Origin of the sequence: Pseudoalteromonas sp. RB2-MNA-CIBAN-0110 (assembly GCF_040309305.1) — a bacterium.
Classification (GTDB): Bacteria; Pseudomonadota; Gammaproteobacteria; order Enterobacterales; family Alteromonadaceae; genus Pseudoalteromonas; species Pseudoalteromonas arctica.
The window spans coordinates 1-57,671 of the sequence record NZ_JBEOOQ010000021.1 but is presented as its reverse complement, the minus strand read 5'-3'; the positions used below and the strand labels follow the sequence as shown (position 1 = coordinate 57,671).

The following is a 57,671-nucleotide window of genomic DNA, read 5'->3' as shown; positions in this document are numbered from 1 at the left end:
CGCGCCAAAGGCCGCATAAACCCTACAAAAAACCAATACTAAAAAGAGTGAAAAACATACCAAAAATAAATATCCTTATATTTTATAAGGAATTATGAAATTTAGAATTAATTCTTTTCGGTTACATTTATTATCTTGATCTAATCCATTTAATAATATAAAACGTAACAAACAGTTAACCAAAAACACTAAAAGAGAAACAAATGAAGAGATCTGTCGTCTTACTAATTGCTATACCATTATCGGCATTTGCAGTTTATGGGCTATTTTTTAATGCAGATGAAACGGGCGAACCTATCGCGCCTGTTGCTATTGATTTTGTTCCTATTGATTTACAAAAAACGCGCAATACACATCCCCCTGCACCTATTGATATGAGTAAAGATCCAATTACCGTTAAACCCATTGTTGCCCCTGACAACAATTTACCGTTTGAAGAATTTGATGCCGTAAATCGCCTATCCGACAAAGCAAAGCAAGTGCTCATAAACGCAAAAGTTTTACCTACCGACTTACATAACGAAGCCTACATTGAGTTTGATTTAAATTCTTTACAGGCTTTAGAAACTGGCGAAAATTTTGATTTAGCTATTCCGCAAACAGCCGAAACGTTCACCGCAGAAGTGACTAATGTGGTTGAGTCTGAAAATGGCGATAAGAGCATATTTGGCAAAATAGTGGGTGTTGACGGTCGCATGCATAATACCGTTTTAACGGTAGGTAAAGATGCCGTATATGGTCAATTTACTGCGCCTTCTGGCAACTATGTATTCGAAAGTAAAGGTAAGTACGGATGGATTGCAGCAAAACGCGATTTATATAAAAGCCACATAGAGCATGATGTAACCGCACCAAAACCCAAATCAGATAAAAGCATCGATATATTTGCACCAAAAATTGATGGCTAACCAATAATCAAAATATAAAAAAACAACTAAAGCCGCACTATAAGGCAGCTTTAGTGTGTCTGCTTTTTATGAGCTCAACCAAGTTAAAAACAAGTTCCAACCACAACAAGAGTAAGGAAATACAATAATGAAAAAAGTAATCACAACAACCGCACTGGCTGCGGCATTATGTGCAGCAAGTGTTGCACAAGCAGAAACAATCGATATCGGTATTTTATATACCGACCAATCAGCTGCTGCAACTAGCAATATTGACACTAAAATAAATCAACTAATTGCTTTTAGTAATCAGGTATATAGCCAAAATGGCGTTGATATAACACTACGCTTAGCTGGCAAACAAAACTTAGGTGACTACGCAGTAACACCGTCTGAGGATTGGTTAGATTCGGTTACAAATAGCAGCTACGTAGATGGTTTACGCAGCGATTGGAAAGCCGACATGATTGCCGTATTAGGTACTGGTCAAAGTGCTGGCAATGGGCTTATTTCATGTGGTTTAGCATGGGTTGGCCAAGGCACTAATGGCAATCTATACAGCTCAATGAGCAGCCGTATGTACTCAATCACTGCAATTGATTGTGGTGCAACTACATTTGTACACGAACTTGGTCATAACCAAGGTTTAGCGCATTCACGCAAACAAGGTGATACGTCTGGCGGTGTATATGTAGATGGCATGGGTCACGGCGTACAAAACGAGTTTGCAAGTATAATGGCTTACCCGCACGTTTACGGTAGCGCAACTCAGTACGATTACTTCTCTAACCCTGGCTGGAGCGTAAACGGTATTGCATTTGGTATTACAAACCAAGCGTATGCAATTCGCACGGTTACTGCTACAAAAACAAGTATTGCTAACTTTAAATAAGCTGTCCAATAAAAAAGTGGGCTAAATAGCCCACTTTAAAATTTTAACATGTTCTTCCCTGCAGAGCGCTTACGCGATCTTTTAGATTAAGCTAATGCACAACGATTTTTTGCTTAATTGCTGGCATTAATGTTTTACCATTGCCATCTACTTTGTTTAACAATTTAAGTCCCATCACTTTTGCAAGTACTGGGTAAATATCAAGGTTATTTACTTCTTTAAGGCTTATACCTTGTTTAAATGCGGGGCCTACAGCAATAAATGATGCTGCCATATCCTCGGTATATGCATAACCGTGAGTCCCTAAATAGGTTGGTTTTTTACCATTGGTAAATACCGCTGGCGCTGTAGTTTGCACTACAATATCGCCTACGCGAGTGCCTTTATTGTAATGATACGTTGCTAATTGCTCGTCAGTTAATACAGTATAACGACCGTTTGACGCATCTCGTAAACGTGCTTTATAACCTACAATATCAGCGTTTTTAGCATCAGGTTGGGTATAAATAAGTAAACGTGGGCCCGTATTTTTAACTAAAAAGTTTTCATCTTGAGGCAGTGTGGTTACATCAATGCTTTTATCTGGATCTATACTCGTCATACCGTGATCCGACACAATAACTAAGTTTACCTCTTGCTCTAATTTACTTAAGCGCGTTTGTAATTGCCCCATTAATTCATCAAGTTGTTTAACCGCATCACGCGTTTGTGGTGCGTCTGGTCCAAATTCATGGCCCATGCTATCAACTAGCGAAAAGTAACTCGCAATAAATCGTGGGCGCTGTGCTTTTGGTAAACTTAACCACTGAATAATTTGATCAACACGGCTTTGGTAATCGCTGTATTTAGAATAGTGATAAAAGTAATCTGGTGTCATGCCGTTAAATAATGCATCTGACTCAGGCCAAAAATAAGTAGCCGATTTAAGCCCCTGCATTTTTGCTAAATTCCAAAGCGGAATACCTTTTACCCATGTGCTATCGCCCAATGCTTTGCCCATGCTGTAACAGTCGTTTTTACGCGCTTTATCACAAAAGCTATTATCAACAATGCCATGGTTTACTGGCAGTAAGCCCGTAATAATAGAAATATGGTTAGGAAACGTTTTAGTCGGATAAACGGGTATTAGTTTTTGTGCGCGAACACCGCGCTCGGCCATTGCTTTTAAATTTGGCGCGCCGTGTTTTTCAATATAATCCCAACGCAGGCCATCAATTGATACAAGCACCACAGTTTGCTCTTTTGCAGCAAACGCACTGTTCATGCCTAACATTAGGCAAATTGATACTGCCTTTAAAATCCACTGTTTCATTATAAACACCTATAAATGCACAACAATTACTCAGAAAATTATTTTAAAGCAAGTTGTTACTTTATGATACAAACTGATAGATTAAACCCTGTATATTAAAGACAAATGACTATGTGCTGAAAACTATGCCAGTCATCAATTGTAAAAAAGGACTAGTATAAAGATGACCATAGATTTTAGTAAAAAAATAACGCCAGCACGAATGTACCGCACAACCTCTAACTTACAAATGGCGCTAGAAAGCGATCGTGGTCGAATAATAAATAGCGCAGCTATTCGTCGTTTACAGCAAAAAACACAAGTGTTTCCGCTTGAGCGCAACGCAGCTGTACGATCTCGCCTTACCCATTCGCTTGAAGTTCAACAAGTTGGTCGTTTTATAGTGCAACGTATTTTTGCTAATTTAAGCTACGAGCAACAAAAAGATTACGGCTTAACCGAGCTAGAGCGCCCGCTAGAAAGCTTAGTAGAAATGGCCTGCCTAATGCACGACATAGGCAACCCACCGTTTGGGCATTTTGGCGAAGCGGCTATTAACCACTGGTTTAATAACAACCTAGCAAGCGTAACACCCGAGCGCTGTAAAGAACCAAACACCGGTATAGGTGTTGTTTTTAAACACCTTGCGCTTGATATTTGTAACTTTGAGGGCAACGCCCAAGGCATACGTATAATTCATTCTTTGCAAACGCTTAATTTAACCTACAGCCAAAGTGCTGGTATTTTAAAATACACTCGCCCTGCTGGGCTTGATGTAAAAGACATTCCGCAAAATAAAAACTATTTAATGAAAAAAGTAGGTTACTACTACAGCGAAAAAAACTTTGTTGAAGCGCTACAAAAAGAGCTCACTATTGAGCCTTACTGCCGCCATCCTGCAAGTTACATAATGGAAGCCGCCGACGACATTTCGTATTGCTTAGCCGACATAGAAGACGCCGTAGAAAAAGACATAATAAGCACTGAGTTGCTGTGCGAAAAGCTTAAAAGTAGTTATAAAAAAGTATTAATAAATCTGTTAATCGACGACGCTCAACATCAAAATTTTGTAGACAAAGCCGTAGACTACGCACTAGAGCGTGCCAAAGCACAACCCTATAATTTTAATAGTGAATTTTTTATATACCTGCGGGTTGCATTGCTACATCCGCTAGTAAATCACGCCGCAAAACGCTTTATCGAAAATATAGAACCTATTTACCATGGCGATTTTAACCAAGCGCTTTTAGAAGATAGAAGCCATCTACATGCAGTAACTAAAACACTAAAGCAGGTAGCGCTTGAGCATGTATTTTCAAACAAAGAAGTCGAAAAGTTAGAGCTACAAGGGTATCGCATAATTAATGGTTTGCTCGATTGCTACAAACCGCTACTTCAATTAAACAGCGATGACTTTAAGCGTGCACTCAATGGCGATTCACGTTTATTAATAGAGTCGCGACTTGTTAAAAAGCTCTCTAAAAAGCACTTAAATAGTTACCAACACGCAATAGATGCGATGCAAGAAGAGCCCGATCACTTTGCGGCATACGAGTTTTATTATCGTTGTAGATTGATCCAAGATTATATAAGCGGTATGACCGACCAGTTTGCTTACGATGAATATCGTAGCCTTATGGTTATTGATTAGTTGTATTACTCTGGATAATTTTTAATTTTGCGCTTAAAATCAAACTATTAATATTTAAGCGCGCATAACTTCATGATATCAAAACTAATTAGATTTACCCTTTGCTTTGCCTTATTTTATAGTGCGCAAAGTGCTGCATACAACGAAGCTATGTGCATTTTAATTAAACAAGAAATGCAGCAAAATAGTAATAATAAAGCGAGTCAAAAATATCGTAAAGCTGCGCGTGATTACAAAAATAACTGTAATAAGCCAAAAGAAATTCAAGCACAACCTAAGCCCCAAATAATAGAGCCTGAGCCGACTATTATTACTCAGCCACAACCTAAAATTGTTGAACCTGCCCCTGTAATTAAACCTACTGAAGAAGCTGTTAAAGAAAGCATCAACGAGCAAACCCTTAATTTAACTAATGATCAAAAACAACAAATAAACGATCAGCTAAATACCAACAGTAACGAAATAGTAATTGATGCAGAGCCAACAAAAGCAGCACCCGAGCAAGTAGTTACAGAGCAAAAAAACGAAGCTGTGATAGAGCAAGTAAAACCGGCAACGCCAGAGCAAAACGTTCAACCTACGCCTGAAAATCCTGTACTTGTAAAACCAGCACCGGTGTTAACTAAACCAGCGCCAGTAATTGCGCCGCAACCTGTAGCACAAAGCCCAAGCTCGCTACTTTTACCCACTTTAATACTTGTTATAGTGGTACTTATTGGCGCTATGGTAGTCGTGCGCCTGCGCCGTGCAAAACAAAGTAAAGCGATGGCAGAACCGACTATAGCGGCTCCACCTGAAGTTAAATCAGAAAAAATTGCTACACCAGCTAAGCCTGAAACTAAAACAACAAAGCCTGCACAAACAACAAAAGAGCCAAAGATTGAGCCTGTCGTCATTAACGAAGCAACTCAAAATAATAAAGCAGTTGAGAGCAGCGTAGCGACAAATGAAGAGTCAGTGGAACCTACTAAAACAGCGCAAAATACTGATATTGAACATACAACAACGCAGATCTCAGATGAGCAAAACAACGTAGTTACTCCATCGAAAACAAGCGAAATTGAGCCTGCACAAATAGAGCCAGCAGATACTTTAGAGCAAACAAGTACCGCTACGTTTAACGAAGTAAAACAAAAACCTGAGCCTAATACCGCCGAGTTTGAAGCCGCCGCCAAAACAACCTTAGAGCGCATTAAAAATGCCAGCAGCTTTAATGAGCCAGAGGTACGCGACTTTGACCCAGATGCAAAGCCAGTAAAAAAACAACGTAAGCACTATACAGCGCAAGTAACGGAATCTGCGCCAATAGAAGCCGAACATAACACTGTAGAGCCGGTTATTACTACTCCTGAGCCAGTAACAGCGAGTGAGCCGGTTATAGATTTACACGCTCCAGAGCAAATATCTGACGCTCAATCGACTACGTATACAACCGAGCAAGACTTTAAAGAACCAGAGGTGCGTACATTTAACCCAGATGCACCATTACCTGGTGAAAAGCCGATGCCTAAAAAAGAAGACGCGATACCTGAGCAAGCACAAACAACACCGCTAGTTAATGAGCCAGTAATTGAGCCTAAAAAAGCGGACAGTAACAATCCATTTGCTAACTTATCGTTAGACTCAAGCTGGGATCCTGACTCGGCTGAAAAGCCCAAAATAGAAGAGAAAAAACGCGCCCCTAAATCACAAGCATTAATAGATGCAGAAGAACGCGCTAAAAACATGCAAACCAAGTAGTAAGTTTTAAAGTAGCGCCTCATATTTGAGGCGCAGTTTTAGTAACCAAATAATTAACTGCTTTTTTACCCCATATTACTTACACTCTTATCCCATCCTAAAATGCGCCTTAGTAATTAGAAGCTTCACTCCTCGCGCAAACAAGCTCAGCGCCTAGTGCAATATTCAAGCTTAAGAGTCTTTTGTAAGCCTACAACTTGTTGACGCGATGGGTGCAGAGCATACATTTAACAGGTGGTATTTTTAGACTGGAGTTTACGGCTACGTTATCCGCAGCCTTAAATTAAAGTAACTTGGTCAACATGCCCTAATTAAAAGTCCTAGTTAACAGCCCTAGCGGTACGTTTATTTTTAAGCTTTAACCCGCCAATTAATAGCAGTGGCCCTATAAACATAGCAAGGCCATACACGCCACCGGTAACCGCATATTCTGGTTTATTCAAAAAGCTAATAGCAATTAAAATAGCTAACGATGCATTTTGAATTCCAACCTCAATTGAAAGCGTCAGCGAATCAGTTAAATTTAATTTTGAACACTTAGCAATAAACCAACCAACAACCATTGAACCAATATTAAGTGCTATGCACGCCCAAAATACATCGTTAAATGAGCTAACTAATAAATCGCGCTCTTTTATTACTAGTGCTGCAATCATCATAAGCATAAAAAACAACGAGAAGCGTCTAAAAAACGGCTCTGCTTTAATGGCAAAATCACTTTTAAAGTGACGTAACCAAATGCCTATAGCAACTGGCACTAAGGTAATAAAAAATAGCCCTAATGAAGTAGTTAAAATAGAAAAAGTAGCATCGTCTGCTGGGGCAAACTGACTCATAGCAAAGCCAATAATAAACGGTGTGGTTATTATACTAATTGCGGTAGAGGCAGCGGTTAAACTTACCGAAAGCGCTAAATTAGCTTTAGCAAGCTGGCTTACTACATTTGACATAGTACCGCCTGGGCAGGCAGCTAATATCATTAAACCAATAGCGATAGGCGTTGGTAGGTTAAGTAAATAACACAGCCCTAATGCTAATAAAGGCATTGCTACAAGTTGGCCTATTAAACCCATAACAATGGCGAGCGGGCTTTTAAATAGACGAGTAAAATCGTTTGTTGTGAGCCCAAGACCCATACCAAACATAATAAGTGCAAGGGCGAGCGGAAGTATTACTTCAGTTAATATAGATGCATTCAAATTAGACAGCCTCGTTTGTTATTGTTTTTAATTGGAGTGTTAATTTTTAAGTTAACTGTAACGCCCCTTTACAATAAATCCTAATGCTAGAAGTATTACTTATTTAAAATAGTCGCAATGCGTTTACCCAGTTCTGGAAGTACATCTTGCTCAAACCATGGATTCTTTTTAAGCCATATATTATTACGCGGACTGGGGTGTGGAAGCACTAAATAATTTGGCCAATACTCACGCCACGATTTTACTAACTCCGTAAGTGGCATTTTTTTAGTCTCCGGTAAATGATACGCCTGCGCGTATTTACCTAATACTATTGTCAGCTCAATATTTGGTAGTGCAGCCAATAATTGCTCGCGCCATGCTGGGGCACATTCTTTTCTCGGTGGTAAATCACCCGACTTACCCCTACCCGGGTAGCAAAAGCCCATAGGTAAAATTGCTATATTATTAGCATCGTAAAATTCATCCCTTGTTAGCCCAAGCCATTCTCGTAGGCGGTTTCCGCTTGCATCGTTAAACGGCACGCCTGTTTCGTGAACTTTTATACCCGGTGCTTGGCCCGCGATTAAAATACGTGCGTTTGGGTTAAATTGTATTACAGGTCGAGCCCCTAAAGGTAAATGAGGATCACAGATCACGCATTTACTAACTTGGTCTATTAATTGGTGACTATTCATGTTTATTTGGCCTTAAATGCTTAATTTTCATCCTAAATGGCCATTTAGGATAAATGAGTTGGTAAAAAATCGGTTTATTTTATCTAAAACGGCGATTAGTTAGTAAAATCCTGATCTTTAAGCCTCAATACCCTACAGCCCTTATAGTGCCTAGTGTTCTTTCGCCCATACCGCAAATTCGTTACCACTTGGTTCTGTAAAGTGAAACCGACAACCGCCAGGAAACTCAAAAATAGGTTTTAATATTACTCCGCCAAATGTCTCTACTTTTTTATAGGTTGCGTGTATGTCGTCGCTATAAAAAATAAGTAATGCTGCCCCATGCTGAGTTAGTGATTTTAATGGAGCCTGAAAAATCCCACCATCTAACCCCTGCCCACTAAACGCCGTGTATTCTGGGCCGTAGTCAGTAAACTGCCAATTAAATACATGACTAAAAAAGGCCTTAGTTGCGGGTAAGTCGCATGCAGGAAACTCTACGTAATTTAGTTTTTCGTGATCGCTCATCGTTATTTCACTCTTTATTTTTACTCAGTTTATTAACCTTAAGCTTTACATGCAGCCTGTGCAATATCATTAAACGATAACAGATCAGTATTTTACTAAGTAACCTGAACTTTGGATAATAAATCTATCTCGAGCAGCTATTTTCAGCGCTAGAGAAAATAAATTTAAATATCACCATAATTCAATACGTATAAAACCTGTTAACCAAGGTTCAGGTTAAGTAAGAAGGATAATTTATTAAAAGTTAGTCGCCGTAAATGAGAATAGCTATCTTTTGTATTTGTAACATATATAATAGCGCCTTTGTTTTATCCTCAGCTTTAAATAAAGGGATTAATTAACTATGCAGGCACCTTTGCACAGTGCGCCATTCGATAAGGTTAACGTAATTGCGCTTATAGTAAAAAGCGTAAGCAGTTATCGAGTTTTGGTATTTTTACGTTTTTTTATTGCCATAATTGGTGGCTATGCCTTTACCTCTGCAAGTACTGCGTTATTAAGTTTTGTATTGCCAATAGCTAAGCAAGACGCTGTACTGTTTAGTGTTTCAATCAGCATTTTAATTTATGCCGTAGTATTTATTTATGCCTTTAGCGTTAAATCATTAAGAAAAGTTTGGATCAGTATTTTACTAAGTACAGGTGCGTTTATCGGATTGCTTGTATTACTAAAGGGTTGGGTATGAAAGACAGCTTTTTTAGATCGATGACTTGGTTACACACTTGGGTAGGGTTACTCGTTTGTTGGTTATTATATTTAATATTTTTTGCAGGAACACTTAGCTTTTTTAGAGACGAAATAACGCTATGGAATCAACCTGCCATACATAATGTACAAGCCCAAACACAGCGTATAGAAGCGCAAAAGCAGCAAATAATTACAGGGTTCGATTACCTAGCTAGCCATGGTGCTAGCTCACCAAACTGGCGTATTACTCTGCCTGAGCCGCGTACTCCCTATTTAATTTATGGTTATGCAAAGCCAAAAGAACCTGGCCAGCGCCGCAGTCAGTTTCAAAACACACAGCTAAATCCTAATACCATGCAAGAGCTTGAGCCCTTTGTAGATACTAAAGGCGGTAACTTTTTTTATCGTTTGCATTTTGACCTACACTATATGGATGCAATAACAGCACGCTGGATTGTATGTTTTGCTAGCTTGTTTATGCTGATTGCTATTATTTCAGGTGTCGTTATTCATAAGCGTATTTTTAAAGATATGTTTAGTTTTAGACGTAATAAAGGTAGCCGTACGTGGTTAGATGCCCACAATTTAAGCTCTGTGCTTGCCCTGCCTTTTCATTTAATGATTACTTACACGGGCATGATTACGCTCATATTTATGTTGTTTCCCTACCCTGCGCAAACGTCTTACGATAACGGCATGCGTGGCTTTTTTAACGATGTAACCCCTCGCAACACCATGACCGATAAAGCCGAAGGCGAATCATCAATGGTGCCGATTCAAAGCATTTTGGATCAGGTTTATACTAAGTGGCCTCATGCAGATATTACTCGCGTACAAGTTAACCAACCAAATATGGCTGCTTCAACAATTACCGTATTGGTAAGCGCAGGTAAAGCACTACGTGACCAAGCACCACGCTTAATATTTAGTGGTGCTACAGGGCAAATGGTCGCTAAAACTGATGACGAACTAACTAGCAGCAAAGCGCTTTACGAGTCGCTTAATTCAATGCATACGGGGCGTTTAGCTACGTGGTTGTTGCGCTGGTTATACGTATTAGGCGGTATTGCAGGCTGTGTAATGATTGGCTCTGGCTGTATTATGTGGGCTAAGCGAATTCGCGAGCGAACTAAAAATAACGTTAAACCTTCGTTTGGTTTAAAACTAGTTGAAGGGTTAAACCTAGCCACTATTATGGGACTTCCACTGGCAACGTGTGCATTTTTTATTGCTAACAGACTACTTAGCCCAACTACCGCAGAGCGCGCCGATAAAGAAATACTCGCGTTCTTTTTAACATGGCTAGCAGTTGCTCTTTTAGCACTTATAAAGCGCGACACACTGCAATGGCGAGTTATGGCAGCTATAAATGCTGTTGCATGTTTAAGCGTACCGGTTATTAATGCACTTACAACTAACGGTAATATAGTTAGCTATTTGATGCACAAACAGTGGGCTTTATTTACTTTTGATGCACTGTTTTTGTTATTTAGTATATTATTTTTTATACAAACCGAAAAATTACGTACTGCTAAAAACAACTCAAAAATAATCAGCCCTAGTCAATCTAATAACCTTAAAAGGCAAAAACCATGATTGATTTACTTGGGTTCAGCCTATGCCTGCTCAGTTTTAACTGTTTTGCGCTGGCTAAGTATAATCATTTTAAAGATGTATTTAAAAAACGCCCTACAGAATCCCAACGTAAAAAGCTGCTATTAGCAGCTTGGATCAGTATTTTACTAAGCTTGGTGCTTTGTATAGTTACTCAAGGTGGATATGGAACATTACTATTTTGCGGTTTTATGAGCCTAAGTGTCTTAATTATAATGGTTTTTTATAATTTTTTAGTAGGCTACGTAAAGTGGTTTAGTGTTTTAAATAGCGTGTTAGTTGTACTAAGTGGGTTGTTTTTAGCATTAAACTGGACTTAGTTAGTAAAAACGTGATCCGTTACTTTCCCATAGATTAGGCAAAAAAAATGGCAAGCTATATAGCTTGCCAACAATAGGGGATATTCAGTGTTTCCAATACTTACTGTCTCACGGCAAGTACACACAATATAACCATAATATATTTAAGTTACTTTACAGTTAGGTGACTCTTTTATTACTACTGTAAAGGGGCTTTACATTGTTTATTGCTCAACCCAAATTATTTCATCGGTAGCAAAGCCCAACTCTTTAGCTTTAGTTAAAAAGTGTTCTTTAAGCTCTTTGCTAACCGTTGGTGTACGCGATAAAAACCACAAGTAATCTTTGTTGTAACTGGTTATAAATGCATATTGATAATCGGGTTGGTCAAGTTCAAAAATCACGTAAGCGCCATAAAATGGACCAAAAAACGAGACTTTAAAATGCCCTGTGTCGGTGCCCTCAACAAACTTGGCCAAGCCTTCGGCGTCATCCCATTTTTTATCATCCGTTAAATACCCTTTGTTAAGGACCTTTACTGTGCCGTCGTCGTTAATTGAATAAGTAGCGGTAACTTGCTCCATACCTTCTTCGAATGAGTGATTGAGCCGCGCTATTTCAAACCATTTGCCTTTATATTTTTGTATATCAAAGTTTTTAACGGGTGTTATTCCCTCAGGAGGGCTGGTGCAAGCACTAAGAAAAAATAGCCCTGTAATAAGTAAACCGTATTTAATAGCCTTCATGTAAGCTCCTTTTTAAATTACATAAATAGTACGTATTATCTAAATATAGATGAGTATAAAGTTTGCTAGCCGATTAAAAAAAATTGCTATAGGATCATATTAATTCTAAAGCAATAAAAATGACCATAGCATGAAAATTTGGGTAGATGCAGACGCGTGTCCTGTTGTTATAAAAGAAATACTTTTTAGAGCTGCAGAGCGTATGAAAATCGAGACTATTTTAGTGGCTAATCACGCAATGCGTATCCCGCCGTCAAAATACATAAGCCGCGTACAAGTATCGTCGGGGTTTGATGTAGCCGACGACGAAATAGTAAAACGTATTGAAAAAGGCGATTTAGTTATTACTGGCGATATTCCGCTAGCAAGTGAAGTAATTGATAACGGCGGGCAAGCACTCAACCCGCGTGGCGAGCTTTATACCACCGAGAATATCCGCTCAATACTTAACGTGCGCGACTTTATGGATACCATGCGCTCAAGTGGCGTAGAAATGAGTGGTGGGCCACCGCCACTTAGCCAAACCGATCGCCAAAACTTTGCAAATAACCTCGACCGTATTTTAGCGCAAAACAAGGCTAACTAACTTGAATACCCAATTAGTTGGCTTAGGTGATACGCAATTTAGCGTGGCGGTATACGTAGCAAAAGCGCCGCCAATGCCGTTTTTTGAAATACTCGAATGCCTAGAACCGGTTATAAATGAGCAAATAAATACCATAAACCAGCACTGTGGTAATGGTTGGCGTAAGGTATTTAACGTTTACGCCAAAGTGCTATTTTCCCTGCCAAGTGAGCATTATTCATTTGCTAAACAAGCCCCTACTTGGCAACAATATCGCGATGAGTATTTACTGCAAAAAAACAGTAAAACTGCCCTGCTATTTAGCGCGCCTAACACTACTATTACGTGCGCAAATAAAGCTACTAGCAATAAAAACCAGTTACACATAATTGCCGGTCGTACGCACGCTAAAAACTTATTACAACAAGGTAAGTTACATGCGCAGTTTGATTGGCTTGACGACGAGTTTGCAATCGATACCAGTAACAACATTATTGTGTGCCCGTATTTTGATTATAGACAGTTAAGTAATATAAAAATTGCGAGATTAAGCGAACTAGTCGCGCAGCTAAAAATCACTAAATAACACATTGTAGGGAACGACCATGGCCGGAATTTTAGAGTTAAACGAATTATTAAAATCAATGCAGCCAGCGCTTAAGCAAGGCGAGTATATTTTTTGTTGCTTAGCAGGCTCACTTGCCGATTATGTTCATTTAGAGCCACTTGCCACTTATGTTGAAGAGGAAGGGCTAACCCTTATTTTAAAAGCTGAAACCGCCGATAAAGCAGGTATTACTTACGAGGGTAAATATAATTTAATTACTCTTAATGTACATTCAAGTTTAGAGGCCGTTGGGCTAACTGCTGCAGTCTCTGCAAAGCTGACTGAGCATGGCATTAGCGCTAATGTGGTAGCTGCGTTTTATCACGACCATATTTTTGTACAAACAGATAAAGCACAAGCTGCAATGAAAGCGCTTGGAGAGATTGGTTAGGTTGCTGGCACAGCAACGATTTGAGTGATGTGGATATTAGATCGTCGGGTGGCGCTTCGCTTAACCGACCTACGTATAAAAACACCGAGTTTGTTCACTCGGTGTTTTTATCGGTGCTAAATAGCGGGTGCTTGTTTAGCTTGTAAAACTTAAACTACATATCCGCTAAAACCTAGAGCTTTAAAATACAGCTTCGGAATGCCAAATTTGCACTCATTTAGCAGTTCGCTAAAGCGCATTCTATCAAGCGGGTAAAACTCATTTTCTAAGTCGTGCCCTGTTTGTGTTTTACCTGTTTCGGTTAAACCCAATTGCGCGCACGTTGTAAGCTGGGCTTCGCGCTCAAATGAAGTTTCAGGGCGCATTAAATCTGCAATATAAAGGTTGGCGTCTTTTTTAAGGCTTCCTTTAATCGCTTTTAGTAACTCTTTTTTATCGCCGTTATCTTGTACAAAATGCATTACCAATAAACATAAAACGGCATCGGCTTTAACCGACAATTTATTAACAGGTCCACTATGAATATTAACGCGGCTTGCTATGCCTTGCTCATCAAATTGCTGCTTCGCGATAGCAAGCATATCGGCTGATGTATCTTGCGCGGTAAATTGCCATGTAGGGTTTAGTGCAGCCAGTGCAAGCACTTCTTTGCCTGTGCCTGCCCCTACTACTAAAATATGCGCATTATCGCTTAGCGTTGCTTTTAGCTGCGCGTTAGTGAGCTGATGTAATAATTCATAACCAGGAACTAAACGGGTTATACGGCTATCGTATTGTGTTGCTTGCTCGCCTGTAAACGTTGGCATTGTATCTCCTTGTTTTCAGTAATGTTGCTTATAAAACTTCAACTGTGGAATATCCACCTGGCTTTTTGGCTACATGCACTTGAGTGGCTACACGCTCGCTCATTTGTGTTACGTGCGATATAACGCCTACTTTTCTGCCTTGTGCTTGCAAAGAATCCAAAGCGTCCATTGCAATGCTTAGGGTTTCGCTGTCTAACGTACCAAACCCTTCGTCAATAAACAAAGAATTGATTTGTACTTTGTTTGACGAAAGCGATGCTAAACCAAGTGCAAGCGCTAGCGATACTAAAAATGACTCACCGCCTGAGAGTGTATTAACAGAGCGTTGCTCGTCGGCCATGTCGCGGTCGATAATTGCAATGTCGAGTGTTTGCGCTATGGCGGTTAATTCGTAGCGTTTGTTGAGTGTTTTTAAATGGCTGTTGGCATAGTGCAGTAATATTTTTAACGTTTGTGTTTGCGCTAAGTTACGCATGGTTTTACCCGTTGCATCACCCAATACTTTATTAAGCAAGTGCCATTGTTCAACCTGGGTTTTAAGCGTTGTTAACTCAGCTTGTTTGCCTTCAAGCGCTTTCGCATTTTGGTTATGTTGCTCAATAGCGGTATTAGTTGCTAGTAATGAATTTTGCAGCTGCGTTTGTTGCTCGTTTAAGCTGCTTAGTTGCGTACTTAAAGCCTCTGCACTTTGCGTTGGTTTATCGCCACTGTTGTGTTTTTCAAGCGTAAGTTGCTGCTGTTTTAATGCGGCGTTTGCATCTGTTAGGGCTTGAGTTAACTGCTCGTGCTGAGTTAAATGCGCTTTAATAGTCTCGCTACTAAGCGTTAGTAAAATTTTGACCTGTTCGTGCGTTGCATTGCTATATTGCGCTTTAAAGTCAGTAAACCACTGGTTATAACGTGCCTCAAGCGTTGCTAGCTCTTGGCTGTTTTCAAGTAAGCGTTGCTCTACATTTTTAAGCGTTATGGCGTGCTCATCTCGTTGTTTTATAGCGTCGTCATATGCTTTTTGACTCGCTTGAACCTGCGATTGCAGTTGCTCTTGCGCACTTGTAAGTTTTGCTTGGTAGTCGTCTGCACTTATTTGCTCGTTATTAAATAAAGCTAAGCGCTCACTTTGTACAGTGCTTAGTAAATTTTTAGCTTCTACAAGCTCTTCATTAAGTGCTTTTAACGACTGCTCGTTGTTACTTATAAGCGGTGTGAGCTGCTTTATTTGTTCATTAGCTGTGTCTTGACGTTTTTGGCTTTGCTCAAGTTGCGTTTGAGTTTGCTGATACTGCGTAACTTGCTCGTGCAACTGGGTAAGCTCAAGCGTATTGGCTTGTAGTTGCTGCCAAAAATCACTATTTTCAAATTGGCTATTGAGCGTTGTACCGAGCTCGTTAATTTGCGCACTTAGTTCGCTATGCTTACTCGTTATTTGGTTTTGCTGATGTGTAAGCTCAAGGTGTTTATTACTAAGTTGCTGCTGTACTTGCTGCTCTGCTTTAAGTGCTGCAAGTAGCTCATTTACTTTAGTTTGCAGTGTACGTTGACGTTTTTGCTGCTCAAAGTATTGCGCTTTTTGCTCCGTTAACTGCTTATAAGTTACTTCAAGCTGATCAGGCGTTAAGTCGTTAAGCTCTGTGCGTGCGCCTTGCATGGTATTTTTAATGTCGAGCTGTTTGGCTTTTGCTGTTTGTATTATTTGCTCAAGTTGTCCGTGTTCAGCAGTTAATACGGCATGTTGAGTTTGGTGCTTATGCAGCTCGCTTTGTGCATGGTCAAATTGCTTTTTAGCTATATTAAAAGCATTTTCAAAATCAGTAATTAAGTTATTTAATTGCTGATTTTGATTTACCGCATACGGGTGCTCAGTTGCGCCGCACACTAAACAAGGCTCATTAGGGCGAAGCTCAGTGCGTAAATGCTCTACGTTTTCGCTGGCTCTTAAGCGCGCTTGGTTAAGTGCGTACTCTTTGCCTTTAAGCGCTTGCTCGCTGGTTATTAAATGCTGATTAAGTAAAACATGGGCTTGCTGGCTTTCATTTAACTGCTGATTAAGTACTTGTTGGCGTTGAGTGCTTTGTTTTAGTTCTACGTTAAATTGCTTATAGCGCTCGCGCTGCTCTTTTAAGTAATCAATACTTTTTAGCTGCGCGTCGCAGTGCTCTGCATTAAATTCATTAAGCTGAGTATTTAATGCCTGCAAAGCAGACTGCTCGCTCGTAAGTAACGCCTCGCACTGCTGCACTTTATTATTTTGTGTATTTAAACGCTCAGTCTGACTTGCAAGATCGCTATTAAGAGTTTGGCTTTGCGTGAGGTTTGCGGTTAATTGCTGCTGTGCATTTAAGTAGGTATTAAAACTTTGCTGATAGTAGCTCCAATCTTTTGCTAAAACATGCAGCTGTGCATGCTCATTAAGCCATTGCTGGCTTTTAGCTGAGTCGGTATTAGCGAGATCAAGCTCATTATTGCTTTGTTTAAGCTGCTGTTTGAGCTCATCAAACTGAGATTGCTCTTTGGTTATTTGCAACTCAGTACCTTTTACAGCTTGAGTTTGCAAGGCAATGTTACTGTCGAGCTCTCGCGCTTTGGCTATAACGGGCGCTGCATTTTGCTTTTGCTCATTGGCGTTATTAAGCAGCTCGGTATGCTTAGCTAGCGCGGTATTACGCTCGTTAATTACCGCTAAATGATCAACACTTTTAAGCGATGAAATTTGCTGGTTTTGCGCCGTATTTTGATCGGTTAACAAATTAAAACGGCTGCGGTTATCTTTTATTTCAAGCGCTTGTTTAGCTTGTTTTGCCTGCTCGCTTTGCTCAACGATACTTTCAAGCGCTGAGCTTGCTTGTTGCTGGGTTTGCTGTGCTTGCAGTAAGTTTTGCTCAAGTACTGTAGCTTGCTGATACCAGTTAAGTGCTTTTTCGGTTTTGGATAGCTCTTTTTTAGTGTGTTCGGTTTGCGCTTTTAAATCGGTTAACTTGGTTTGTTGTAGCTCAAGTTCTTCTGGGGTTAACAAAGTATAGCTTTCAAGACCAGCTTTAAGCGCTTCAAGCTTTGCTACTTGCTCTTTATGACGTTCAAAAATACGCACGCCAATACGGCTAAATTTATCGGTACCTGTTAAGCACTCTAAAAGTTGCGCTCGCTCATCGCCAGTGGCTTTTAAAAACGCAGCAAACTCATGTTGTGCTAAAAGTACGGCACGGGAGAATTGCTCAAAATTAAGCCCTATTTTACTCTCAACTTCTTTTATTGTGTGGCTTTTGTCAGCTATTAAAATTTCGTCTGGCAGGGTAATTAATGTGTGCTCTGCTACTTTAAGTTTGCCTGTTACTTTTTTATGGGTGCGTGCAATTGTATAGCGCGCACGGTAAAGCTGTTTATCTTGCCCTAAAAAGTCAACCTCGGCGTAGCCTTCCCATGTACCTCTGCGTAGCAAGTTTCGCGCATCATTAAGCTTAATGCTGTCGCCGTTAAACTCAATTAAGTTACCTTTATCACCGCGCAGCCTCGCTGTTTTTGTATAAAGGGCTAAACAAATGGCATCTAAAAAGGTACTTTTACCAGCGCCAGTATCGCCTGTGATGGCAAACAATCCTGCATCTTTTAATGGGGCTTTAGTAAAATCTATTTCAGCGTCAACTATTGAGGCTAAATTATGAATACGAACTGCGGTTATTTTCATAGTTGCTCTTGCTCCGTAAGCTCGTTTATCACGTCACTTAAAAGTGCTTTTAGCTCATCGGGTACGCTTTGCCCTGCCATGTCTTTATCGTTTGCGAACGCTTGTTCTAATAGGTTTAGTGGGTTGAGCATTTCAACTTCGCTTAAATCTTCAAATACGGTGTTGTCGTCATTTTGCGCTGATTGCTCACGTACACGTTCAATACCACAAAATTTAATATGCTTGCCTTCAAGTGCTTGTTCTATTTGTTCTCTGAAGGTGGTGTCGGTATCGCTTGATTTAAGCTTTACACGTAAATAAGGCGCTATTATATTTTGTGCGGTGTCGAGCGCTTTAATTTGCTCGCATAGTTCGCTTAATGGTACACACTCCCCTTTTGGTAAAATAATTACATCGGCAGAGCGCGGAATGTAAAGGGGGTTTACAGTTGTACTAATATGTTGTTTTTCATCAATAATAAACTCAACAACATTTACTTGGTGCGTGTAGTTACGTTCTGAAAACGACATAGGGATAGGTGTGCCGCTGTATCGAATAACATCACTTTTAGCGACTTGTTGCGCTTTGTGTAAGTGCCCAAGAGCGACGTAGTTGGCTTGTTTACCAAATACATTAGCAGAAATAGACTCTTCACCACCTATTACTAAGTTACGCTCAGAATCACTTGAGATATCCCCGCCTTTTGCGTGTAAATGCCCCATAACTATTAATGGTGAGTTTTGCTCATTCTCATTAAGAGCTTGCTTTAGTGCAAGCTCGTAAGCTTTTGAAACACCTTGAGCATAACTAGGGCCACTTTCGGTTTGGCTAAGTAAACTTACATCACTTGCGCGTAAAAATGGCATAGCGACGATTACAGCGCGTTTACCATTGGTATTTATGGTAATAACAGTTTCATCGGGTGTTGCGACATCAAAGCGCCCTACTACGTGAGTATCAAACTGTGCAAGTAATGGCTGAGCTGCCAAAATACGATTTGCAGAGTCGTGGTTACCCGCAATAATCACTACGTGTAATAGTGGGCATGCTTTTTTGGCGTCTTTAATAAATTGATAAAGCTGATTTTCGGCGCTAGCACTTGGTGTCGCTGTATGATAAATATCGCCCGCAACTAAAAGTAAGTCTATTTGTTGTTCAACAAGAGTGGCTAATAACCATGTAAAAAAAGCTTGATGTTCAACACGGCGATCGTGTTCGTAAAATTGTTGGCCAAGGTGCCAATCTGAGGTGTGGAGGACTTTCATGTCGCGCTCTTAATAAAACCGTAAGAGCGCCAATATACCCAAGGCTGTTAAAGATGCAAGCCTAAGGCATGCATTACGTTAGGTTAAACTGTACCAAGCTGAAAAAACAACCGGTAATGCTAAAAGTGCCATTAATAATGGAATTTTTAACGTTTTAGTTTGTTTTGCGTGTAGCGCCTTTAGTGCATTAGTTTCGTTGCACGCTGCTACTTTATCGATATAAAAATAACCCGAATCGAGATACTGCTTACAGTTATTCTCACTTGCTGGAATCGCAATTAGTTCTTGTTGTTTTTTTAGGATGTAAAAATCCATAAGCCCACCGCATTTCTTGCTAGTAATCGATATTAATTTGAGGATAAATGTGACGAATTTATTTGCCTCAAATAAAAAGGTTGGCGATTTTAAATATAAACAGCACTAAAGATCAACCTAAAATTACACTATTTGTCATTTATCGTACAAATAGCGAATATTAATGAAGTTCGGCAATATTTGAGCCAATTATTTACTCGTTTCACTGTGTTTTTGTTCAGTAGAAAGGGCTTTTAGGCCATTTTACTTGTTGCGAATTAGTAATACTTATACGTAGGATTAATGGTTTACCTGGTAATGCCAAAGCAATACTTTTTTAGCAATATATATAAAATGAATGATATTTTTTTAAGTTCTGGGACTTTGTATTTAACCGATCAAAACCATTATTAAAACCCAATTTTGTAAACCCCCTTTACAGTTTTTATCTATTCGTATTTTGTTACAAAATAATTGTATTTTTCAATCTAAAAAACTAAGTGAACATCACCCTAAAAATACGGTACTTGGTCGCTAATTTATTGAAGCTAACTGGTATATTTGTCAAAGTACGCTCACAAAATTATATTAGGACTAAAAATGAAAAAAATAGGTCTTACGCTAAGTGCTTTTGTATTGCCGTTCGCAATATCTAGTGCAGCTATGGCGTCTTCGGTTGAGCAAACAAAAGGTTCTTTTGTTGATAAATTTCGTCAATTAGACGAAGCACTTCCTACACCCAATGTATATCGTAGTGCCGCTGGCGAACCAGGTGAAAAATACTGGCAGCAACGTGTAAATTACGATATTGATGTGAAGCTAGATGAAAAAAAGCACCGCATTACCGGTAGCCAAAGCATTGAATATAAAAATAACTCACCACATACGCTTAAATATTTATGGTTACAGTTAGATCAAAATATTTTTAAAAGTGACTCTATTGCCGAAACAACTAAAACATTTAAAAGCACTTTAGAAAGCCTACCAGCTCAAAAGCCCGCTAAATTAAGTTTAGGCGAATTACGTCGTCAGCAATTTATGAGCGACAACGAACTGGGTTATACAATCAGTGGCGTAAAAGATGACGATGGTAAAGAGCTACGCGTAACTGTAGTTGATACCTTAATGCGCATCGATTTAAACGAGCCATTAAAACCAGGTAAAGAAGTCGAATTTAGCATGAACTTTGCCTTCAACATTGTTGAAGAAGATGCAGTGGGTGCACGTTCTGGTTACGAGCACTTTGAAGAAGACGGCAACGACATATTCTTAATTGCTCAGTGGTTTCCTCGTTTAGCCGCTTATACCGATTACGAAGCATGGACAAACAAGCCATTTTTAGGCTCTGGTGAGTTTACGCTTGAGTTTGGTGATTACGATGTTGAGATTACTGTTCCGGCAGATCACATTGTATCGGCAACAGGTAAACTTGATAACGCGAGCAAAGTACTTACAAGTACTCAGCGCAAACGTTTAAAGCAAGCCGAAACATCTAAGCGTCCTGTGTTTATTGTTAACGCAGAAGAAGCGCTAGAAAACGAAAAAGAAGGCACCGACAAAACTAAAACGTGGCACTTTAAAGCGCAAAACGTACGTGACTTTGCTTGGGCGTCGTCTCGTAAGTTTATGTGGGATGCAAAAGGTTATCAGCAAGGTGGTGACGTTCAGCCTTTAGTTATGGCAATGTCGTTCTTCCCTAAAGAAGGTGGTGACTTATGGGAGAAGTACTCAACTGAAGCGGTAGTACACACAATGGAAGTGTACTCTAAGTATTCTTTTGACTACCCATACCCAACTGCGCAATCGGTAAATGGCCCTGTTGGCGGTATGGAATACCCAATGATTACCTTTAACGGCCCGCGTACTAAGTTACAAGATGATGGTACACGTACTTATTCTCAAGCTGAAAAGCGCTTTTTACTTGGCGTAGTTATTCATGAAGTGGGTCATATTTACTTTCCAATGATTGTTAACTCAGATGAGCGCCAATGGACGTGGATGGATGAAGGCTTAAATAGCTTTTTAGATGGCGTTGCTGGTCGTGAATGGGATCCTACTATTCCTTGGGGTGTTGAGCCTCGCGATATAGTGAGCTACATGAAGTCTGAAAACCAAGTGCCTGTTATGACTCAGTCAGACAGTGTATTACGCTTAGGTCCTAATGCTTATACTAAACCTGCAGCAGCCCTTAATATTTTACGTGAAGTAATTTTAGGTCGTGACTTATTCGACTTTGCATTTAAAGAGTATGCTCAGCGCTGGAAATACAAGCGCCCTACTCCAGCTGATTTTTTCCGTACAATGGAAGAAGCCTCTGGTGTTGATTTAGATTGGTTTTGGCGTGGCTGGTTTTACACCACAGACCATGTAGATATCTCTTTAGATAAAGTATATCAACTACGTTTAGACACTAAAAACCCTGATATTGATTACAGCCGTTTACGTGATATTGAAGCAGACAAACCTACTTCATTATTTGTTGAGCGTAACCGCGCACAAGGTAAAAAAACATGGGTTGAGAAAAACTCTGATGTTACCGATTTTTATGACGAAAACGACCGTTTTACTGTAACCAATAAAGAACGTAACTCGTACAATAAGTTTTTAAAAGGCTTAGAGCCGTGGGAGCGTAAAACGCTTGAGCGTGCTTTAGAAGAAGATAAAAACTATTACGTTATGGAATTTTCAAACCTTGGTGGTTTGGTAATGCCTATTTTATTAGAGCTAACATATGAAGATGGCACTAAAGAAGAGCGCTATATTCCTGCTGAAATTTGGCGTCGTAATTATAAAAACGTTCAAAAGCTGATTGTTACCGATAAAAACAAACCGCTTGTATCAGTTACTGTTGACCCAGGCTGGGAAACAGCTGACGTAGATGTTGAAAACAATAACTACCCTCGTCGTATTATTCCTTCACGTATTGAAGTGTTTAAAAAGGAAAAGAGTAAAGCTAAAGTAAGTCGCGATATCATGCAAGATATTAAAACTGAGCTTAAAACTGATGAGAAGAAAGACGAAAAGGATGACGGTGAGGAGCAGCAATAATGCGCTTTTTGCTTATTATTGTTTGCCTTTTAGTTGCTGCGCCAAGTATGGCGCATCAACTAAAATCGTCAGTTACAACCGTGCTTTTTAATAAACGAACGCATAATGTTGAATTAATGCATCGCTTTTATTTACATGATACCGAACACGCCGTAGGAACATTGTTTAAAGGCAAAATTGATATTATTAGTAATAAAGCCGACCAACAACGTTTTGCTAAGTATGTTGAATCGCATGTTGCTCTACAAACGTTAAGTGGCGAACCTTTACCACTTAGCTTTGTAGGGGCACAAGTTGATGGTAAGTTTTTTTGGGTTTACCAAGAAGCACCAATTCCTGAAAACATTGAAGGAATTAAAATGAGTAATGGCGCACTTCGTGATTTATGGCCATCTCAGGTAAATATGGTAAACGTTGAGGGCAAAGGTAAGATTAAAACTTTAAACTTTGCTCAAGATGATACTTGGCTCGAAGCCCGCTTTGAGCAAAATTAATATTTAAAACTTCCCCAACCGACGCGCACAGCAGTTGTTTATGTGCGCGTTTTCTTCATACGTTTAAACTGCGTTCATGTTTGATCTGTTATTTGTAAATTTACGTAAAATTTGTGAGTTCAATTTGTATATTTACCTTTTTTTGCGCATGATATATCAAGCACTTAAATTACTTTGTTATCAATAGATTGATAATGGTGCGTATTAATATTTAAATATAGTTAGTTTCATTTATCCCTTTGTATTTACCGGCCTAGGGCATAAGCAGTAGAGAATTTTATGTTTAAATTTCATTTAGTAATAACTAAATTCAGGGAATGATATGACTACTCAGGTTGAGGCTATTTTTGGAGTGATTTTTGATTTAGATGGAACATTGGTTTCATCAGAATTAGATTTTGCATTAATAAAGGCCCAAATAGGTTGCCCTTGCGAGCAAGACTTACTTGATTACATTGCTCAGTTGCCCTCACCGTATATGCGTGAAGAGGCAATGAATATAGTTCACCAACACGAATTAATAGATGCACAACATGCCAGTATATTACCTGGTGTGAGTGAAGCTATTCATGCTTTAAAGTCTAAAAATATTCCGATGGCGATTGTTACTCGCAATTTTGATAAAGCAGCGGCAATTAAATTACAAAATAATCCACTCCCTATCAGCACAGTTTTAACGCGAAGCGATGCCCCAGCAAAGCCAGATCCCAGCGCTTTAAATGCCATTGCTACACTTTGGAACATTAACGCCAGAAATTTACTTTATGTAGGCGATTACCTTTACGACATTCAAGCTGCGCACAATGCAAATATGCGCGCGTGTTTATACGCTCCAGAGTCAACGCCTGCTTATGCCGATCAGGCAGATTACGTTTTACATGACTTTGTTGAATTAGTGACATTAGTTGAGAGTTATTCTGAAAAAATAGAGTTATGTTAAATAGCGTACTATTAAATTTATTTAAGAATAAGTGCTACGTTATTTAAATTACAAAATAACGTTTGTTCCTAGCCCAATACGTTTTGAATTGGTAAAATACCGCAAAACGTAACGTATTCATTAGGGGCACAAAATGGGCAGAGCATTTGTAGTTCGTCAAAGTTCTATGATCAAAACAGCTAATGCAAAAACAAAAGTAAACTCAAAGTATGGTAAAGAGATTTACGTTGCAGCAAAAAGTGGCGATCCCGATCCCGAAGTAAATCAAACACTACGCCGTCTAATCGAAAAAGCTAAAAAAGACCAAGTACCCGCGCACGTTATCGATAAAGCAATTGAAAAAGCAGCCGGTGGCGCAGGGGAAGATTACTCTGTTGCCCGTTACGAAGGCTATGGTCCTGGTAATTGCATGGTTATAGTTGACTGTTTAACTGACAATCCGAACCGTACAATTAAAGATGTACGCTTACCGTTTACTAAAACAGACTCAAAAATTGGTACTCCTGGCTGCGTAGCACATATGTTTGATCATTATGCGGTACTTGGCTTTGCGGGTGATGACGACGAAATAGTATTAGAAGCATTAATGATGGCTGATGTTGATGTTAGCGATGTTGAAGCCGAGGACGGTAAAATATCGGTATTTGCACCGCCAACAGAATACTTTAAAGCTAAAACTGCCCTTGAAGACGCATTTGAAGGCATTAACTTTGAAGTTGACGAAATTACGTTTATTCCTCAAGTTAATATTGAAATTGAAGACGAAGAAGTTATTGCTAACTTTGATAAGTTTATAAATATGCTTGAAGATTGTGACGATGTACAAAATATTTATCACAATGCTATTGTAAAAAATTAGATTTAATTAGCTAAAAGATTTAAAAAGCGTGTTTTGTGTATGCAAAACACGCTTTTTTACGTTTGAATAAATGTTAGATATTCATGTGTATTATGCCTATTTGAATATATATTTTTAAAATGCCTTAAAAGTGATGTTATTCTAATTTTAGGCGATAAAAAACCAGCTTAAAAGCTGGTTTAGCACTTAATCTGAACTTTGCTTAAGCGGTTAAAGCGTATTCGTTTTTTGTGCTTTATATTTTATACGGTAGCTATGTAGCAGTGGTTCAGTGTAACCACTAGGTTGTGTTACACCCTCCAAAACCAGTGTAAGTGCAGCTTGAAACGCTATGCTGTTATTAAGGGTTTCTTCGTTTGTTGCCATGGGTGTATATGCAGTGTCGTGCTCGTTTTGACCATCAACCACTTTGGCCATTTTAGCCATTGTTGATTTTATTTGCGCCTTTGAGCACACGCCATTTAGTAACCAATTAGCCATATACTGGCTTGAAATACGCAGTGTTGCTCTGTCCTCCATTAGCCCGATATGGTTAATGTCGGGTACTTTTGAGCAGCCAACGCCTTGATCAATCCAACGTACAACGTAACCTAAAATGCCTTGTGCGTTGTTTTCAAGCTCGCTTTGAATATCTTCTTTTGAAAGCGTTTTAGGGTCTGTCATTAGCGGCGGTGTAAGCAGGTCATTAAGGCTCGCAATAGTACGTTTAGCTATACTTTGCTGCTCGATAAATACGTTTATATCGTGATAATGCATTGCATGCAGGGTAGCGGCTGTAGGGGAGGGCACCCATGCTGTATTAGCGCCTGATTTAGGGTGAGCTTGTTTTTGCTCCATCATTAATGCCATTTTATCTGGCATTGGCCACATGCCTTTACCTATTTGTGCTTTATGACTTAAGCCACAAGCAAGGCCAATATCGACGTTGCGATCCTCATAAGCTTGTATCCATGGTTGCTGCTTAATCTGTGCTTTTGGAAGCACAACGCCCGCTTGCATAGAGGTATGAATTTCATCGCCTGTGCGGTCTAAAAATCCAGTATTTATAAATACAACACGCTCTTTGGCTGCATAAATACAGGCTTTTAGGTTTACAGAAGTACGGCGTTCTTCATCCATAATACCCATTTTAAGCGTGTTTTTAGGTAAGCTTAGCGCTTCCTCTACTAAGCTAAATAAAGTGTTAGTAAACGCTACCTCTTCAGGGCCATGCATTTTTGGTTTTACTATATTAATACTTTGCGCGCTTGAGTTTTTTATACCTGTTTTTTTATTTAGGTCGTGCAGGGCAGCGGTGGCAGTAAACATCGCATCCATAATGCCTTCAAATACCGGTTGATTGTACACATCGGTAATAGCAGGGTTCGTCATTAAATGGCCAACGTTTCTAACAAACATCATGCTGCGCCCTTTTAAAGTAACGGTGCCGCCATCAAGTGCGGTGTATGTTTTATCACTTTGCAGAGTACGTTCTACAGTTTTATCACCCTTTTTGAACGATTCAACTAAGTTACCTTGCATCAAACCAAGCCAATTTTTATAAACTTGTACTTTATCTTCTGCATCTACCGCAGCTACAGAATCTTCACAATCCATAATGGTGGTAAGCGCGGCCTCTAACACTACATCTTTTAAGCCTGCTTTATCTGCTTGGCCAATAATGTGGTGGTGATCTATATGTAGCTCTATGTGTAAATCATTGTTTTTTAATAACACTACAGTTGGGTTTTGCGCTTCTCCTTGATAGCCAATAAGCTGAGATGGGTCAGCTAATGTGGTTTGAGAGCTATCACGTAACGTAATTAAAAGTGCGCCATCTACTACTGAATAATTAGTGCTTTCTATATGCGAGCCATTAGTGAGCGGCAATGCTTTATCTAAAAACTGGCGAGCGTAGGCCATTACCTTAAAACCACGAACAGGATTGTAGGTATTCCCTTTTTCGGCTCCATCGTCTTCGCTTAACACATCTGTACCGTATAAAGCGTCGTATAACGAACCCCAACGTGCGTTAGCGGCATTAAGTGCAAAGCGTGCGTTACTTACAGGCACAACCAACTGAGGGCCAGCTGTAAGGGCTACTTCGGGTTCTACATTTTGGGTTTCAATTTCAAAGTTTGTAGGCTCTTTAACTAAATAGCCAATATCTTGCAAAAAGGCATGGTACTTAACGCTATCCCACGTTTTATTAGCAAGATGGTAGTCATCTATTTGCTGTTGAAGCAATTCTCGTTTTTCAAGCAGTGCCTTATTTGTAGGGGTAAGTGTTTGAACGATATGTGCAAAGCTTTGCCAAAATTGATGCTCACTTAAGTGAGTGCCTGGTAGTAATTTATTTTTAACAAAATCAGCGAGTTGTGTGTCTACGCTGAGTCCTGAATGTGTGAGAGTGTGGGACATAATTGCCTTCCTTAAACGGTCGCGATGTTGTTGTGTGCTTGTGCGTTAAGGCAACAATAACTCAAAAAGGCAATGTTGAGTGCTTTTTAGCCATTCACAAAATGTATAACCACAATAACAACTATAAATTTACTAAATCTAGAAAAGGAGCCTAATGTTGAATCAAGCGAAACGGAGCACACACTCCTAGCCACTCTCACAACATTAAAATAATTTACACACTCGTTCGAAGGATTTTATTATGACAACATATCAACGCGAAACAGACACACTCTCTACTCTTTGCCAATCACAAGGCAGCGCATGGAAAGCTATTAACCCTGAATACGCAAGCCGTATGCGTTTACAAAACCGTTTTCGTACAGGGATTGAAATTGCGCAATACACAGCAGACGTTATGCGTGAAGATATGGCTGCATATGACGCCGACACAAGCCTGTACACCCAATCTTTAGGGTGTTGGCATGGCTTTACTGCCCAACAAATGATGATGGCTATTAAGCGCCATCAAAAAACAACTAAACGCAGCTATGTATACTTAAGTGGCTGGATGGTTGCAGCACTTCGCTCTGCATTTGGTCCGCTGCCAGATCAAAGCATGCACGAAAAAACATCGGTACCTGCATTAATTGAAGAAATTTACACATTTTTAAAGCAAGCTGATGCACGTGAACTAGACCACTTGTTTAACGATCTAGATGCAGCAAAAGCGAATGGCGGCGATGTTCAAGCTGTTATTGATAAAATAGACAACTTTGAAACTCATGTTGTGCCAATTATTGCTGATATTGACGCAGGTTTTGGTAACGAAGAAGCAACTTACTTACTGGCTAAAAAAATGATTGAAGCCGGTGCGTGTGCCATTCAAATAGAAAACCAAGTATCTGACGCCAAACAATGTGGTCACCAAGCGGGTAAAGTGACCGTTCCACACGAAGACTTTTTAGCAAAGATTAACGCAGTACGTTACGCCTTTTTAGAACTTGGTATTGATAACGGTATTATTGTGGCACGTACAGATTCATTAGGTGCAAGCCTTACTCAAAAAGTACCTGTGTCGCAAACACCAGGTGACTTAGCAAGCCAATACAATGCATTTTTAGAAACGACGCCAATTAACGGTGTTGATGACTTAAATGAAGGCGACACAGCAATGAAAATTAATGGCCAGTTATGTAAACCAACTCGCCTAGATAACGGTTTATTTCAATTCCGCGAAGGCACTGAAAAAGACCGCGTAGTACTAGATTGTATTACGAGCTTGCAGTCGGGCGCTGATTTACTGTGGATTGAAACAGAAAAACCTCATGTTAAGCAAATTGCAGAACTGGTAAATCGTGTAAAAGAACACGTACCAAATGCAAAACTGGTATACAACAACTCGCCTTCGTTTAACTGGACGCTTAAGTTTCGTGAGCAAGTGTATCAAGAGTGGGAAGAAGCAGGCCGTGACCTTAGTGCTTACCCAAGTCTTGGCGACAATAAAGGCCTTATGGCACCGGAAATGGATGCAACAGAGCTTGCACAAGCAGCCGATTTACTAGTACAAAACTTCCAGCGCGATGGCGCACGTGAAGCAGGTATTTTCCATCACTTAATTACTCTGCCTACGTACCATACAGCTGCGCTAAGCACTGATATTTTATCAGAAGGTTATTTTGGCGATATGGGTATGCTGGCTTATGTACGTGATGTACAACGCCAAGAAATTCGCCGTGAGCAAGCTTCTGTTAAGCACCAAGACCTAGCAGGGTCTAACATGGGCGATACGCACAAAGAATACTTCTCTGGTGATAACGCGCTAAAAGCCGGTGGTGAAGATAACACCATGAACCAGTTTTAATTCCTAACTAGATAGTGTTACTCAAGGGCCAATAGGCCCTTTTTTATTGCTTTAAATAAAGTTAGAACATTGAAGCACAATTACAGATCAGAGTTTAACTAGGGCGTGTTGATCTTTGTGGATTGAAATTTGTTCAATCTAGGGGCGATTAAATCGCGGCGCGAGGTTTGTAACCTAGTGGGCTAAGTAAAAACCGAGCAACAAAGAGTTTATCGTCCCTAGAAAGAACCCAAAGGGCAGCGCATGTTTGGTATTTATGCTGCGTTATCGCCTATTCATGGGGAATAACCACACTACATAAGCTCCGCCTTGCCTAAAAACCAAACATACTGCTGCAAATTAACCCACCAAAGTTCAATACGCCCTTGCCAAATCATGTTGGATCACTATTTAACTACCTGAGTGGATTTACAGATCAGAGTTTAACTAACCTTTCATAAAACGGCATATTTGGGGTGATTTTGCTGTAAAAAGCGTTTACAACAACTTTAAAAGGCAGGTAAGTGACTGATTTTTGCTTTAATAGGCAAACTTAGCGAATTTATAAACCGATTTTTTACTAACTTCTCTGTGCTATAAAACAAAATTTTACTAACTGATAGGCTATAAACAGTGACTCAAACCGACTTTTTACCAACTCAAGTTACAAAAAATGCTATAAACCGAAATTTTACTAACTGAAGTTTTAGCTAAGTCCGATATTTAACTGTCACAGAAGTGTAAAGGGGGTTTACAGTTTGAATACTAAGGCGGTAAATACAAAAGCCACTTATTTGAAGTGGCTTTTATTTGAGCTATAAATTTATTACCCAGAGTTTATTTAGTGTGTTTATCAAACCACCATTGAATATAAGCTACTTTAGTCATTAAGTTTGATGGGCGAGCTGTAATACCATGCGATGCATTAGGAATGCGCACCATTGCAGTATCAACGCCTTGTAGTTTTAATGCCTGATAAAACTGCTCAGTTTCTGATATTGGTGTACGGTAGTCAGATTCGCCAGTGAGCAACATAGTAGGAGTTTTAACGTTTCCAACATAACTAATAGGCGAGCGCTTCATGTAATGCTCAATATGATCCCATGGTTTACCTGGAAACCAGTAATCAGCAAAAAACGGGTAAAAATCGGCAGTTAGTACAAAGCTGATCCAATTAATAACAGGCTTAGCAACTACAGCCGCAGCAAAGCGATCGGTATGACCTACAATCCAAGCTGTTAGTACGCCACCGCCAGAGCCACCGGTTACAAACAATTTAGACTCGTCAATAAAGCCTTTCGCTATTAGCGCATCAACGCCAGTCATTAAGTCATCAAAATCGTTACTTGGATAATTATGATGAATAGTTTGTGCAAACTCTTTACCGTATGAATCACTGCCACGTGGGTTCATGTATAAAACGACATTTCCTTTGGCTGCAAACAGCTGAATTTCAGCGCTAAAGTGTGGACCGTAATTAGCTACTGGACCGCCATGTATTTCTAGTATTAGCGGATATTTTTTGCTGCGGTCAAATTCTGGTGGGTAAGCAATCCATCCTTGAATAGGTAACTCATCGTGACTTGATTTAATCCAAATTTCTTCCACTTTAGCCAAAGCTTTGTCGCCCAATGCATCTGCATTAAGGGTAGTTAAACGCTGCGCTTTACCGCGTTTAATTGTTGCTATATCAGCAGGGCGCTGAGTATCGGCAAGGGTAAAGGCTACTTCGCCATCTTCGCTTACATCAAAGTCACCACCAGAATAAGGGCGACCAAAGGCAACACTGCCAATTTGAGTTGTTATTATTTTACGCTTGCCGCTGCGTGGTTGATAGGCGAGGGCGGTTTGACCTTTATCTGCATAGCTAAAGTATATGCCTTTGGAGTTTGCACTCCATTTTATTTGACCTACGCTACGATCAAAATTTGGCGTTAAGCTTGTTGTGTTACCTGTTTTTAAATCACGAATATAAAGCTGAGCGTTTTCGTAGTTAGTGCGTTTATCATCGTAACCTGTGTACGCTAAGTAACGACCATCGGGCGATACTTTGGGCTGCTCGTCAGGTCCGTTTCGGTCAGTAACTTTAGTTATATTTTGTGTGGCTAACTCGAGTTGATAGATTTCACTGTTTGTGGGTTTTAGCTGGTTGTTTGTGTGCCTGTTTGCAGAAAAATAAAGCGACTTACCATCGTTACTAAAACTTACATCGCCTGCGTTATCAAATTCATCATGAGTGAGTTGTTTGGCATTACCACCGTTAGCATCTATGGAAAATAATTGGCTAAAACCTTTTTGTGTGTAACCGCCACCATCTGAACGATAATAAACATCATCAATAAATTTAGCGGGCTCTGCCCACGTTGCATCCTTTGGTTTGCCTGGTAAGCTTACTGGCGCTGAAATTGCGCTTGGAACAAACATGCTAAATATTAGCTGGTTAGAATCAGGGCTCCATGTAATCGCACGTGGACTACTCGTTAAGTTACTAATTTTTGCCATAGCACCTGTTTTAAGCCATTTAATATATATTTGGCTGCTACCATCGCGGGTTGATATAAACGCAAGGCGTTGACCATCAGGAGAGAGTACTGGCGAATAATCCATATGTACGCCAGAGGTTAGCGGCTGCATTTGTTTGGTTTTGTAATCAACAGACCAAATATTACCAACTTTGCGATCTGTTTTTATATCCATGCGGTTACGCACAAAATAAACAGTTTTACCGTCTTCGGTTATGTCTATTTGATTAGCATATTCTAAATTAAACACGTCTTGCAGTTGTAGTGTATTTGTTTCAGCGTAGGCTAAATTGCTACAGCCTAAAATGAGGCTAAGTGTTAAAAGCTTTTTCATTTTTATCCCTGTTGTTACTTTTTTTAATTTGCTAAGTAGTTATATGTTAGGGATTATTAAATTAACAGTAGGATGCGATGAAGCTCTTATTTAACTCTATGAGTTAAAGCTGTAAAGGGGGTTTACAGCTTCTATTTGAGGTTGTGTAAAAGTTTAGTTAGCTGAGTTACAAAGGGCTTTTATATCTTTTATAAGCGCTATGCCATCAGCATTGTCGCCATGTACGCATAAGCTATCGGCGTTGAGCGTTAGTTTTTTTCCAGTTCGTGTTGTCACGCTGCCATCGGATAAAAGCTGAGTTACTTGTTTTAGTAATGCAGCTTTGTTGTGAACGCTACCCTCAAGTGTTCGTGACACTAAATGCCCGTCGTCGGTGTACTGCCTGTCGGCAAATGCCTCGAGTATTAGATCAACTCCTGAGCTTTTAGCTATTTGAATGTGCTTATTGGCATTTTTAGTCGCTAAGACCATTAGTTTCAAATCTATTGGGTAGCTAGCAATTGCATTTATAACGGTTTGTAATATTTGCTCATCAGCCATCATGTCGTTATAAAGTGCGCCATGCGGTTTAACATAGCTAAGTGTTAAACCTTGTACTTTTGCCATGCCCTCAATAGCGGCTATTTGATAATGCAGGCAATTTGTAAGCTCTTTTTCGCTAAGTACCATTGAGCGCCGACCAAAGCCTTGCTTATCTGGGTAGCTTGGGTGAGCACCAATTTGTACGTTATGTTGTTTGGCAAGAGTGAGCGTGCTTGCCATTATATCGGCGTCACCTGCATGAAACCCACACGCAATATTGGCCATATCAATATGTGGCATAACGTCATCGTCTAGCCCCATTTTCCACGCGCCAAAGCTTTCGCCTAAATCACAATTGAGTTTCATATTAGTGCGCCTTTTGCGGTTTTATTGTGACAGGTAATACGCCGTTAGCGGGTGCTTCTCCTAGTAACACTTTTGCAAGTGCAGTAAAAGCGGGACCAGACACAATATCGTTTTTATCTACATCAATATTATATGCATACGATGCAAGTACAGCATTTGCATAATTGCCAAATTTAGCAATGTCGTAAGGAGCTCTTAGGCTTATAAAAACAGTGCTTTTGTTTTCCTCTTTTGCCATATTTAATAATGACTCAAGTGCTTTTGGTTGCTCTGCATTATTAAGTGCAAAATTAGGATCGTCTTTTAAATCATCCATACCGCCAATTTCTACCGCACTTTGATTAGGCGTTGCATTGCCGGCTATAACTACATCAGCAGCGTGTATTTGTGTTTTAGCTTGTGCAGGGTTAAACCCTTGTAGGCTGCTACAGCTATAGTTTAGTTTTTGCTGGCTGATAGCTTCAATCGCTTGCTGCATTGCCATACATTTACGCGTGTCTGGCATAATAATATGAACATTACTTCCTGCTTTTAAATTAAGCGGCAAAGTACTGTTATTATTTTTAACCTGCGTTATTGCCTCTACAGCAAGCTGCGCTTCTATTTCGCGATGTGCTGCACTGCCGATTGTTTGCTTTGCATTTATGAGCGCGGTAATAGGGTCAAAATTAGTGCTTAATCTAAATTTATTTTTAAGCGTAATTATACGCATCGCAGATTGTGCTATTTCTTGCTCATCAAGTTGGTTTGATTTAACCGCTGCAACAAGCTCTTTAATAAGGTCATCGAGCTTGTTTAAATCATCCGGTGTTCTAATTTCAACGGGCATTAGGGCAATGTCAGCCCCAGCCGCAAACGTATTTATTACCGCTTGAGTTGGTGTAAAAAAGTTACTAATGCCAGCCATATCAAGCGCATCAGTTACTACAACACCTTGGTAATTAAGCTCACCACGTAAAATATCAGTAATGATTGCGCGCGACATTGTTGCCGGTTTTATCATCGTTTTGCCATTAACACTTATGAACGTTGTGCTATCGAGGGCAGGGTATTGAATATGCGCCGTCATTATCATGCCTGGGTTTTGCTTGGCGATAATGTGCTTAAACGGTGCTAAGTCTTGCTCGTAAATAACTTCTTTTGCATGGTTTACTTTAGGCAAACCTGTATGGCTATCTACGTTTGTATCGCCGTGGCCCGGGAAGTGCTTTAACGAGGTAATAACACCGTTGTTCTCAAATCCTGCAACCTGTGCGGCGCCCAATTTACTCACTAATGCTGGGTTTTCACCAAACGAGCGTACATTAATAACAGGGTTATCAGGGTTCATGTTTACATCAACCGTAGGCGCGTAGTTTACATTGATACCTAGCGAGTTTAGTTCTTTAGCTATAACAGTTGCTGTTTTTGTCGCAAAGCTCGTACCGTGTTTTTTGTAGGTTGCGCCAATCGACATATTACCGGTAAATGAGGTGGCAACATCGCGTGGTAAACGCGCTACACGTCCGCCTTCTTGATCTATAGATATAAATAGCGGCAGCTTACTACTGGACTTACTTGCAGCTGTTTGCAATTGGCTATTAAGCGTAATGGTTTGTTCTATTGATTGAGTGTTTTCAGAAAATAAAATAACCCCACCAATATTATACTTTGTCACTATGTTTGCTAACTCACTTGGCAAACTAGTCATTGGCGTTCGGCATTGTTTACTCGTACCTTGCTCACAGTAGTAGCGAAAGTCGAGTATTAACTTTTGACCAAGCTGCTGTTCAAGAGAAAGTGTTGATTTAGCGAAAGAAGATTGTAATGGCATTAAACACCCAGATAAAAAAACGATAGACGATACAGCATACTTATTTAGCAAAACGCTCTCCAAAGTAAAGGTTTAGTCGTACTTATGTTATGCAAATATTTATTTAGCTTAACTACTTTTGTAAACAACCGCAAAAGCGATTGTTATAAAGGCTACAACATAAAAGCATTTAATTAAGTCAGCTGACTTAACTAATAAACACTTAAACGGGTATAATACTTAACTTCGTATAATACGTGCTGAATTTTAGTGCTTTGGAATGCAGCTTTGCTATATAAATTACTACCCGCTTTAAATTTAAGATTTCTTATATTGCTACTCGCATTCTCTGCAGCAATGAGCACATTGGTAGGGAGTTTTTATTCTACCTATCAGGTTCAAAAAGAGCAGTTAACATCATATACGCTAAAAAGTAATTTAGCCTATGCACAAAAATTAGCCTCCGCAACTGATAACTTTTTAAAGTCTGCGCTTCAGCAGCTTGAATACTCAGCTAAAATTATTGAGCAATCACCAAATAACTCCAAATTATTAAACGATGAAGCCATTCGTTTAAATCATCAAACGGATAGCTTTAACTCTGTTGTGATTAATTTACATGGCGTAGTTGCAGCGACGTCGCCTCACTTTGAAAGTTTAATAGGCCAACAAATACAGTCTCCAGGAGCAATAGAAGCACTAAAAGAAAAACGCCCATTAATTAGTGAGCCTTATTTATCGGCAGCTGATAATTTAATTGTTTTTATATCGCACCCGCTATTTGATTCTGAAGATAAGTATTTAGGTTATATTGGGGGCTCTCTTTATTTAAAAGAGAAAAATATTTTAAATGAGCTTTTAGAACAACATTTCTACAAAGGTGGTTCGTACCTCTATGTTGTTAGCTCAAATAAGCGCATTTTATATCACCCAGAACCTGCCAGAATCGGCAACGTTATTGCTAACAATGCTGTGATTGACGCTGTTATAGGTGGCGAAATAGGCACTTCAACGGTTATTAATAGCTTAAATAAGCCGATGCTCGCAGGCTACGCACCCATTACTTTATCTAAATGGGGAATAGTGGCGCAAAGACCATTAGAATCAACGCTCTCTTCGCTAGATACATTAACTATTGAAGTCATTGAACAAACAATACCTATGGCATTAGTCACATTTATTTTTATTGGTTTATTCGCACACTTTATAGCAAGGCCGCTAAAGCGATTAGCCGATAACGCAAATACACTCGATGATCCAAAAAGCTTAGAAAAACTTAAAAGCGTGAAGTCGTGGTATTTTGAAAGTCAAAAACTGAAGTTAGCGATGTTAAGAGAGGTTACTTTATTACAAGCACAAATAGGTGTGCTACGCCATGACTCACAAACAGATCCCTTAACAGATACGCACAACAGAAGAAGCTTAAACGGCCTACTTAACCAGCTTATGCTAAAGCAAACCCCATTCGCTATATTAGAAATTGATATCGACTTTTTTAAACGTGTTAACGATACTTTTGGACATGATAAAGGCGACGAAACTTTAGTCTCGCTAACAAATATAATTAAAAAACTATCAAGAAGAGACGACATAGTATCAAGAATCGGCGGTGAAGAATTTGTTCTTGTGCTACCAAATGAAAACAGCCAAAGTGCCTATAAAATAGCAGAGCGTTTACGTAAAACAGTAGAATCGACAGAAATAAACACCATTGGAACAATCACTATTTCTATAGGTATTGCAACCTGGCCTGAGCATAGTACTGATATTGCCCAAGTATATAAATGTGCCGATAAGGCGCTATACCATGCTAAAGAGCATGGTCGTAACCGGTGCGTAGTGGCCGATATTAGCTAAGCGCAGCTTTGTTAAGTAATACTCTGTATTACCTTAAATTGATAAGTACTTTACACAGAGTGCATGAGTTTATTAAGCCAGCCATCTGCTTTTGATGGCTTGTAAATCATTACTATGCCTTTGCTATAGAGACTGTTAACCCCCTTTACAGTTATTTTTGTAAGCCCTAAATCGTCAATCACAAAATTTGGTAAATACGCTAATGCCAAAGCAGTTTTACTACCAAACTAACCTTTTAAAATCCGTTATATGTTGAAAAGCTAACGACAAATAAAACACAAAAAATGCATTTTCATTAGTAAAACTAACGCAGCAACAAGGCTTGGTAATTCATAAAATACAAAGTAATCGTTAAGCTTAGTGCCGCTTACTAGGGGGAAGTATAACGGGGAATTAGAGTGCGACAGCGCAATAAATACAACGCTTGCAAGTAAACTAACGGCATGTTTTAAAAACGCCCCCAGCTATTTAGAAACCCAAGACTTTGCGATTAATTAATTTATAAATAACAGCGATTTTAGCTTTAAAAGCACTGTTTATATAAAGCGTTAATAGGCATTAAGTATGTAGAAGTGTACCTGAATATACTCACCATTAAGTAATTTGACTTGAGTAAATATGTGGCAGGCAAACGCTGCATACTCATGCAGCGCCCCTTGTCATTTGTTAAGCGCTAATTAAAACTGATAGCTTACCCTTGCTGAAAAGTTACGCCTAGGTTGGGTGTATTGGCTAAAATCAGCACTTTGCGATTGACCTGCAATCAACTCAAAAGGTACATATTCTTTATCGAGCAAGTTAAGTACACCTACATTTAGCTGCCACGCTTGCCATTCGTAGTTTGCGTATAAATCAACAACGCCGTAGCCATGCCCTTGCGTAGTTTTATCATCGTTTGCATCAAGTACTACATCCGATTGCGATTTAGCTAAACGCAACGCAGCGGTCCAGTTAATATTACCCAGCTCTGTACTTAACAATATTGAGCCATTTAACGGGCTAATGCTGGTAAGTGGCTGATCAGTTTCTTTATTTTCACCATCAACGTAGGCCACATTTGCCTCAAGCAGAATATTTTCAGCAACATACACGGCAATTCCGGCTTCTACACCGCTTATTTGTGTTTCGCTAATATTTTGATACTGATACAGAGTTTTGTTTACGCCAGGAATGTACGTTGGCTCAACACCTACTACGGCGGTTTCAATAAAATCATCGAATGCTGCATAAAAAGCACTTAAATTTACGCTAATATCGCTGCTTGCGTACCTAAGCCCAAGCTCAAATGAGTCGCTGCTTTCTGGGTCTAAATCGGCATTTGGTAGTATTTGATAAAACGGTTCAACGCCGTGGCTTTGATAGGCTTGGTCGTGTGGTGGTATTTTAAAGCCTCGTACGTATTGCCCATACCACGATAAGTTATCATCCACTTGATATATAACACCTAGCTTAGGCGAAAAAGCAGATTCGGTAATATCATCAAGCTGCGCATCGGCATATAGCTCATCACTTTTAGCTTCTAGGGTGTAGTAATCATATCGCACGCCTGCAATAACCGACCATGCGCTGTTTTTAAACGAAATACTGTCTTGCACATAAGCGCCAATTAAAGAGGTGTCAGCCCCCGGAAACGCTTTTTGTTTTTGGTCTGTAAAATCAACGGTGCCATCAACTAAAACACGCGTTTTTAAACGTGGCCGAGTGGTGTCGTATAAGTCGACGTCTACCCCATATACCACTTCGTGATCGGCACTCTCTGCGTTAAATCCTTTATTAAATACCGCTTTTAAACCTAAAATATTTTGCTCAAAGCGATAATCGTTATAATCGGTGTAGGTGCTTGCGCCACTAATTGCGTCACTTTGCTGCTCGTAACTACTATAAGACACTTGCCCGTACCATTTATCAAACGCAGCTGTAGCTACCTCTGAATGGTAATCTAGCGCCAGTGACCAACTCGTGTCGTCTTCATCGGTTTCTTGAACCGCGGGGGTTATTACTTGCTCAGTCGTTTGATTAAAATAATCAAGGGTGTATTTAAGTGTGCGTTTTTCATCAAGCTGTTGCTCAAATTTAACTATTAAAGCGTCCGACTTTGCATCATAACCGGGTAAGTTTTCGTCGTAATTTTGTACTTCTTCGCTGTCGCGATGGCTATAAACTGCGCTTACTGCAAAGTCGCCTAAGTCTTTTGCACCGGTAATATCAGCAGCAATTTGGTTACTTTGACCTTGATACCCCAGTGCCATTTTTACATAGCTGCTGTTATCTTTTAAATAATCGCTTGGATCTTTAGTGGTTATAACCACAATGCCACCGAGTGCGTCAGAGCCATATAAAGACGATGCAGCACCTTTGGCTACTTCTACTTGTTTTACGCCTGCTACATCAAAGTAATTGCGGCCAACTAAATAGCCCCCTCCGCCTGCATAACCATCGTTGGTGCGTCGGCCATCTTTTATAAATACAACACGGTTACCACCAACACCACGTACAGTAAGTGTTTGCGCGCCTGCACCACTGCCTGTGGTTGCAATGCTTGAATCGTATTTAAACATGGTTTGTAAATCTACAGCTAGCTGGCGCTCTATATCTTGCTCGGTAATAACCGTTACTGAGCCTGTTACATCTTTAAGCTTTTGTTCAAAGCGCGAGCCACTCACAACAATATGATCGTCAATTATGTTTTCGGCAAATGCAGTGCCCGATCCGAGTAATAAGGTTGCTATAGCAGTAAATTTAAATGTAGAGGGGTTCACTTTAACTCCAAATGATAATAGTTATTATTTATGGCGAGGATGTTACAACTAAGTCAAATTAAGATCAATTAATTATGATAATCATTTTCATTTAGATTTAACTGGTTATAATAGCCGAAAAATAAAAGCCGGAGTTTGTAATGAAATACCTATTTATATTGTTTGCTTTAGTCACTCAACCTGTACTTGCACAGGAGCGCGTTATTAGTGCTGGCGGTACCCTTACAGAAATAATTTATGCGCTGGGCAAACAAAGTACCCTTGTAGCGGTTGATCAATCTAGTATGTACCCGCAGCAAGCTACGCAATTACCACAAGTGGGTTATTACCGCGATTTAGCGGCAGAAGGCGTACTTTCTATGCGCCCAACCACCTTGTTAGCGCTTGAAGGAGCAGGGCGAAGCCAAGCACTTAAACAAATTGAGGCAACTGGGGTTAAACTAATTCATTATAAAAAGCCCATCTCAGTTAATGAGCTACTTGAGCTAATTAAACGCCTTGGTACCGATTTAAACGCCAAGCAAAAAGCGCAATCACTTATTACGCACATTACAGACTCATTACCTGAAAAAGCCAAAGCGCAGACACACAGCGCGCTATTTTTACTCTCAGCTAATGAGCGCGGGCTTGTTGCTGCAGGGCAAGAAACCGTCCCTAATTTATTATTTAGCTATGCGGGGATTACTAATATAGCAGCTACACATTCAGGCTTTAAAGTAATTAATACCGAAGTACTTGCTGTAAACCAGCCTGACTTTTTAGTTGCGCCAAAGCATGTTGTACAAAGCATTGGCGGCAAGCAGGCTTTTTGTAAGCAACCGAACCTACGCTTATTAAAAGCTGCGCAAAGCTGTAACTTACTTGTTATGGATAGCCTGCTTTCGCTTGGTATGTCGCCACGTATTGCCACAGCAATTAATGAGCTTAACGAGTATAAAACCCGCTTATGAACACCCTAGCATTGAGCCGCTTTGTGCCTATAACACTTAGCCAAACTCATAAATGGATGCTATTAGCCTCTGTTTGTATTTTTGCTTTGGCGTTACTAAGTATTGGGTACGGCCCTGCAGGATGGGATTGGCGTTTAGCCATTGCTTGGCTTGCGCCCGAGTACTTTAATCAGTTTGATGCGCTGCAAATAAATGTGGTTATGCAAATACGTTTGCCACGCTTTGTGCTTGCAGTGCTTGTAGGGTTGGTGCTTGCCCAAACAGGCGCGGCAACGCAAGCGCTGTGCCGTAACCCGTTGGCCGACCCATCTATTATTGGCATTAGTGCAGGTGCGGCAATGGTTGCAGTGGCGTTTATTGCACTTAGCGCGCAGTTTAATTTTAACGCTCAGTTGTATTTACCTTATGCGTCGTTTTTAGGGGCGCTTGGTGTTACCTCGTTGGTATATTTTATTGCCAAGCAGCAGGGGCAAATTAATATCACCACACTTATATTGGTAGGAGTCGCTATTAACGCGTTAGCATTCGCTGTTATTGGGCTACTGAGTTTTTTTGCCGACGATAGCGCACTACGATTAATAAATTATTGGACCATGGGCTCATTAGGCGGAGCAAGCTGGAGCACGATTATTCAAGCTGCGCCGTTACTGTTTATCAGCCTAATTGGCCTGTGGCGGTTAAAAAAACCCATGAACTTACTCCTTATTGGCGAGTCACAAGCTCAGTACCTAGGAGTAGACACTAATAAACTTAAATTATATGTCATTATACTCGTTGCATTAGGGGTAGGTGCGGTTGTAGCGCTTACCGGTTTAATAGGGTTTGTTGGCTTGGTAGTCCCGCATATTGCCCGCTTAATGGTGGGGCCGCATTTACGTAATATGCTGCCGCTTTGTATGCTAATTGGCGTAGTGGTATTGCTACTTTCTGACTGGCTAGCACGTATTGTGATCATGCCATCAGAGCTACCCATTGGCATTATTACCGCGCTATTGGGTGCGCCATTGTTTATTTATTTAATAGTGAAAAATAAGCGAGGTTGGTCATGATCACGTTTAACAACCTAAGCGTTGGCTTTGATAATCACAGCGTTTTAAACGCTATTAATGGCAGCGCTAAACAAGGGCAACTTGTAGCACTACTTGGTGAAAATGGCGCAGGTAAATCTACCTTGCTGCATACCTTAGCAGGTATGCACGCCTTTACAGGCAGTGTACTTTTTAATGCTAAGCCGCTGGCCTCTCACGCTAAAAAACGCCTTGCAACACAGCGCGCAGTCATGATGCAAGCTAACCACGTAGGGTTTGATTTTAATGTATTTGAGCTTATTGCAATGGGCCGCTACCCGTATGTAGAGTCATTAAAAATGCAAAGCGAAAAAGTACATAAATACGCCGCTATTATGGATTTAAACCAGTATTTAAATCGCCGCGTAAGTGCGCTTTCGGGCGGAGAGCAACAACGTGTTCATATGGCACGTACTTTAGCGCAGCTAAACGCCTTTACACAATCGGCCGAGCCAAAACTAATGCTGCTCGACGAGCCTACATCAGCACTTGATATGCGCCACCAACATGCTTTGCTCAGCTGCGTTAAAACCTTCGTAGAACAGGGCAACAGCGCCATTATTGCAATACACGATCTAAATTTAGCCAGCCTTTATGCAACCGACGCTATTTTACTGCACAATAAAAAAGTGTTGCAAAGTGGGTCTATAAACACCGTATTAACAGAACAAAACTTACAACAAATGTACGCCATGAAACTGCACGTAAACCCTCATCCTTATAACGATGCACCCATGGTTTTTTCTCAACGTCAGGAGTTTTTATGAGAGAGCAAGCATTAAACGATGCACGCACCTTGGTTTACAAAACCAATGCAGGTGTCATGTCGACTATTTCTAATAATTTACGTGGCTACCCGTTTGGCTCAGTAACCCCTTATATGTGCGACGAACAAGGCCGTGTTTACTTTTTTATTAGCGATATAGCCCAGCACACTAAAAATCTAAAGCACGACTCACGTATGAGCCTTACCGTATTTGACGCCGCCGACAGTGACGATCAAAACGAGCACGGCCGCGTAACGCTCGTAGGTGATGGCTCTGTTGTGCCAAGTGAGCAAGCACACACTTTACTTGATAACTATATTGCCCTATACCCCGAAGCTGCTAGCTATCGCAATGCGCACGACTTTCAATTATGGCAATTAGACGTAGTACGTGTGCGCTACATTGGTGGCTTTGGCAAAATATTTTGGCTTGAGCAAAACGAATGGCAGGATGAGGCAAAAAACTGGGATGAAAACCAGCAGCAAAGCATGATAAGCCACATGAACGACGACCATCAAGATGCTATGTCGCTCATATTAATGCAGCACTACAGCGTAGCTGATAACACCCCAATAATGAGCGGCTTATTACCCACTGGTTTTTATATACAAAGCCAAAAGCGTAATTACTTTATTAACTTTAATACCCAGTGCAACAGCCCGTTAGAGGTTCGTAAAGCGCTGGTTGCGCTAACCAATCAAGCCCGAAATAACTAAACTAAATACATGACGACATAGTTAACCTGAGCTCTGGTTAAGAAATTCACCAACTATGTCGTCATTTTATAAGCAAACTGTTTGCTCGCCGCGTTTGGCTAACGCTTTAAAAGCCGCTTGTTGATGCTGTGTTTGCACATAACGAGGTGGCAAAGGGTTAACCTGCAACTGATACCCATTTTGATTAGCTTGCACACTTGTTACCGGCGATATCCACACAACATTTAACTCTGGCGCTAAACGCTTAATAACACCCGCTATTCCTTCGCCATTTTTCACATGAAAATCGCCCGCTATATGCATTACTTGCGCATCTTTATGATTATTTAAATAGTTAACGATAGACTCCCCCATGGTTTCATCCCATGTAACTTGCGCAGCATAATAATTCTCGTTTTGACTCGGCGAGCCGTGGTGCATTGAGGTCATAAAACGTTGCTTGTAATCACTGGGAGACGTATCAATAGCGGCTGCAATATAGCTCTGCTGTGTTTCATCAAGTTTACTTAGGTAACTTATGCCTTGCCTGCCAATACAGGTGACTATATTTTTAGGGGCATTTGCAGCTATTACATCGCTATTGTTCGTTTTTGCCAGCTCTACCAGCGCACGGTAATCACTTTTGTAATTTGGCCACGCTTGGGTCTTATCAATTAAGTATTGCTCACCAATTTCACTCTTAACGTACTGGTTTAAAGTATGCTGATCCGCGCGGCTAAATTGCTCAAGCGAAAGGGCAGTGCGTTTATTACTTTTGCTTAATTGCTCAAATAACTCAGTCTGAAATAAATGCACGCCCGGATGTGTATGCAATTCACCCACTAAAACCACATCGGCATTTAATAACTTAGGCTCTAATAATACAGAGCTAACAGGCTTTGCCTGTGCATTATAAAGTGCTGAGTAATAAAGCGATGAGCTTTTATCAGGCTCCGTAGCTGTTGTACTACAACCACTCAAACCCGTAACTAACGCCAGAGTTAACATAGACTTTTTCATACACACCTTTAAAACACTTTAATGCAAATAATTATCAATATCATATACTTGTAATACCTATTAAGCCAGCCAAACTGCTGCTTACTTACATAATCAAGGAAATGAGCGAAACGCGCATTTATATGCCTTAACTTTGCTTGTAAATATTAAATAGCTTTTGATAGCAACGCCTTAGGTAATTTGTTAAAACTGTATAAAGTAGAAACATGAGCGTGACATCGGTAGAAGTATGCTCGATTCGCGGCCTATAAAATTGTTAGATGTTAAATGGAGTTCTATGAAGCATCCACTTTTTAGTGAAAACATGGAAGATGGTTTTAGCCTATTCTTACTAAAATTTTCAGAATCAAGAAGCTGTCTCTTATTTGGTACCTCAGCTCTTTTGTTATTTATATTTGCAAGTCAAAACACCAGTTTTATGAGTTTCCTTAATGAACACTGGTTTGGTAACATTCTTAAGATTTTATGTGTAATTGGAGCTTTATTAAGTTGGTTTTCAGCACAAGCACATTCATATAAAAATGGACACTTTAAACTAGTAGCTTCCATATTCTTACTTTGGCCCATTAGCTATATACACTTGTTTTATATACAGTTAACTAAAAAACCTAACGTAAATATCAAATGAAAAATTATAGTTGGCTGTTTTTTGTTCCTAAAACCATTTTGGTCAACTATATTTTTCCGCTTATGTAAGCGTTAGGCACTGGAGAAGGTTTAATAGATGGAACCAAATTATTCAGAATATTCTATTACTGAATTGCAAGAAGCTATCACGTCTATTGATAGGGCTTTGTACCCTGAACGCTTTGAGCTATTAAAAGCCGAACTATTAAATAGAGACGAGGAAGAGCATAATGCTTCTCAATTAGTAAGTCTTTCATCAAAGGACTTACTTATTAAGCTCAGCAATGCATTTTTTGTAATTCCGTTGATGATCTATGTAGGAGTAGATGCACTTAATAGCGGTGAAATACTCCTTAAAGGAGCAGCTATATCAAAAAATGAAAACTTTATATTATTTACATTAAGCGTAATGTTTTGTTTTTTAATCTCAGCGGTACTGACATGTAGCCTGTTTGTGGATAAGAGCAAAAGTTCCTGACAAATACATTATGTCGTTCATAAATTCACTAGGACACAGTTCGATTGGTAGTGCTTTTCTGGAGGTTGATAATATTTTCAACTCAGGGCAAAATATGCTGCACAAGCTAAGCAAAAACAAGTTATAGAGAATAAGAAGACGGTGAAGTGTATTTAAAAACTCTATAACTGAAACAAAAAGGCCGCAGTAATAAATACTGCGGTCTTTGTTTTTAGCTAAGTGCTATTTAGTAAGCGCCTGCGCTGTAAATAAGCTCGTAGCTGTGGCTGTAAATCTCAAGGATGTTACCAAACGGGTCTTCCATGTAGATCATGCGGTACGGCTTTTCACCCGGGTAGTAATAACGAGGGGCTTGCATACGTTTTTTACCGCCAGCTTCTACAATACGTTCAGCTAAACCTTCTACATCAGGGTCTTGAACACAAAAATGAAAGATGCCTGTTTTCCAGTATTCAAAATTGTCTTTTGGGTTTTCTTGGTTTTTAAATTCGAAAATTTCGACACCAATACGATCCCCTGTAGATAGGTGCGCTATTTTGAATTTTTCCCACTTTTCGCCAAATACTTCTGTGCACATTTCGCCAATTGGGCTTTTGTCTTCGGTAATTAAAGTCGGTTCCATTATGGTGTACCAACCCATAACCTTAGTGTAAAACTCGACTGCTTTTTCAACGTCGGGAACCGAAATACCAATGTGCGAAAAACTACGTGGATATGTATGACTCATAATGCTTCCTCTTTAACTTGTGACTTATCTTGTGACTAGTTGATGGAGTTAGTTTACGAATCGACCAACATTAAGTAAAATTATCATTAATCATCATTTTGAGTACGTTTTGTAATGATAAATCCAACATGGTTAAATACGTTTTGTACTTTGGTTGAGGTAAATCATTTTACCCAAACCGCTGAGCGCCTTTATATGACCCAATCTGGTGTAAGTCAGCACATTAAAAAGCTAGAGCAACAAGTTAACTGCGCTTTGCTTGAGCGCCATGGTAAGCAGTTTTCGCTCACCCCTCAGGGTCAAAACTTATATCAGCAGGGCAGCCTACTTCTTAAAGATTGGCAGTTTTTAGAACAACAATTAAAAGATGATTCGTCGTACAGCGGAGCGGTAAAGATTCAATCTCCGGGCAGTTGTGGTTTAAAGTTTTATAATCAATTATTAGCACTGCAATCTGAGCATAAAGAGCTGATTATTGATTACCGCTTTGCGCCCAATGTAAGTGTTGAACAAGCTGTAGCAAACCATAGTGCCGACATCGGGTTTTTAACTCAAGCTCCAACATTTAGCGAACTAACCAGCCATAAAATAAGCCAAGAGCCACTACTACTTGTAACGCCTGCAGGTATAAACATGCCTAATTGGCAAACCCTGTGTGAGCTAGGGTTTATTGCTCATCCTGATGCAAGCCATCATGCGCAGCTACTACTAAGCGAAAACTACAGTGAGTTTGAGCATATTGACCAAATAAGACGTACGGGATTTTCTAACCAAATTAGTTTAATACTAGAACCAGTAAGTTTAGGGTTGGGCTTTACGGTATTACCTGCTCATGCTGTTGGCGCATTCAATAAGCCCGCGCTTATTAAAACGCATCATTTAGAATGTCCGGTTAGTGAATCTATTTATGTGTGCCATCACCGAAATAGGCCGTTGGCAAAACGTATGAATACAGTGATTGAGCTAATAAAGGCGGGAGTAAATAGTTAAAACGTAAACCCCCTTTACACCCACGGCACTTAATACCATAGGCAAAAGGGGGAACAGAAAATTAGTTAACGCTTTCTAATTTTGCTTTTAAATCGAGTAAGTCGGTTGCAATCGTATTTGGCTGTATTTCCCACGGATCGAAAATAGATTCTTTAGATCGTTGAATCCACGCCGCGCGCATGCCGTGCGATATGGCACCGGTTACATCAAACGGGTTACTTGATACAAGCCACGTGTTTGCGCCTGTTGAATTAGTTTCGCGTAAAAAGTGGCTATAAACCCCTGGGTTTGGTTTAAAGGTTTTAACGTCGTCGGCACTTACTACCCCTTCAAAAAGCTCACTAATGCCAGCGGTTTCTAATAAGGTATGAACTGCGTCGGCAGCTCCGTTTGAAAATGCAAACAAACGGTAATCCTTCGCTTTTAATTGCTCAAGGCCTGCTTTTACATCATCGAACGCAGGAAGCGTTTTATAAAGCTCTAGCAGTTGCCCCTTTTGATCTTCACTTAGCTCGGTTTTGTGCGCTAAGCAGGCGTAATCGAGTGCGTGTTTTGTACATAGCGAGAAAGGAATATAATTTTGCATTAATCCACGTCTAAATGAATACTCTAATTGCTTTTCGCGCCATGTATTTGAAAATGCTTGGGCGTTATCGCCAATCATGTCGTCGAGTAAGGACAGTACGCCGTGAGTGTTTATTAGCGTACCGTATACGTCAAATGCAAGTGTAGTTGCCATGTTTGCTCCGCAATAAAATAAATTAAGTTGGTTTTAGAGTACTTGCTTACAGCTTAACTTAATTTGAACGAACGCTCAAATTAATAAAACTTATAAGCATCGAGTGCTAAAATATCCATTTCTATACCTTCATGTATTTTTTTGGCTTTACCGTCACTACTTCCAAGCGCTGCAAAAAGAGGTAAAAAGTGCTCCTGGGTAGGGTGATTAAATAAAGCATAGGATGCTTCATTTAAATAGTTAAGTAACGCTTGGGTGTTTTGCGCTATTAATTTTTGCTCAACCCAATGAGTAAACTCATTAACCATTTGAACACGATTAGGTGTAGCAGGGCTTTTAAATATTTCACGTAGATTGTGACTAATACCGCCGGAGCCAATAATTAATACGTTATCGCTGCGCAGTGGTGCAAGTAACTGTCCGTATTTATACATCGCCTGAGCGCCTAAACGCGTGTTAATAGACACCTGAACAATGGGAATATTAGCTGTTGGGTACATTAAGCGCAGCGGGATCCACACACCATGATCCCACCCTTGATCTGCACTTTTCACCGTTTTAATACCCGCTTTGTAAAAGTACTCACTAATAGTATTAGCAAGCTTAGGGTCCCCCGGTGCTGGGTATTGAATTTCATACAGGGGCTTGGGGAAGTTATAAAAGTCGTGAATAGTATGCGGCGCATCTCCGGATGTAATAACTATATCGTGCGCTTCATCAAAGTGGGCAGAAAACACCACAATAGCACGAGGCTTACTAAGCGTTTGACCTAATGATGCAAGAAAATCTGACGTAGCCGATTGCTGAACAGCCATCATTGGCGAGCCGTGAGATATAAATAAAGCAGGCTGAGTCATACTAAAACCTTAAACAAGTAGATGCGTTATAAACACTATATAAGTTTCTATTTTGACGATAAATATGATACTTATTTATACATTATCAACAAAGCATTGTTAAAAAATGGATAAGCTCACCACCATGAAGACCTTTTTAGCCGTTGTGCAAGAAGGATCGTTTTCAAAAGCGGCCGATAAACTCGATATTTCGCCGCAGTTAGTCAGCAAATATATTTCTGCATTGGAAGATAATCTACGCACGCGTTTATTACATCGTACAACGCGAAAAGTAAGTGTTACAGAGGCTGGAAATCAGTATTATCAGCGTTGTCAGCAGGTGGTTATTGATATTGAAGACATGGAAAACTCACTAAACAACTTAAGCGAAAATGTATCGGGTGTGCTTAGTATTAGTGCGCCTATGTCGTTTGGTACTAAGCATTTAGCAGGTTTGTTGGTTGATTTTCAAAAGCAGTATCCAAATTTAAAGTTAGATTTACGGCTCACAGACCAATATGTAGATATAGTAGAGCAGGGTATTGATATTGCTCTGCGCATTGGCGTATTAAAAAACTCAACGCTCATAGCTAAAAAAATTGCCCCTATACGTTTAGCTGTATTTGCGTCACCCGACTATTTAAAACGCCATGGCACGCCACAAACACTGCTAGATTTACAATCACATAATTATTTACGCTATTCCCACAGTGAGCCCACAAAGCGATTATTTGGGGTTAATGAGTTAAAAAGCGAGCTAAAGCTTGAAAGTAACTTTGTGGCTAACAATGGTGACTTACTACTAAATACAGCCATTGCTGGAGGTGGTATTGCTATGCAGCCCACATTTATTGCTGGCGAAGCGCTGGCTCAAGGTAAAGTAGTGCGCATTTTAAATGACTACGAACCCGACCCAATGGGACTGTATATGGTGTACGCTAACAGACAGTTTTTACCCAGTAAAGTACGTGCATTTGTTGATTTTACTAGTGGATATTATGGCGATACACCTTACTGGGATTTAGCGTAATAAAAAGTAAACCGCCTAACAGGCATTATATAAAAGCTAAATTTTTAAAAAATTCCGTAGTAAATTTCTTAGTACTTTAAACACCTCTTGATTACTGTGTTGCTGATGCTGTAATACATCAACATTAGCCAACCAACCCATTTCTTCAAACTCAAGAGGAAGTTTAACCAGCTCACCACTTTGTACTGCATCTACAGCTACATGGTTTGGTAATAAGCACCACCCGTTACCTTGTATTGCTAGCTCGAGTAATACAAAGTAATTATCGGCATACCAAATCTCTGGGCTAATTTTTAGCTGAAAGCTACTTGTTTGCGTATTGCGAGAACGAAGAAGAAGTTGTCGATGTAGCCGAAGGCCATCCATATTTTCACATCTGATCCCCGCTAAAGGGTGCGATTTAGCAACATATAAATCAAATTTTACCGATCCAATACATTCATAGTCTAAGTAGCTCGGTATATTTAATTCACTAAAAATAATACCCGTTATAGGCTTTTCGCTGTTTAGCATGTCAATTATGTCATGGCTGGATGCACTTAAAAACTCAAGCGATACGTAAGGATACTTACTTTGCAGCTTGCTAATAATACTCGCGATAGTTTTAAACGGGATCCCTTCGTCAAGTGCGATAGTGATTTCGGTTGGTGTTTTTTCATTTAGTGCTAATGCAGAGTTTGTTAATCGCTGGTGTTGATTAAGCACGGCTTTAGCCTGGGGGAGTAACTGTTTACCGGCTTCGGTTAATTGTGGATAGCGCCCTGTGCGCTCAAATAATGTCGCATTACAGTCTATTTCTAAATTAATAATATGCTGGCTTATTACCGACTGCGCTTTACTTAAACCGCGCGCAGCAGCTGAAAACGATCCAGCTTCAACGGTAGCCACAAATGCTTGAAGCTGTTCAATACTAAACATATCGCTTTTCCCGATACTAAGTAACTAACACATATCTTTATAATGAATGAAAATACAGCCATCGTCATCAACTTAAGAAGTTATTTATATATGAACACAGCAGAACGTATTTTTCAGGCACTAATATTTGAGATGATAGCATTATCTTTTGTTGTACCTGCATCAGTTTATTTTGGTGGGTTTGCAACAGGAAAAATGGCAATAGTAGGTGTTGGTTTATCAGTCTTCGCCATGCTTTGGAATTACATTTACAACATAGTGTTTGATAAAATAGTTGGGCATAACCGAATCGAGCGAGGTTTAGTAACCCGCATTACGCATGCATGTGGCTTTGAGCTGGGTATGGTGGTTATAACGCTGCCAATACTTGCTTGGTATTTAAATATTACATGGCTAGCCGCTACAGCATTAGAAGCTGGCTTTTTAGTTTTTATACTCATATACACGTATATTTTTAATGTGTTGTACGATAAATACCAACCTTACAAAAAATGGGTTAATAAATTGCAATGTGCTTGATATTTTTAAGTTTATAAAAGCAAAGTTGTGGGGTGTTGAGATCGTTTTGGCAAAAGCGCAATGGCAATAAATAACGGTAAATGTGGTTTTTAATTAAACCAATTAGCACTGCTCAATTGACTAAGTAGTGCTAATTTACTATTTGTACAATTTACCGGCTAACTGTAATGGGGGTTTACAGTAACTTTTTGCGTTATACATTTAGCTCTTTTAATTTATTCCAGACGCTCTCGCCGCCAGGGTGAAGCGCAGCATGATACCGATACGCGTAATATGTAATAGGCACGTAATAATGCTTTTGACTACCTAATAACTAAGTTTAAAAACTACGTTTTTAAACGCCAGCAAGCTGCGCTTATATAAATGCCCAACAATCAATGTACTTACTACTAAGCGTTGCTTGAAAATCAACCACACTGACTATAACTAGGTGTGCTAAGCAAATGGCACACCTATTTTGTTATGCAGGTATGGGGGCGTTTTCTGCAATAAGCTGTTTAGATTTCAATTCACTCCAAAATTCGCTTGGTATGGTAACTTTCATTGAGGCTACATTAGCTTTAATTTGATCTGCCGTGCGTGCGCCAGGAATAATTGAGGATACCGTTGAAGGCGCCTCTGCGAATTGCAGTGCAGCTGTTTTAATATCAATCCCATGTTTAGATGCAATGTCGCTTATTGCATTAAACTTTTGCTGCATAGGCCCAGGAATTTTAGGTGAATAATTAAAGCGGTTACGACCGGCTAAAAAACCACCATTAAGCGGAGCACCAATGACTGCTGAAACACCTCGTTTATCAAGCATAGGAAAGGTTTTATCAAGTGCCTGCTTATGATCTAAAATTGAATATTGCAGCGCTAGTAAGCAAATATCAGGGTCTGACATATCAAGCGCTTTATAAATAGCATGAGGTGTATTTACTCCAAAACCCCAGCCTTTAATTATTCCTTCATCACGCATTTTAGTTAACTCAGGAATAGCCCCTTTTGCAGCCTGATCAAAATACTTAAGCCAATCATCTCCCATATCACTATTTTGCGGTGATAAATCGTGAATATAAACAATATCGAGTGAAGCTACTCCAATACGATGCAACGTGTCTTCTATTGAACGACGCGTACCTGATGCAGAGTAATCATATTTATAATGAAAAGGTGAGTGATCAGCCCAATGCCAACTATTTTCTAGAGGCTCTGCTGAAGGGGTAAGAAGGCGACCTACTTTTGAGGATAAAACATAATCTTCACGCTTTTTGTTTCGAAGTAAATCACCGAAGCGCCTTTCACTTAAACTCAAGCCGTAAAAAGGTGACGTATCAAAATGACGAATACCAGAATCCCATGCTGCATTTAGCATTGTTAAAATTTCTGCATCGCTTGATATAGTATTAAAGCCATTCCCAGCGGCAAGACCGCCTAAGCCCATTCTGGATTCAGGCCGGTAATGCTTAGCGTTAGTAACATCGTTTGTGGGCAGAGCAGCGCTTTTATCTATTGATCCTTTAGTTTGCATAACACTGCCGTTAGACATTTTTACTTTTAATTGTTCAGCCAAAGCTGAAGCACTAAAAATAGAGCCTAAACTTAAAGCAGCGCCTGCTTTAATAAAATTTCTGCGAGATACCATGTAACTATTCTCCTTGAGTAAGGTTAAATATCTACGCTATAAACTAGTATAAATACCAACCAAACTCAAGCGGGAGAAAAACAATAAATATCAATAATTTCAATAAGATGGTTAAATTAACAAACGCTGAACGCGCACTTTAATTAACATTTTAGAATGATTATTTTCTTTACTCGTACAGTACTTTAATATGCACAAAATAGTGCACTTTAATAGCTTGATAAAAAAGCAAACTTCCAAATTGGTGCACGCCTTAATACTCATTTACACAACATAAAAATGGTTACATTTATTCAAGTGTAAAAATTAGTAAACAAAACCGAAATGTATAAAAAGAGTGAATACCAAAGCTTAGTTAATCTCTCTAGCAAAGCGATTGCGGTAACGCTTAATTAATTTAATCGAACGTAGCTGGTCGCTAATTAAAGTAAATATTGGTGAAGCGTTTGTTTTTACAGGTTTACCTTGGCCTAAACGGCGTATTTGCCTTTTTACCAGTGCCATAGTGGCAAGCCCTGCAAGGGTTTTATCTTGCCAAGTAACACTGGGTAATACGGCTAGTTGCAGTGGCTCATTTTGCCATTTGTTTGGTAAATTTGGTTGGTATGCAAGCGCAGTGGCAATACCCACGAGGGCCACTCCACTTTCAATCACGTTGTTGGCAATAGATAAGCGACTAATGCCGCCGGTGGTCATTATTGGGATTGATGAGCGCTGGCTAATCGCTTTTGCAAACTCTAAAAAGTATGCTTCGCGGGCAAGTGTGCGTTCGTCACCTGTTTTACCTTGCATGGCAGGGGCTTCGTAACTACCACCCGATAGCTCCACAAAATCAACATTAAGTTCATTCAATAAATCCACTACCACTTGCGCGTCACTGGGTTCGAACCCACCACGTTGAAAATCTGCAGAGTTTAACTTTACTGAAACCGAAAGGGTGGGGGAGCAAACCGCTTTAATACTGCGGGTTATTTCGAGAAGTAAACGGGCTCTATTTTGTAAACTTCCCCCCCATTTATCGTTGCGCTTATTGGTAAGTGGCGATAAAAACTGGGCAAGTAAATAGCCATGCGCTGCATGTATTTGTACGCCATTAAAACCGGCTTTTTCGGCTTGTAGTGCAGTTTGTGTAAAGCGGGTAATAACATCGTCAATGTCGGTTTGCGTCATTGCCTTTGGTACGCCAAATAAGTGCGAGTGCTTACCCATATTAAGTGCAACACTTGACGCTGATAGAGCCTTTCCACCCATTTTTTTAAATACTTGCCTACCAGGGTGATTAATTTGCATCACCACTTTGCAATTATTTTGCTTTGATAAACGAGCAAGCTCTGCAAAGGCAGTAATATCGGTACTTTGCTCAAGCACAAGGCCACCAGGGCCTGTCATCGCTAAATGATCAACCATTACATTGCCGGTAATAATTAGCCCTGTACCGCCTTTAGCCCATGCGCTATAAACGTTTTTAAGTGCTTGGGAGGGCGTTTGGTCCTCTTGTGCTAGGTTTTCTTCCATAGCGGCTTTGGCAATACGATTTTTTAATACTAAACCACTTGGCAAGGTAAAGGGGGTAAACACAGGGTTGCGCATAATTATTGGCTAATTAAATTGACATTAAAACAACTATAACCTTAAAGTTAGCTTGAAGGTCAACCTACTAAGTTTATGTAAAGTGGAGTTATTATTAGTTATGAAAATAGGCGAACTTGCAAAACTTACCAACATACCTGCCAGCACTATTCGTTTTTACGAAAGCAAAGGGTTATTAGCACCAACCACTCGCAGTGCCAATGGTTATAGGCTATACACCCAACAAAACTTAGAAAAACTGCAATTAATTAAATTTTCACAAAGCTTGGGTTTTTCACTCAACGAAATACCTTTATTACGTAACGAAAACGGCGAGCTAAACCACACAATAATAATCGAGCGTTTAGAAAAAAAACAAAAAGAAGCTGACATTTTGATTGAGCAAATGCAGAAAAAGTCACAGCGTATTGGCAGTTTAACTGCGTTACTAAACTCTTATTGGGATAAAGGCGAATGCCTACCAGAAAGTAAATTAAATGAATTACTAGAAGTAATTGATTACAAATAAACTAATACAGCTTATTCAGGGCCTGTTTATCTTTTGAGGTTAAATTTGCAGCAGTATGTTTGGTATTTAGGCAAGGCAGAGTCTATGTAGTGTGGTTATTCCCCATAAACAGACGATAACGTAGTATAAATGCCAAACATGCGCTGCCCGAAGGGTTCTGCCTAGGGGAAATTTACTCTTTGTTGCCTACATGGATGTAGGTAAGGGGCGAGAGCAGGACGCGGAAGCTTTGCTCGGTTTTTACTTATTATTACATGGATGTATGCCATTAGAATAACGCAGGAGCAGTTATCGAGCCCACTAAATTACAAACCTCGCGCCGCGATTAAATAGCCCCTAGATTGAACAAATTTTATCCTGAGAGGTCAACAAGCCCCAGTAAGCTGTATTTTATTTATGTTACTTAAGCTTTTTAATGCCAATTAACACACAGATGGCACCGCCAATAATACCCGCCCATGCTTCTATTGGTGTATCACCACTAAATGCGCGGCTTAACTGCGAAGCCGCCGCATCATACACGTCATATCCCCACATAATTAAAGCGATACCTATAACGATTAAAACAATACCTATAATCTTATTATTCATAAACACCTCTGGTTTCTAACGTACATTATTCAACATACTTAATTGAAAACACTTAATAAATCTAATCAAGCTCTAGCTGCGCACGTTCAACGCTCTCACTAGGTAACTCTTTTTGTACCGATACACCAAGCTCTTTAAACTCTGATGCTTGTTTAATTAAGTTACCTTTACCGCGGTATAATTGCGAGAACGCTTTGTCGTAACTTTCTTTCGCTTTATCAAGCTGCTTACCCACGCCTTCCATACTTAATAAAAAACCATTGAGCTTGTTATAAAAACGCTCAGCCCGATTTGCCAGCTCTTTTGAGTATTTGGTTTGCTCTTCAAAACGCCAAAGCTGTTTAACAATATTTAAACTAGTAAGCAGGGTAGTAGGTGTAGCTACCAGTATATTTTTTTCGATTGCTTGTTGGTAAATATCACTTTGATATTTAAGTGCTTCTACAAAAGCTGATTCTATTGGTACAAACATAACCACAACTTCAGGCGAATTAAGCCCTGGTAAACGGTCGTACGATTTACTCGCAAGCTCATTAATACGTGCTGTAACGGCGTTTACATGCTCTTTAATTGCTTGATTAGCATCTAGCTCATTTTCAGCGTTCACATAGCGTGTATAAGCATTTAATGATGTTTTAGCATCAATGACTAAGTGGCGGCCTTGTGGTAAGTAAACAACTACATCAGGGCGTAAGCGGCCATCTTCAGTGTTAAACGACACTTCGCGCTTATAATCAACGCCAGCACGTAAGCCAGCGCTATCTAAGACGTTTTCGAGCATGAGTTCGCCCCAATTACCTTGGGTTTTCTTTTGCCCTTGTAACGCGTTGCTGAGCTTGTCGGCTTGATCTGTTATAGCTTGGCTTTTAGCTTGCAAATGCAATAGCTCGGTTTTAAGCGCGGTTCGTTGTTTTATGTCTTCAACATGTATTGATTCCATTTTTTCTCTAAAGCCTTTTAGCTCGCCTTGAACCGGTTTTAATAATTGTTCAATGCTTTCTTGATTTAAGGTTTTAAAGCTTTGTGATTTTTCTTCTAGAATCTTATTGGCTAGGTTTTCAAATTCTTTTTTGAGCATATTTTTACTTTGCTCAATTTGCGCGAGTTGCTCGGTAAAGCTTTGTTGTTTTTGCTCGAGGGTGGTGCGCATATTATTATATTCAACATCGCGTTGATTATATTGCTCACGAAGCGCTGCAAGCTCGCCTTCGGCTTTACGCCAAAAGTGATTGTATTGAATGCTTTGTTTTTCTTGTTCGCTAAAACGCGTTTTAAAATGCTGGGCTTCATCGCGCTGTTCTTGGTGAGTATGTTCTAGCAGTTCGTGATCTTCTTGCAAGGCGCTATATTGCAGCTCTTTATTATCAAATTGATTTTGTAATAGGGAAAGCTGTTGCTGCTGTTCGCTTATTTGTAGATGTAGCTTTTTGCGAAGCTGTGTTGATACAACGCCGTAAAATACAACGCCTAACGCAACACCAGCACCGGCGCTTAGCCAATCAATATTAGTGAGTACTTGAGTGAGCATAAAATAAACTTATAAAATTTAGAGACATGCCATCATAACCAATAACACGCAATAGAAGTAGGGGAGCAAAGAAATTACAGACATAAAAAAACCAGCTCAAAATAAGCTGGTCAAGTATTACTAAATTAAGTAATCAAAGGGAAAATCAACATGTGCCCGAGTAAGCTGCAACTTAAATACATAATCACCAAAATAACTAATATTACTGGGTGAGGCTATATAACAACAGGCATTAGAGTAGACCGGAAAACAAAATAATTAATTCAAATTAATTTACGAAAGATCATTTATTTTTATTCGGGTTGATTTAAACAAATCAAATTATGGGCATAAAAAAGCCAGTTCAAAATGAACTGGCTTAATCATTACTAAAATTAGTAATCAAATAGGGGGAAATCAACATAAAACCTGTATTAACTGCAATTAATCAACAAGCATAATAGTAGACGCCGCTCTTTGAATTAAGTTCATAAAAAGATCAAAACTTTTAAAATAAAAATTGAATGCTAAATTTTGGACATAAAAAAAGCCAACTCAAAATGGGCTGGCTCAATCATTACTAAAATTAGTAACTAAATGGGGGGAATCAACATGAAAACTTGTATTAACTGCAATTAATCAACAAGCATAATAATAGACGCCACTTTTTTAATTAAGTTCATAAAAAAATAAAAACTTTTAAAATAAGTACTGCACACTAAATTTTGGACATAAAAAAAGCCAACTCAAAATGGGCTGGCTCAATCATTACTAAAATTAGTAACTAAATGGGGGAATCAACATGAAAACTTGTATTAACTGCAATTAATCAACAAGCATAATAGTAGACGTCCGTTTTTTAATTAAGTTCATAAAAAAGTAAAAACTTTTAAAATAAGTGCCGAACGCTAAATTTTATGTCCCGTCCTAAAATACGTTGACGGTTTTAATTGAAGGCCAGTAGCTTTTGCTCCTGGCTTTTTTTGTGCACTTG

General features: G+C 39.7%; 48 protein-coding genes. 25 read left to right on the top strand and 23 right to left on the bottom strand.

Features of this window, described 5'->3' with window-relative positions; translation table 11 throughout:
• The first annotated feature begins 203 nt into the window (after positions 1-203).
• Positions 204-908, top strand: coding sequence for a protease inhibitor BamI-like protein (locus tag AAEY68_RS11740; RefSeq protein ID WP_007583574.1), 705 nt, complete (start codon positions 204-206; stop codon positions 906-908).
• Between the two features lie 127 nt (positions 909-1,035).
• Positions 1,036-1,779 carry a zinc-dependent metalloprotease family protein gene (locus tag AAEY68_RS11735; RefSeq protein WP_024592420.1) on the top strand — a complete coding sequence of 248 codons (744 nt, stop codon included), beginning with the start codon at positions 1,036-1,038 and terminating at the stop codon, positions 1,777-1,779.
• Positions 1,780-1,870: 91 nt separating this feature from the next.
• On the opposite strand, the gene AAEY68_RS11730 is transcribed toward AAEY68_RS11735, so the two are convergent.
• Positions 1,871-3,091 (bottom strand): alkaline phosphatase family protein, encoded by a 1,221-nt coding sequence (locus AAEY68_RS11730; protein WP_024592419.1) that lies wholly within the window; start codon positions 3,089-3,091, stop codon positions 1,871-1,873.
• A 163-nt stretch (positions 3,092-3,254) separates the two neighbouring features.
• Between AAEY68_RS11730 and dgt the strand changes: the two genes are divergently transcribed.
• Together dgt and AAEY68_RS11720 are read left to right on the top strand one after the other, a co-directional pair.
• Positions 3,255-4,721 carry a dGTPase gene (dgt, locus tag AAEY68_RS11725; RefSeq protein ID WP_350585964.1) on the top strand — a complete coding sequence of 489 codons (1,467 nt, stop codon included), beginning with the start codon at positions 3,255-3,257 and terminating at the stop codon, positions 4,719-4,721.
• Positions 4,722-4,793: 72 nt separating this feature from the next.
• On the top strand, positions 4,794-6,461 hold the full coding sequence (locus AAEY68_RS11720) for a hypothetical protein (protein ID WP_024592418.1): 1,668 nt from the start codon (positions 4,794-4,796) through the stop codon (positions 6,459-6,461).
• 320 nt (positions 6,462-6,781) lie between these two features.
• On the opposite strand, the gene AAEY68_RS11715 is transcribed toward AAEY68_RS11720, so the two are convergent.
• The 3 genes from AAEY68_RS11715 to AAEY68_RS11705 all read right to left on the bottom strand — a co-directional run bounded on the left by AAEY68_RS11715 (position 6,782) and on the right by AAEY68_RS11705 (position 8,844).
• The gene (locus AAEY68_RS11715; protein WP_024592417.1) at positions 6,782-7,660 is read right to left on the bottom strand and encodes a bile acid:sodium symporter family protein; all 879 of its coding nucleotides are present in this window, start codon (positions 7,658-7,660) and stop codon (positions 6,782-6,784) included.
• A 95-nt stretch (positions 7,661-7,755) separates the two neighbouring features.
• Positions 7,756-8,337: a uracil-DNA glycosylase family protein gene (locus tag AAEY68_RS11710; RefSeq protein ID WP_024591552.1), complete on the bottom strand. Its 582-nt coding sequence runs from the start codon at positions 8,335-8,337 to the stop codon at positions 7,756-7,758.
• A gap of 150 nt (positions 8,338-8,487) precedes the next feature.
• Positions 8,488-8,844 carry a VOC family protein gene (locus AAEY68_RS11705; protein WP_024592416.1) on the bottom strand — a complete coding sequence of 119 codons (357 nt, stop codon included), beginning with the start codon at positions 8,842-8,844 and terminating at the stop codon, positions 8,488-8,490.
• Between the two features lie 343 nt (positions 8,845-9,187).
• Between AAEY68_RS11705 and AAEY68_RS11700 the strand changes: the two genes are divergently transcribed.
• From AAEY68_RS11700 to AAEY68_RS11690, 3 genes are read left to right on the top strand one after another with little or no spacing between them, the layout of a single operon-like run.
• Positions 9,188-9,529: a hypothetical protein gene (locus AAEY68_RS11700; RefSeq protein WP_007583591.1), complete on the top strand. Its 342-nt coding sequence runs from the start codon at positions 9,188-9,190 to the stop codon at positions 9,527-9,529.
• A complete protein-coding gene (locus AAEY68_RS11695; protein ID WP_024592415.1) occupies positions 9,526-11,127 on the top strand; it encodes a PepSY-associated TM helix domain-containing protein in 1,602 nt (533 codons plus the stop codon). Before AAEY68_RS11700 ends, AAEY68_RS11695 begins: the two co-directional genes overlap by 4 nt.
• On the top strand, positions 11,124-11,465 hold the full coding sequence (locus tag AAEY68_RS11690) for a DUF3325 domain-containing protein (RefSeq protein ID WP_024592414.1): 342 nt from the start codon (positions 11,124-11,126) through the stop codon (positions 11,463-11,465). The genes AAEY68_RS11695 and AAEY68_RS11690 overlap by 4 nt, the downstream gene beginning before the upstream one ends.
• 203 nt (positions 11,466-11,668) lie before the next feature.
• Here AAEY68_RS11690 and AAEY68_RS11685 read toward each other — a convergent pair whose 3' ends face one another.
• Positions 11,669-12,190 (bottom strand): lipocalin family protein, encoded by a 522-nt coding sequence (locus tag AAEY68_RS11685; protein WP_007376693.1) that lies wholly within the window; start codon positions 12,188-12,190, stop codon positions 11,669-11,671.
• A gap of 130 nt (positions 12,191-12,320) precedes the next feature.
• Here AAEY68_RS11685 and AAEY68_RS11680 point away from each other — a divergent pair, with 130 nt between their 5' ends.
• Genes AAEY68_RS11680 through AAEY68_RS11670 form a run of 3 tightly spaced genes read left to right on the top strand, consistent with a single transcriptional unit; the run spans position 12,321 to position 13,753 of the window.
• Positions 12,321-12,776, top strand: coding sequence for a YaiI/YqxD family protein (locus AAEY68_RS11680; RefSeq protein WP_007376692.1), 456 nt, complete (start codon positions 12,321-12,323; stop codon positions 12,774-12,776).
• Position 12,777: 1 nt separating this feature from the next.
• The gene (locus AAEY68_RS11675; protein ID WP_024592700.1) at positions 12,778-13,341 is read left to right on the top strand and encodes a DUF6942 family protein; all 564 of its coding nucleotides are present in this window, start codon (positions 12,778-12,780) and stop codon (positions 13,339-13,341) included.
• A 19-nt stretch (positions 13,342-13,360) separates the two neighbouring features.
• Positions 13,361-13,753, top strand: coding sequence for an ACT domain-containing protein (locus AAEY68_RS11670; RefSeq protein ID WP_024592701.1), 393 nt, complete (start codon positions 13,361-13,363; stop codon positions 13,751-13,753).
• A gap of 149 nt (positions 13,754-13,902) precedes the next feature.
• Here AAEY68_RS11670 and AAEY68_RS11665 read toward each other — a convergent pair whose 3' ends face one another.
• The 4 genes from AAEY68_RS11665 to AAEY68_RS11650 form a co-directional block, all read right to left on the bottom strand.
• Positions 13,903-14,559, bottom strand: coding sequence for a class I SAM-dependent methyltransferase (locus AAEY68_RS11665; protein ID WP_024592702.1), 657 nt, complete (start codon positions 14,557-14,559; stop codon positions 13,903-13,905).
• Positions 14,560-14,587: 28 nt separating this feature from the next.
• Complete coding sequence (locus tag AAEY68_RS11660; protein ID WP_024592703.1) at positions 14,588-18,238, bottom strand: AAA family ATPase; 3,651 nt, start codon at positions 18,236-18,238, stop codon at positions 14,588-14,590.
• Positions 18,235-19,482, bottom strand: coding sequence for an exonuclease SbcCD subunit D C-terminal domain-containing protein (locus AAEY68_RS11655; protein ID WP_024592704.1), 1,248 nt, complete (start codon positions 19,480-19,482; stop codon positions 18,235-18,237). The genes AAEY68_RS11660 and AAEY68_RS11655 overlap by 4 nt, the downstream gene beginning before the upstream one ends.
• 78 nt (positions 19,483-19,560) lie before the next feature.
• On the bottom strand, positions 19,561-19,797 hold the full coding sequence (locus AAEY68_RS11650) for a hypothetical protein (RefSeq protein ID WP_002959190.1): 237 nt from the start codon (positions 19,795-19,797) through the stop codon (positions 19,561-19,563).
• Between the two features lie 579 nt (positions 19,798-20,376).
• Here AAEY68_RS11650 and AAEY68_RS11645 point away from each other — a divergent pair.
• From AAEY68_RS11645 to AAEY68_RS11630, 4 genes are all read left to right on the top strand, one after another.
• Positions 20,377-22,824, top strand: a complete 2,448-nt coding sequence (locus tag AAEY68_RS11645) for a M1 family metallopeptidase (RefSeq protein WP_024592705.1) — start codon at positions 20,377-20,379, stop codon at positions 22,822-22,824.
• The gene (locus tag AAEY68_RS11640; RefSeq protein WP_024609288.1) at positions 22,824-23,318 is read left to right on the top strand and encodes a DUF6702 family protein; all 495 of its coding nucleotides are present in this window, start codon (positions 22,824-22,826) and stop codon (positions 23,316-23,318) included. Before AAEY68_RS11645 ends, AAEY68_RS11640 begins: the two co-directional genes overlap by 1 nt.
• Positions 23,319-23,640: 322 nt before the next feature.
• Positions 23,641-24,258 (top strand): HAD family hydrolase, encoded by a 618-nt coding sequence (locus AAEY68_RS11635; protein ID WP_007583617.1) that lies wholly within the window; start codon positions 23,641-23,643, stop codon positions 24,256-24,258.
• 133 nt (positions 24,259-24,391) lie between these two features.
• On the top strand, positions 24,392-25,117 hold the full coding sequence (locus tag AAEY68_RS11630) for a YebC/PmpR family DNA-binding transcriptional regulator (protein WP_024591562.1): 726 nt from the start codon (positions 24,392-24,394) through the stop codon (positions 25,115-25,117).
• 210 nt (positions 25,118-25,327) lie between these two features.
• Here the strand turns inward: AAEY68_RS11630 and AAEY68_RS11625 are convergent, their stop codons facing one another.
• Entirely contained in the window at positions 25,328-27,517 is a 2,190-nt protein-coding gene (locus AAEY68_RS11625) for a malate synthase G (protein ID WP_350585962.1), read from the bottom strand.
• A gap of 241 nt (positions 27,518-27,758) precedes the next feature.
• Here AAEY68_RS11625 and AAEY68_RS11620 point away from each other — a divergent pair, with 241 nt between their 5' ends.
• Positions 27,759-29,360, top strand: a complete 1,602-nt coding sequence (locus AAEY68_RS11620; protein ID WP_007583624.1) for an isocitrate lyase — start codon at positions 27,759-27,761, stop codon at positions 29,358-29,360.
• An 816-nt stretch (positions 29,361-30,176) separates the two neighbouring features.
• Here AAEY68_RS11620 and AAEY68_RS11615 read toward each other — a convergent pair.
• The 3 genes from AAEY68_RS11615 to AAEY68_RS11605 all read right to left on the bottom strand — a co-directional run bounded on the left by AAEY68_RS11615 (position 30,177) and on the right by AAEY68_RS11605 (position 34,896).
• On the bottom strand, positions 30,177-32,195 hold the full coding sequence (locus AAEY68_RS11615) for a S9 family peptidase (protein ID WP_350585961.1): 2,019 nt from the start codon (positions 32,193-32,195) through the stop codon (positions 30,177-30,179).
• A 153-nt stretch (positions 32,196-32,348) separates the two neighbouring features.
• A complete protein-coding gene (locus AAEY68_RS11610; protein ID WP_350585960.1) occupies positions 32,349-33,083 on the bottom strand; it encodes a 5-oxoprolinase subunit PxpA in 735 nt (244 codons plus the stop codon).
• 1 nt (position 33,084) lies between these two features.
• On the bottom strand, positions 33,085-34,896 hold the full coding sequence (locus AAEY68_RS11605; RefSeq protein ID WP_350585959.1) for a glycoside hydrolase family 3 protein: 1,812 nt from the start codon (positions 34,894-34,896) through the stop codon (positions 33,085-33,087).
• A gap of 312 nt (positions 34,897-35,208) precedes the next feature.
• Here AAEY68_RS11605 and AAEY68_RS11600 point away from each other — a divergent pair, with 312 nt between their 5' ends.
• Positions 35,209-36,732, top strand: coding sequence for a sensor domain-containing diguanylate cyclase (locus AAEY68_RS11600; RefSeq protein WP_350585958.1), 1,524 nt, complete (start codon positions 35,209-35,211; stop codon positions 36,730-36,732).
• 677 nt (positions 36,733-37,409) lie between these two features.
• On the opposite strand, the gene AAEY68_RS11595 is transcribed toward AAEY68_RS11600, so the two are convergent.
• Positions 37,410-39,491, bottom strand: a complete 2,082-nt coding sequence (locus AAEY68_RS11595) for a TonB-dependent hemoglobin/transferrin/lactoferrin family receptor (protein ID WP_350585957.1) — start codon at positions 39,489-39,491, stop codon at positions 37,410-37,412.
• A gap of 140 nt (positions 39,492-39,631) precedes the next feature.
• Between AAEY68_RS11595 and AAEY68_RS11590 the strand changes: the two genes are divergently transcribed.
• The 4 genes from AAEY68_RS11590 to AAEY68_RS11575 are packed head-to-tail and all read left to right on the top strand — an operon-like array spanning position 39,632 to position 42,991.
• The gene (locus AAEY68_RS11590; protein ID WP_197188230.1) at positions 39,632-40,441 is read left to right on the top strand and encodes a heme/hemin ABC transporter substrate-binding protein; all 810 of its coding nucleotides are present in this window, start codon (positions 39,632-39,634) and stop codon (positions 40,439-40,441) included.
• Entirely contained in the window at positions 40,438-41,490 is a 1,053-nt protein-coding gene (locus tag AAEY68_RS11585; protein WP_024592717.1) for a FecCD family ABC transporter permease, read from the top strand. Before AAEY68_RS11590 ends, AAEY68_RS11585 begins: the two co-directional genes overlap by 4 nt.
• Positions 41,487-42,275, top strand: coding sequence for a heme ABC transporter ATP-binding protein (locus tag AAEY68_RS11580; protein WP_350585956.1), 789 nt, complete (start codon positions 41,487-41,489; stop codon positions 42,273-42,275). The genes AAEY68_RS11585 and AAEY68_RS11580 overlap by 4 nt, the downstream gene beginning before the upstream one ends.
• Positions 42,272-42,991 (top strand): HugZ family pyridoxamine 5'-phosphate oxidase, encoded by a 720-nt coding sequence (locus AAEY68_RS11575; protein WP_350585955.1) that lies wholly within the window; start codon positions 42,272-42,274, stop codon positions 42,989-42,991. Before AAEY68_RS11580 ends, AAEY68_RS11575 begins: the two co-directional genes overlap by 4 nt.
• Before the next feature lie 66 nt (positions 42,992-43,057).
• Here AAEY68_RS11575 and AAEY68_RS11570 read toward each other — a convergent pair whose 3' ends face one another.
• Positions 43,058-43,990, bottom strand: coding sequence for a ChaN family lipoprotein (locus tag AAEY68_RS11570; RefSeq protein ID WP_350585954.1), 933 nt, complete (start codon positions 43,988-43,990; stop codon positions 43,058-43,060).
• Positions 43,991-44,714: 724 nt separating this feature from the next.
• Between AAEY68_RS11570 and AAEY68_RS11565 the strand changes: the two genes are divergently transcribed.
• Positions 44,715-45,095 carry a hypothetical protein gene (locus AAEY68_RS11565; protein WP_010552898.1) on the top strand — a complete coding sequence of 127 codons (381 nt, stop codon included), beginning with the start codon at positions 44,715-44,717 and terminating at the stop codon, positions 45,093-45,095.
• Positions 45,096-45,321: 226 nt separating this feature from the next.
• Here AAEY68_RS11565 and AAEY68_RS11560 read toward each other — a convergent pair whose 3' ends face one another.
• Entirely contained in the window at positions 45,322-45,822 is a 501-nt protein-coding gene (locus AAEY68_RS11560; protein ID WP_007583656.1) for a lactoylglutathione lyase family protein, read from the bottom strand.
• A 114-nt stretch (positions 45,823-45,936) separates the two neighbouring features.
• Here AAEY68_RS11560 and AAEY68_RS11555 point away from each other — a divergent pair, with 114 nt between their 5' ends.
• Positions 45,937-46,812 (top strand): LysR family transcriptional regulator, encoded by an 876-nt coding sequence (locus tag AAEY68_RS11555; RefSeq protein ID WP_222713190.1) that lies wholly within the window; start codon positions 45,937-45,939, stop codon positions 46,810-46,812.
• 61 nt (positions 46,813-46,873) lie between these two features.
• On the opposite strand, the gene AAEY68_RS11550 is transcribed toward AAEY68_RS11555, so the two are convergent.
• Together AAEY68_RS11550 and AAEY68_RS11545 are read right to left on the bottom strand one after the other, a co-directional pair.
• Positions 46,874-47,551 carry a haloacid dehalogenase type II gene (locus tag AAEY68_RS11550; RefSeq protein ID WP_002959247.1) on the bottom strand — a complete coding sequence of 226 codons (678 nt, stop codon included), beginning with the start codon at positions 47,549-47,551 and terminating at the stop codon, positions 46,874-46,876.
• 80 nt (positions 47,552-47,631) lie between these two features.
• Positions 47,632-48,408, bottom strand: coding sequence for a DODA-type extradiol aromatic ring-opening family dioxygenase (locus AAEY68_RS11545; protein ID WP_024592723.1), 777 nt, complete (start codon positions 48,406-48,408; stop codon positions 47,632-47,634).
• Between the two features lie 106 nt (positions 48,409-48,514).
• On the opposite strand from AAEY68_RS11545, the gene AAEY68_RS11540 reads away from it, so the two are divergent.
• On the top strand, positions 48,515-49,417 hold the full coding sequence (locus AAEY68_RS11540; RefSeq protein ID WP_024592724.1) for a LysR family transcriptional regulator: 903 nt from the start codon (positions 48,515-48,517) through the stop codon (positions 49,415-49,417).
• Positions 49,418-49,453: 36 nt separating this feature from the next.
• Here AAEY68_RS11540 and AAEY68_RS11535 read toward each other — a convergent pair whose 3' ends face one another.
• A complete protein-coding gene (locus AAEY68_RS11535) occupies positions 49,454-50,335 on the bottom strand; it encodes a LysR family transcriptional regulator (RefSeq protein WP_007583664.1) in 882 nt (293 codons plus the stop codon).
• Positions 50,336-50,425: 90 nt separating this feature from the next.
• On the opposite strand from AAEY68_RS11535, the gene AAEY68_RS11530 reads away from it, so the two are divergent.
• Positions 50,426-50,854, top strand: a complete 429-nt coding sequence (locus AAEY68_RS11530) for a PACE efflux transporter (RefSeq protein ID WP_350585953.1) — start codon at positions 50,426-50,428, stop codon at positions 50,852-50,854.
• Between the two features lie 460 nt (positions 50,855-51,314).
• Here the strand turns inward: AAEY68_RS11530 and AAEY68_RS11525 are convergent, their stop codons facing one another.
• Together AAEY68_RS11525 and AAEY68_RS11520 are read right to left on the bottom strand one after the other, a co-directional pair.
• Entirely contained in the window at positions 51,315-52,481 is a 1,167-nt protein-coding gene (locus tag AAEY68_RS11525; protein WP_024591585.1) for an aldo/keto reductase, read from the bottom strand.
• A 351-nt stretch (positions 52,482-52,832) separates the two neighbouring features.
• The gene (locus tag AAEY68_RS11520; protein ID WP_024592726.1) at positions 52,833-54,071 is read right to left on the bottom strand and encodes an NADH:flavin oxidoreductase/NADH oxidase family protein; all 1,239 of its coding nucleotides are present in this window, start codon (positions 54,069-54,071) and stop codon (positions 52,833-52,835) included.
• A 100-nt stretch (positions 54,072-54,171) separates the two neighbouring features.
• On the opposite strand from AAEY68_RS11520, the gene AAEY68_RS11515 reads away from it, so the two are divergent.
• The gene (locus AAEY68_RS11515) at positions 54,172-54,579 is read left to right on the top strand and encodes a MerR family transcriptional regulator (RefSeq protein ID WP_024592727.1); all 408 of its coding nucleotides are present in this window, start codon (positions 54,172-54,174) and stop codon (positions 54,577-54,579) included.
• Positions 54,580-54,978: 399 nt separating this feature from the next.
• Here AAEY68_RS11515 and AAEY68_RS11510 read toward each other — a convergent pair whose 3' ends face one another.
• On the bottom strand, positions 54,979-55,170 hold the full coding sequence (locus AAEY68_RS11510; RefSeq protein WP_007583678.1) for a DUF3185 family protein: 192 nt from the start codon (positions 55,168-55,170) through the stop codon (positions 54,979-54,981).
• Positions 55,171-55,231: 61 nt separating this feature from the next.
• Complete coding sequence (locus AAEY68_RS11505) at positions 55,232-56,698, bottom strand: DNA recombination protein RmuC (protein WP_007583680.1); 1,467 nt, start codon at positions 56,696-56,698, stop codon at positions 55,232-55,234.
• Between the last annotated feature and the right edge of the window lie 973 nt (positions 56,699-57,671).

Coding starts and splice junctions, on each gene's coding strand:
- AAEY68_RS11740 (WP_007583574.1), top strand. CDS start 204: ATGAAGAGATCTGTCGTCTTACTAATTGCTATACCATTATCGGCATTT.
- AAEY68_RS11735 (WP_024592420.1), top strand. CDS start 1,036: ATGAAAAAAGTAATCACAACAACCGCACTGGCTGCGGCATTATGTGCA.
- AAEY68_RS11730 (WP_024592419.1), bottom strand. CDS start 3,091: ATGAAACAGTGGATTTTAAAGGCAGTATCAATTTGCCTAATGTTAGGC.
- dgt (WP_350585964.1), top strand. CDS start 3,255: ATGACCATAGATTTTAGTAAAAAAATAACGCCAGCACGAATGTACCGC.
- AAEY68_RS11720 (WP_024592418.1), top strand. CDS start 4,794: ATGATATCAAAACTAATTAGATTTACCCTTTGCTTTGCCTTATTTTAT.
- AAEY68_RS11710 (WP_024591552.1), bottom strand. CDS start 8,337: ATGAATAGTCACCAATTAATAGACCAAGTTAGTAAATGCGTGATCTGT.
- AAEY68_RS11705 (WP_024592416.1), bottom strand. CDS start 8,844: ATGAGCGATCACGAAAAACTAAATTACGTAGAGTTTCCTGCATGCGAC.
- AAEY68_RS11700 (WP_007583591.1), top strand. CDS start 9,188: ATGCAGGCACCTTTGCACAGTGCGCCATTCGATAAGGTTAACGTAATT.
- AAEY68_RS11695 (WP_024592415.1), top strand. CDS start 9,526: ATGAAAGACAGCTTTTTTAGATCGATGACTTGGTTACACACTTGGGTA.
- AAEY68_RS11690 (WP_024592414.1), top strand. CDS start 11,124: ATGATTGATTTACTTGGGTTCAGCCTATGCCTGCTCAGTTTTAACTGT.
- AAEY68_RS11685 (WP_007376693.1), bottom strand. CDS start 12,190: ATGAAGGCTATTAAATACGGTTTACTTATTACAGGGCTATTTTTTCTT.
- AAEY68_RS11680 (WP_007376692.1), top strand. CDS start 12,321: ATGAAAATTTGGGTAGATGCAGACGCGTGTCCTGTTGTTATAAAAGAA.
- AAEY68_RS11670 (WP_024592701.1), top strand. CDS start 13,361: ATGGCCGGAATTTTAGAGTTAAACGAATTATTAAAATCAATGCAGCCA.
- AAEY68_RS11665 (WP_024592702.1), bottom strand. CDS start 14,559: ATGCCAACGTTTACAGGCGAGCAAGCAACACAATACGATAGCCGTATA.
- AAEY68_RS11660 (WP_024592703.1), bottom strand. CDS start 18,238: ATGAAAATAACCGCAGTTCGTATTCATAATTTAGCCTCAATAGTTGAC.
- AAEY68_RS11655 (WP_024592704.1), bottom strand. CDS start 19,482: ATGAAAGTCCTCCACACCTCAGATTGGCACCTTGGCCAACAATTTTAC.
- AAEY68_RS11650 (WP_002959190.1), bottom strand. CDS start 19,797: ATGGATTTTTACATCCTAAAAAAACAACAAGAACTAATTGCGATTCCA.
- AAEY68_RS11645 (WP_024592705.1), top strand. CDS start 20,377: ATGAAAAAAATAGGTCTTACGCTAAGTGCTTTTGTATTGCCGTTCGCA.
- AAEY68_RS11640 (WP_024609288.1), top strand. CDS start 22,824: ATGCGCTTTTTGCTTATTATTGTTTGCCTTTTAGTTGCTGCGCCAAGT.
- AAEY68_RS11635 (WP_007583617.1), top strand. CDS start 23,641: ATGACTACTCAGGTTGAGGCTATTTTTGGAGTGATTTTTGATTTAGAT.
- AAEY68_RS11630 (WP_024591562.1), top strand. CDS start 24,392: ATGGGCAGAGCATTTGTAGTTCGTCAAAGTTCTATGATCAAAACAGCT.
- AAEY68_RS11625 (WP_350585962.1), bottom strand. CDS start 27,517: ATGTCCCACACTCTCACACATTCAGGACTCAGCGTAGACACACAACTC.
- AAEY68_RS11620 (WP_007583624.1), top strand. CDS start 27,759: ATGACAACATATCAACGCGAAACAGACACACTCTCTACTCTTTGCCAA.
- AAEY68_RS11615 (WP_350585961.1), bottom strand. CDS start 32,195: ATGAAAAAGCTTTTAACACTTAGCCTCATTTTAGGCTGTAGCAATTTA.
- AAEY68_RS11610 (WP_350585960.1), bottom strand. CDS start 33,083: ATGAAACTCAATTGTGATTTAGGCGAAAGCTTTGGCGCGTGGAAAATG.
- AAEY68_RS11605 (WP_350585959.1), bottom strand. CDS start 34,896: ATGCCATTACAATCTTCTTTCGCTAAATCAACACTTTCTCTTGAACAG.
- AAEY68_RS11590 (WP_197188230.1), top strand. CDS start 39,632: ATGAAATACCTATTTATATTGTTTGCTTTAGTCACTCAACCTGTACTT.
- AAEY68_RS11585 (WP_024592717.1), top strand. CDS start 40,438: ATGAACACCCTAGCATTGAGCCGCTTTGTGCCTATAACACTTAGCCAA.
- AAEY68_RS11580 (WP_350585956.1), top strand. CDS start 41,487: ATGATCACGTTTAACAACCTAAGCGTTGGCTTTGATAATCACAGCGTT.
- AAEY68_RS11575 (WP_350585955.1), top strand. CDS start 42,272: ATGAGAGAGCAAGCATTAAACGATGCACGCACCTTGGTTTACAAAACC.
- AAEY68_RS11570 (WP_350585954.1), bottom strand. CDS start 43,990: ATGAAAAAGTCTATGTTAACTCTGGCGTTAGTTACGGGTTTGAGTGGT.
- AAEY68_RS11565 (WP_010552898.1), top strand. CDS start 44,715: ATGGAACCAAATTATTCAGAATATTCTATTACTGAATTGCAAGAAGCT.
- AAEY68_RS11560 (WP_007583656.1), bottom strand. CDS start 45,822: ATGAGTCATACATATCCACGTAGTTTTTCGCACATTGGTATTTCGGTT.
- AAEY68_RS11555 (WP_222713190.1), top strand. CDS start 45,937: ATGATAAATCCAACATGGTTAAATACGTTTTGTACTTTGGTTGAGGTA.
- AAEY68_RS11550 (WP_002959247.1), bottom strand. CDS start 47,551: ATGGCAACTACACTTGCATTTGACGTATACGGTACGCTAATAAACACT.
- AAEY68_RS11545 (WP_024592723.1), bottom strand. CDS start 48,408: ATGACTCAGCCTGCTTTATTTATATCTCACGGCTCGCCAATGATGGCT.
- AAEY68_RS11540 (WP_024592724.1), top strand. CDS start 48,515: ATGGATAAGCTCACCACCATGAAGACCTTTTTAGCCGTTGTGCAAGAA.
- AAEY68_RS11535 (WP_007583664.1), bottom strand. CDS start 50,335: ATGTTTAGTATTGAACAGCTTCAAGCATTTGTGGCTACCGTTGAAGCT.
- AAEY68_RS11530 (WP_350585953.1), top strand. CDS start 50,426: ATGAACACAGCAGAACGTATTTTTCAGGCACTAATATTTGAGATGATA.
- AAEY68_RS11525 (WP_024591585.1), bottom strand. CDS start 52,481: ATGGTATCTCGCAGAAATTTTATTAAAGCAGGCGCTGCTTTAAGTTTA.
- AAEY68_RS11520 (WP_024592726.1), bottom strand. CDS start 54,071: ATGCGCAACCCTGTGTTTACCCCCTTTACCTTGCCAAGTGGTTTAGTA.
- AAEY68_RS11515 (WP_024592727.1), top strand. CDS start 54,172: ATGAAAATAGGCGAACTTGCAAAACTTACCAACATACCTGCCAGCACT.
- AAEY68_RS11510 (WP_007583678.1), bottom strand. CDS start 55,170: ATGAATAATAAGATTATAGGTATTGTTTTAATCGTTATAGGTATCGCT.
- AAEY68_RS11505 (WP_007583680.1), bottom strand. CDS start 56,698: ATGCTCACTCAAGTACTCACTAATATTGATTGGCTAAGCGCCGGTGCT.